Source organism: Aeromonas sp. Y318-3, from assembly GCF_027706185.1.
Classification (GTDB): Bacteria; Pseudomonadota; Gammaproteobacteria; order Enterobacterales; family Aeromonadaceae; genus Aeromonas; species Aeromonas veronii.
The window spans coordinates 427,803-484,318 of record NZ_JAPDCN010000002.1 but is presented as its reverse complement, the minus strand read 5'-3'; the positions used below and the strand labels follow the sequence as shown (position 1 = coordinate 484,318).

43 protein-coding genes and 1 riboswitch (1 of these 44 only partly in view) are annotated in these 56,516 nt (G+C 55.6%); of the genes, 27 read left to right on the top strand and 16 right to left on the bottom strand.

What is annotated here, in order from left to right:
• Positions 1-12: 12 nt before the first annotated feature.
• Together umuD and OKB77_RS04650 are read right to left on the bottom strand one after the other, a co-directional pair.
• A complete protein-coding gene (gene umuD / locus OKB77_RS04655) occupies positions 13-456 on the bottom strand; it encodes a translesion error-prone DNA polymerase V autoproteolytic subunit (RefSeq protein ID WP_025327594.1) in 444 nt (147 codons plus the stop codon).
• Positions 457-710: 254 nt separating this feature from the next.
• Positions 711-1,211, bottom strand: a complete 501-nt coding sequence (locus OKB77_RS04650; protein WP_150388951.1) for a hypothetical protein — start codon at positions 1,209-1,211, stop codon at positions 711-713.
• 53 nt (positions 1,212-1,264) lie between these two features.
• Between OKB77_RS04650 and OKB77_RS04645 the strand changes: the two genes are divergently transcribed.
• From OKB77_RS04645 to dndE, 5 genes are all read left to right on the top strand, one after another.
• Positions 1,265-3,289 carry a DNA phosphorothioation-associated putative methyltransferase gene (locus tag OKB77_RS04645; RefSeq protein ID WP_270817005.1) on the top strand — a complete coding sequence of 675 codons (2,025 nt, stop codon included), beginning with the start codon at positions 1,265-1,267 and terminating at the stop codon, positions 3,287-3,289.
• Between the two features lie 134 nt (positions 3,290-3,423).
• Positions 3,424-4,509 (top strand): DNA sulfur modification protein DndB, encoded by a 1,086-nt coding sequence (dndB, locus tag OKB77_RS04640; protein ID WP_150388949.1) that lies wholly within the window; start codon positions 3,424-3,426, stop codon positions 4,507-4,509.
• A complete protein-coding gene (gene dndC, locus OKB77_RS04635) occupies positions 4,506-6,140 on the top strand; it encodes a DNA phosphorothioation system sulfurtransferase DndC (RefSeq protein WP_150388948.1) in 1,635 nt (544 codons plus the stop codon). The genes dndB and dndC overlap by 4 nt, the downstream gene beginning before the upstream one ends.
• Complete coding sequence (gene dndD / locus OKB77_RS04630) at positions 6,130-8,148, top strand: DNA sulfur modification protein DndD (RefSeq protein WP_150388947.1); 2,019 nt, start codon at positions 6,130-6,132, stop codon at positions 8,146-8,148. The genes dndC and dndD overlap by 11 nt, the downstream gene beginning before the upstream one ends.
• Positions 8,148-8,495: a DNA sulfur modification protein DndE gene (gene dndE, locus OKB77_RS04625; protein WP_150388946.1), complete on the top strand. Its 348-nt coding sequence runs from the start codon at positions 8,148-8,150 to the stop codon at positions 8,493-8,495. The genes dndD and dndE overlap by 1 nt, the downstream gene beginning before the upstream one ends.
• Before the next feature lie 101 nt (positions 8,496-8,596).
• Here dndE and OKB77_RS04620 read toward each other — a convergent pair whose 3' ends face one another.
• The 8 genes from OKB77_RS04620 to OKB77_RS04585 all read right to left on the bottom strand — a co-directional run bounded on the left by OKB77_RS04620 (position 8,597) and on the right by OKB77_RS04585 (position 22,888).
• The gene (locus tag OKB77_RS04620; RefSeq protein WP_150388945.1) at positions 8,597-9,055 is read right to left on the bottom strand and encodes a hypothetical protein; all 459 of its coding nucleotides are present in this window, start codon (positions 9,053-9,055) and stop codon (positions 8,597-8,599) included.
• Entirely contained in the window at positions 9,055-11,076 is a 2,022-nt protein-coding gene (locus OKB77_RS04615; protein WP_150388944.1) for an AAA family ATPase, read from the bottom strand. Before OKB77_RS04615 ends, OKB77_RS04620 begins: the two co-directional genes overlap by 1 nt.
• Positions 11,057-11,284 carry a hypothetical protein gene (locus OKB77_RS04610; RefSeq protein WP_150388943.1) on the bottom strand — a complete coding sequence of 76 codons (228 nt, stop codon included), beginning with the start codon at positions 11,282-11,284 and terminating at the stop codon, positions 11,057-11,059. Before OKB77_RS04610 ends, OKB77_RS04615 begins: the two co-directional genes overlap by 20 nt.
• A complete protein-coding gene (locus tag OKB77_RS04605) occupies positions 11,274-13,373 on the bottom strand; it encodes a DEAD/DEAH box helicase family protein (protein WP_150388942.1) in 2,100 nt (699 codons plus the stop codon). Before OKB77_RS04605 ends, OKB77_RS04610 begins: the two co-directional genes overlap by 11 nt.
• A 70-nt stretch (positions 13,374-13,443) precedes the next feature.
• Positions 13,444-18,555 carry a DNA phosphorothioation-dependent restriction protein DptH gene (gene dptH / locus OKB77_RS04600; protein ID WP_270817004.1) on the bottom strand — a complete coding sequence of 1,704 codons (5,112 nt, stop codon included), beginning with the start codon at positions 18,553-18,555 and terminating at the stop codon, positions 13,444-13,446.
• Positions 18,536-19,864, bottom strand: coding sequence for a DNA phosphorothioation-dependent restriction protein DptG (gene dptG, locus OKB77_RS04595; RefSeq protein ID WP_270817003.1), 1,329 nt, complete (start codon positions 19,862-19,864; stop codon positions 18,536-18,538). Before dptG ends, dptH begins: the two co-directional genes overlap by 20 nt.
• A gap of 2 nt (positions 19,865-19,866) precedes the next feature.
• Complete coding sequence (dptF, locus tag OKB77_RS04590) at positions 19,867-21,486, bottom strand: DNA phosphorothioation-dependent restriction protein DptF (protein WP_270817002.1); 1,620 nt, start codon at positions 21,484-21,486, stop codon at positions 19,867-19,869.
• Between the two features lie 412 nt (positions 21,487-21,898).
• On the bottom strand, positions 21,899-22,888 hold the full coding sequence (locus OKB77_RS04585; protein WP_199428655.1) for a DUF2860 family protein: 990 nt from the start codon (positions 22,886-22,888) through the stop codon (positions 21,899-21,901).
• Positions 22,889-23,165: 277 nt separating this feature from the next.
• Between OKB77_RS04585 and OKB77_RS04580 the strand changes: the two genes are divergently transcribed.
• From OKB77_RS04580 to OKB77_RS04545, 8 genes are all read left to right on the top strand, one after another.
• Positions 23,166-23,651, top strand: coding sequence for a YqhA family protein (locus tag OKB77_RS04580; protein ID WP_005333692.1), 486 nt, complete (start codon positions 23,166-23,168; stop codon positions 23,649-23,651).
• 128 nt (positions 23,652-23,779) lie between these two features.
• Positions 23,780-24,229: a hypothetical protein gene (locus OKB77_RS04575; RefSeq protein WP_100653541.1), complete on the top strand. Its 450-nt coding sequence runs from the start codon at positions 23,780-23,782 to the stop codon at positions 24,227-24,229.
• 4 nt (positions 24,230-24,233) lie between these two features.
• Positions 24,234-27,224: a YncE family protein gene (locus OKB77_RS04570; RefSeq protein WP_270817000.1), complete on the top strand. Its 2,991-nt coding sequence runs from the start codon at positions 24,234-24,236 to the stop codon at positions 27,222-27,224.
• Entirely contained in the window at positions 27,224-28,063 is an 840-nt protein-coding gene (locus OKB77_RS04565) for an FTR1 family iron permease (RefSeq protein ID WP_042080421.1), read from the top strand. Before OKB77_RS04570 ends, OKB77_RS04565 begins: the two co-directional genes overlap by 1 nt.
• A gap of 102 nt (positions 28,064-28,165) precedes the next feature.
• On the top strand, positions 28,166-29,590 hold the full coding sequence (locus OKB77_RS04560; RefSeq protein ID WP_270816999.1) for an NAD(P)/FAD-dependent oxidoreductase: 1,425 nt from the start codon (positions 28,166-28,168) through the stop codon (positions 29,588-29,590).
• Between the two features lie 127 nt (positions 29,591-29,717).
• Positions 29,718-30,278 (top strand): hypothetical protein, encoded by a 561-nt coding sequence (locus OKB77_RS04555; protein WP_199428658.1) that lies wholly within the window; start codon positions 29,718-29,720, stop codon positions 30,276-30,278.
• Between the two features lie 200 nt (positions 30,279-30,478).
• Positions 30,479-31,744 carry a hypothetical protein gene (locus OKB77_RS04550; RefSeq protein ID WP_270817009.1) on the top strand — a complete coding sequence of 422 codons (1,266 nt, stop codon included), beginning with the start codon at positions 30,479-30,481 and terminating at the stop codon, positions 31,742-31,744.
• A 70-nt stretch (positions 31,745-31,814) separates the two neighbouring features.
• Positions 31,815-33,026, top strand: coding sequence for a Bcr/CflA family multidrug efflux MFS transporter (locus OKB77_RS04545; RefSeq protein ID WP_042055658.1), 1,212 nt, complete (start codon positions 31,815-31,817; stop codon positions 33,024-33,026).
• A gap of 75 nt (positions 33,027-33,101) precedes the next feature.
• Here the strand turns inward: OKB77_RS04545 and nhaD are convergent, their stop codons facing one another.
• Both nhaD and OKB77_RS04535 read right to left on the bottom strand, forming a co-directional pair.
• Positions 33,102-34,526 (bottom strand): sodium:proton antiporter NhaD, encoded by a 1,425-nt coding sequence (nhaD, locus tag OKB77_RS04540; RefSeq protein WP_236352826.1) that lies wholly within the window; start codon positions 34,524-34,526, stop codon positions 33,102-33,104.
• A 107-nt stretch (positions 34,527-34,633) separates the two neighbouring features.
• Positions 34,634-35,101 (bottom strand): DUF4357 domain-containing protein, encoded by a 468-nt coding sequence (locus OKB77_RS04535; RefSeq protein WP_005333716.1) that lies wholly within the window; start codon positions 35,099-35,101, stop codon positions 34,634-34,636.
• A 197-nt stretch (positions 35,102-35,298) separates the two neighbouring features.
• On the opposite strand from OKB77_RS04535, the gene OKB77_RS04530 reads away from it, so the two are divergent.
• From OKB77_RS04530 to dgt, 5 genes are all read left to right on the top strand, one after another.
• Positions 35,299-35,979 (top strand): ABC transporter ATP-binding protein, encoded by a 681-nt coding sequence (locus OKB77_RS04530; RefSeq protein WP_139464021.1) that lies wholly within the window; start codon positions 35,299-35,301, stop codon positions 35,977-35,979.
• Positions 35,980-36,009: 30 nt separating this feature from the next.
• Positions 36,010-38,439, top strand: coding sequence for an FtsX-like permease family protein (locus tag OKB77_RS04525; protein ID WP_270816992.1), 2,430 nt, complete (start codon positions 36,010-36,012; stop codon positions 38,437-38,439).
• A gap of 185 nt (positions 38,440-38,624) precedes the next feature.
• Complete coding sequence (locus tag OKB77_RS04520; RefSeq protein WP_270817008.1) at positions 38,625-39,677, top strand: lipocalin-like domain-containing protein; 1,053 nt, start codon at positions 38,625-38,627, stop codon at positions 39,675-39,677.
• Between the two features lie 556 nt (positions 39,678-40,233).
• Positions 40,234-40,962 (top strand): hypothetical protein, encoded by a 729-nt coding sequence (locus tag OKB77_RS04515; protein WP_270816991.1) that lies wholly within the window; start codon positions 40,234-40,236, stop codon positions 40,960-40,962.
• A 67-nt stretch (positions 40,963-41,029) separates the two neighbouring features.
• Positions 41,030-42,484 carry a dGTPase gene (gene dgt / locus OKB77_RS04510; protein WP_270816990.1) on the top strand — a complete coding sequence of 485 codons (1,455 nt, stop codon included), beginning with the start codon at positions 41,030-41,032 and terminating at the stop codon, positions 42,482-42,484.
• Between the two features lie 186 nt (positions 42,485-42,670).
• On the opposite strand, the gene OKB77_RS04505 is transcribed toward dgt, so the two are convergent.
• Positions 42,671-43,462: an alpha/beta fold hydrolase gene (locus tag OKB77_RS04505; RefSeq protein WP_201989266.1), complete on the bottom strand. Its 792-nt coding sequence runs from the start codon at positions 43,460-43,462 to the stop codon at positions 42,671-42,673.
• Between the two features lie 118 nt (positions 43,463-43,580).
• Between OKB77_RS04505 and OKB77_RS04500 the strand changes: the two genes are divergently transcribed.
• Genes OKB77_RS04500 through OKB77_RS04490 form a run of 3 tightly spaced genes read left to right on the top strand, consistent with a single transcriptional unit; the run spans position 43,581 to position 44,842 of the window.
• Positions 43,581-43,964: an MmcQ/YjbR family DNA-binding protein gene (locus OKB77_RS04500; protein ID WP_123173264.1), complete on the top strand. Its 384-nt coding sequence runs from the start codon at positions 43,581-43,583 to the stop codon at positions 43,962-43,964.
• Positions 43,961-44,449: a GNAT family N-acetyltransferase gene (locus OKB77_RS04495; RefSeq protein WP_270816989.1), complete on the top strand. Its 489-nt coding sequence runs from the start codon at positions 43,961-43,963 to the stop codon at positions 44,447-44,449. The genes OKB77_RS04500 and OKB77_RS04495 overlap by 4 nt, the downstream gene beginning before the upstream one ends.
• A 57-nt stretch (positions 44,450-44,506) precedes the next feature.
• Entirely contained in the window at positions 44,507-44,842 is a 336-nt protein-coding gene (locus OKB77_RS04490; RefSeq protein WP_005333735.1) for a DUF3802 family protein, read from the top strand.
• A gap of 261 nt (positions 44,843-45,103) precedes the next feature.
• Here OKB77_RS04490 and msrA read toward each other — a convergent pair whose 3' ends face one another.
• A complete protein-coding gene (gene msrA / locus OKB77_RS04485) occupies positions 45,104-45,736 on the bottom strand; it encodes a peptide-methionine (S)-S-oxide reductase MsrA (RefSeq protein WP_270816988.1) in 633 nt (210 codons plus the stop codon).
• 268 nt (positions 45,737-46,004) lie between these two features.
• On the opposite strand from msrA, the gene argA reads away from it, so the two are divergent.
• Together argA and lysC are read left to right on the top strand one after the other, a co-directional pair.
• Positions 46,005-47,333 carry an amino-acid N-acetyltransferase gene (argA, locus tag OKB77_RS04480; RefSeq protein ID WP_005345063.1) on the top strand — a complete coding sequence of 443 codons (1,329 nt, stop codon included), beginning with the start codon at positions 46,005-46,007 and terminating at the stop codon, positions 47,331-47,333.
• Between the two features lie 107 nt (positions 47,334-47,440).
• Positions 47,441-47,664: riboswitch (Lysine riboswitch) on the top strand.
• A gap of 90 nt (positions 47,665-47,754) precedes the next feature.
• Positions 47,755-49,107: a lysine-sensitive aspartokinase 3 gene (gene lysC / locus OKB77_RS04475; RefSeq protein ID WP_270816987.1), complete on the top strand. Its 1,353-nt coding sequence runs from the start codon at positions 47,755-47,757 to the stop codon at positions 49,105-49,107.
• 82 nt (positions 49,108-49,189) lie between these two features.
• Here the strand turns inward: lysC and OKB77_RS04470 are convergent, their stop codons facing one another.
• Entirely contained in the window at positions 49,190-50,275 is a 1,086-nt protein-coding gene (locus tag OKB77_RS04470) for a hypothetical protein (protein WP_005333743.1), read from the bottom strand.
• A gap of 255 nt (positions 50,276-50,530) precedes the next feature.
• Between OKB77_RS04470 and OKB77_RS04465 the strand changes: the two genes are divergently transcribed.
• The gene (locus OKB77_RS04465; RefSeq protein WP_270816986.1) at positions 50,531-52,786 is read left to right on the top strand and encodes an LTA synthase family protein; all 2,256 of its coding nucleotides are present in this window, start codon (positions 50,531-50,533) and stop codon (positions 52,784-52,786) included.
• Between the two features lie 78 nt (positions 52,787-52,864).
• Here the strand turns inward: OKB77_RS04465 and OKB77_RS04460 are convergent, their stop codons facing one another.
• The gene (locus OKB77_RS04460; protein ID WP_270816985.1) at positions 52,865-53,881 is read right to left on the bottom strand and encodes a S66 family peptidase; all 1,017 of its coding nucleotides are present in this window, start codon (positions 53,879-53,881) and stop codon (positions 52,865-52,867) included.
• A 265-nt stretch (positions 53,882-54,146) separates the two neighbouring features.
• Between OKB77_RS04460 and OKB77_RS04455 the strand changes: the two genes are divergently transcribed.
• The 3 genes from OKB77_RS04455 to asrB form a co-directional block, all read left to right on the top strand.
• Positions 54,147-54,989, top strand: coding sequence for a patatin-like phospholipase family protein (locus OKB77_RS04455; protein ID WP_005333746.1), 843 nt, complete (start codon positions 54,147-54,149; stop codon positions 54,987-54,989).
• A 200-nt stretch (positions 54,990-55,189) separates the two neighbouring features.
• On the top strand, positions 55,190-56,248 hold the full coding sequence (gene asrA / locus OKB77_RS04450; protein WP_270816984.1) for an anaerobic sulfite reductase subunit AsrA: 1,059 nt from the start codon (positions 55,190-55,192) through the stop codon (positions 56,246-56,248).
• A 1-nt stretch (position 56,249) separates the two neighbouring features.
• A protein-coding gene (asrB, locus tag OKB77_RS04445) for an anaerobic sulfite reductase subunit AsrB (protein WP_058058511.1) crosses the window boundary here: on the top strand, positions 56,250-56,516 show its beginning. The gene runs 573 nt beyond the window's last position; only the first 267 of its 840 coding nucleotides appear in the window; its start codon is at positions 56,250-56,252; its stop codon lies off the right edge, out of view.

The window sequence follows — 56,516 nt, the reverse complement described above, 5'->3', positions numbered from 1 at the left end:
AAGTTGTTTACATCAACGAGCGCTATAGCCATCACGCTGCCTCAGATTGCCAATCACATGGGTGACCACTCCGAACAGTTCCAGGGAGAGGCTCATACAAGGGTCGATAGGCGCGAACGCCGGATTGGCTGGCAACAGCCGCAACCTCGGCTTGAGCTGTAAGGTCTTTACCGTGAAGCCGCCATCGAGTAGTGCAATCACCACATCACCATGGCGCGGGGTGAGGCTCTTATCGACCACCAGCAAGTCACCGGGAAAGATGCCGACCCCGGTCATGCTCTCCCCTTCGGCACGCAGATAGAAGGTTGCTGCAGGGTGCGCCACGCAGTGGGTATTGAGGTCTAACTTCCCTTCCAGATAGTCGCTGGCTGGGCTGGGAAAGCCGCAAGAGGCGCGGTGCAAGAACAACGGGATGGTCACCTCGGCGGGTGATGGGTCTGGGGTTAACAGCTTCATGGCAAAAAACCTGTATTTATATACAAGCATTATAACGCACCTCCTTTGAACCAGCGCAAGTCCTCATCCACAGATGCATGAATCACACGCACACTCACAGTTCCAATGCTTCCACCAACAAAAGGGCATAGCAGGAAAAGCTCACCGCGTGCTAATTTTTGCTTTCTGGCTAGGAACCCCGCAGATAATACCGTCAAGGCAGAATGTGGTTTCCCAGCCTAACGTGGCATGTTCATTTCCATTTGTGATAGCTGTTAGGGGGCATCTCCATAGATATAAAGGAATCCTGCAGCCAACATTTCACCTTCGAGATGCTGTTTCACTGTGGTGAAACTTGGCAACGCATCCAATGCCCAAACTTGCCTGAACAAAGCGAGAGCTGGCTGGCCTACCGTGAACTGGCAACGCATATTCTCGATCCGCTGGTAGAAACATTTGGTCACCCATTGCTGACCTATGGGTTTTGTGGGGTAACACTGCGCAAAGCTATTCTTTCCAACGCCTCCCCCGGTATAGCCCCCACACTGGATCAACATGCGGCCTGTGAACTCAATCAGCGAGGAAGAGTTGTCTGTCCTCGGCAAGGGGCCGCGGTTGATCTGATATACCCAGGGAAGAACAGCTATCAGGTAGCCCTTTGGTTGGCGCAGCACACCCCGTTTGATCGTCTCTATCTCTATGGCCCAGACCGGCCACTGCATATCAGCTATGGGCCCGAACAAAACCGCGCCTTGGTCGAACTCACCACTCACCATGGAAGACGAATGCCCAAGCGGCTGACACTCACCCAACTCAATGGAATGTGCTGATGCTGACCCCCGAGCGCTTCACGCAACTGGTCGCTACCCTGCCATACAAAAAAGTGCTGCCCGACGCGGTCTATCTGCACAAAGAGACCCTGGCCACGACCAGCCCACAGCTCTACCGTTTTGTCTGTGCGGTGGCACAAGCGCTCAAACTCCCGGAGTGTGAATGGGATCTGGTCAAGTTGGCAAAGCAGGACTTTCGGCTGTCACTGCTCAGCTACCCCACCTTCTTCGAAGAGGCCTACCCCAGCCTCAAGCAGAGCGTGACCGTTGATCTGGCCAAACTAAGCCATACCGTTACCCGCTACGACAGCCAGGACAATCCCCCCATTCTGCATCGCAAAGAGTGCATGCTGACCCCCGATCACCCACAGGCAGAGAGCTGTCGCCAGATCACCGAAGAGGGGGTGTTGGCAGGGCTTTACGATCATCCCCGCATGATTGGCTTCAAAGCATCGTGGGAGCGGCTTATCGCAAGACATGGATACCAACTGGTTGATGGGCGCCTGTTTCGCACCTCCGCCCTGCCGCCCGAAGAGGGGGGCCCACAAATTGATCGCCACAAAACCGCGTTGGTTCGCCATGAACTCTCAGCCCCCATGAAGATGCTGGCACGCCATGGTTATCTCAACGGCGACTATGCGCTGTTTGATTACGGTTGCGGCCGAGGGGATGACCTGCGGGAACTGGAAGCACACGGTATTGACGCGCTGGGCTGGGACCCAAACTTTCGTCCGGATGGCGAGAAGGTGATCTCCCATCTGGTCAATCTCGGTTTTGTGATCAACGTGATTGAGGATCAAGATGAGCGAATGGAGGCGCTGCTCGGCGCCTGGGAGCTGACCCAAACCCTGCTGGTCGTCTCGGCCATGCTGGCCAACGACAGCTTTATTGCCCAGTTCACCCCTTATAAAGATGGCGTTATCACCTCGCGCAACACCTTTCAGCGCTACTACAACCAAAGCGAGCTCAAGCACTACATAGACAAAACACTGGATGAAAATGCCATCGCCGTTGGGCCCGGCATCTTTTACGTGTTCAAAGACAAGCTCGAAGAGCAACGCTTTTTGGCACAGCGTCAACGCCGAAGCCACAGCTGGCAACAGCTGACCTCGCCCACGCCCAACCATCGGGCCACTGCGGCACTGCTGATCACTCGCCATCAAACGCTGTTTGAAGCCTTCTGGCAGCGGGCGCTGACCCTTGGCCGAATTCCAGCCAATGACGAGTTTGAACAAAGCGACGAGTTAAGAGAGATAGCAGGCAGCCATCGCAAAGCCATGACCCTGCTTGGCCAGCATTTTGACCTTGCCCAGTTAAAGCAGGCCGAGCTGGAGCGGCAGCAAGATTTGCTGGTCTACCTGGCACTCAACCTGTTTGGCAAACGCCAAACCTATACCCACTACCCCAGCGAGCTGCAGCGGGATATCAAAGCCTTTTTCGGTGGCAACCCGCAGGCACAGCAGGCCGCCAAAGCACTGCTCTACCAGATTGCGGATATCGCCCTCATCAACCAGGCCTGCGAGCTGGCCCATCAACAGCTACCCAACAGCCTGCTCTATCCCAGCCATTCACTGCTGCTACACAAATGCTTTATTCCGCAATTACCGCCGCTGCTGCGTGTCTACCTCGGCGCGGCTTGCCAGCTCTATGGTGACTTGACCGATATCGACGTGATCAAGCTGCACATTCGCTCCGGCAAGGTGAGCCTGATGGGGTATGACGACTTCAGCAAGCCCATCCCCTATCTGGTGGAGCGGGTCAAGATCAAGATGGCCGAGCAGGAGGTCGACTTCTTTGACTACATCAATGAGCAGACCCGGCCACCGCTTCTCAACAAAAGCTATCTGATGGCACCGGATGATCCGAGCTTCAAGGCACAACGAGCGCTGGAGCAAAGATTGAGCAAACTGCTTGGGATGGACCTGGAAACAGAGCATCACTTGAGTCGCCAACAATATAAATCAGCTCTCAAAGAGCAAAAAAGGCAAATTTCAGGCTTTCGTATTTGTAGCGTAAAAGAGTAAAATCAGCGCCCCAAAATAACGTAAAAACCACTTATTCCTCGCTAAAACCTAATCTACAGTCTTATAACAACATGTGATTACGTTAATTTTGACGTAAATCTAGACTTGAAGCAGGACTAGCCAGGAGCATCATCATGAACCACTTCGACGCTGACTACTGCTACTCATTCCCCGCAGTGCGTGGGATACAAGCCGGTCGCCCCTTCTATATCGCGACCTGCCCGATGCGCATCATCCCCAAAATTTTCAACTTCGATGAGAGCGAAGTCCCCCCTGAATTGCGGGCGCAACGCACATTGAACAAATCCCGGATCCCGGAAATGGTGCGATACCTCTTGGAGAATCCCAAGGATTACGTCTTCTCTGCCTTGACTGCGTCAATAGCTGTTGACGTCGAGTTTGCTGAACATCCCGGCTCCAACAATCTGGGCACTTTACGGGTGCCCATGGATGCACAGATCCTGATCAACGATGGCCAGCACCGCCGCAAAGCTATCGAAGAGGCGTTGGTAGAGCGCCCCGAACTGGGTCAGGATAACATCCCTGTTTTGTTCTTTGTCGATGAAGGGCTAACCCGAAGCCAGCAAATGTTTGCTGATCTCAACAAGTACGCGGTCAAACCCAGTCCGTCACTGTCAACGCTCTATGACCATAGAGATCAAGGCTCTGAGCTTGCTCGCCATCTGGCTACTAGCATGGAGCCCTTCGTCGGGCTTACTGAGATGGAAAAGTCGAGCATCTCCCAGCTCTCCAGCAAGCTCTTCACCTTAAGTAGCATCAAGCAGGCAACCCGAGCCCTACTGGGCAAGGGACCTAAAGAGGGCTGCACAGATGAAGAGGCCAAGCTTGCTGCTCTCTATTGGAAAGCGGTCTACGACCAGATGCCGGATTGGCAGATGGCCAGTCGCAAAGAAGTATCACCAGCCCAACTCCGGCAGGAGTATGTCCATGCTCACGGCGTCGGCCTGCAAGCTCTCGGTATGCTCGGCCGCTTTTTGATAAGCGAGCATCCTGATACCTGGCAAGCAGACCTTGGTAAGCTCAAGACCATTGATTGGCGCAAAACCAACCCGGAATGGATTCGCAGAACCATGTCGCATGGCAAGCTAAGCAAATCCACCACAGCGCTCCAGCTTACCTGTAACGCCCTTAAAACCTCACTAAACCTCCCCCTCACCCCTGAGGAGAAGGTACTTGAAGCTCAGGTTGTCACTCCATGAACCCCTTGATTCAGGCCCATGATCTGGCCGATTACGAAGATTTCATCAATACCGAGCCCTTTGCCGGCCGCCCACTGGCAGAGTATGTAGCTGAAGTACAACGTATCTATTGCGCAGACAAACGTCCCTGGGTCATTGGTTATAGCGGAGGTAAAGACTCTTCTGCTGTGCTGACGTTGGTCTATCTGGCACTGCTGGGATTACCGCCTGAAATGCGCCACAAAGATGTCTTTGTCGTTTCATCAGACACCCTGGTCGAGACCCCTGTTGTCGTCGATTTGATCATTCGGACCATGGATCAAATCGAAAAGGGCGCCAAACGCGATGCGTTACCCATTACCTCTCACCCTGTCGTACCCAAAACCCATGAGACGTTTTGGGTAAACCTGCTCGGCAAAGGCTACCCTGCCCCGACTCGCAGCTTCCGCTGGTGTACCGAGCGAATGAAGATCAACCCGGTCAGTGACTTTATCAAAGACAAGGTCAGCCAGTTTGAAGAGGTGATCGTTGTGCTTGGCTCTCGCAGCAGCGAGAGTGCTTCCCGTGCCCAGGTCATTGCCAAGCACAAGATTGATGGAACCCGTCTTGCCCGCCATACCACGCTGGCCAATGCCTTCATCTACACCCCTATCGACACCTGGGATGTTGAGGATGTCTGGAAACTGCTGCGCGGCGCCTTCAAATACGCGCCGGATGATGTGGAAGAGTGGGAAAATCCCTGGGGCGGCAATAATCGCCCGCTCTGGACTCTTTATATGGACTCCTCGGGTCAGGGTGAATGTCCATTGGTCATTGATGACAGCACCCCCTCTTGTGGTAATTCACGCTTTGGTTGCTGGACCTGTACCGTGGTCACCAAAGACCGAGCCATGGAGAGCCTGATCCAAAACGGCGAAGACTGGATGCTCCCCCTGCTCAAGTTTCGTAATCAGCTAGCTCTGACCACAGACCCTGCGCAAAAAGATACCTACCGTAACTACAAGCGCCGCACCGGCAAGGTGAGCTACCAATACGCCAAAGAGGGTGAAGAGCTTAGCGCAGAGCGCAAGCACGTTCCCGGCCCTTATTGGCTGAAATACCGCCAAGAATGGCTTAAAGAGCTGTTGGAGATGGAGCGTGACCTCAACTTGCGTGGCCACACCATTACTCTGATCACCAAGCCGGAGCTACATGCGATTCGCCAGGAGTGGTTAACCGACCCTAACGAACCGGATTGGAATGACTCACTGCCAGCTATATATCGGGAAGTGTATGGCGAAGACCTCGACTGGCTAATCGACGATCAGTCACGCTTCAATGCCAGCGATGCCGAACTGCTGGCACAACTAAGCCAGGGCTATGATGTCGAGCCAGAAATGGTGATGAAGCTGATAGAGCTCGAAATATCCCTTGAAGGGCTTAGCCGCCGCCAAGGCGTTTTCGCCAAAATAGGAACCATCCTGAAACAGGATTGGGGCAGCCTCGAAGCCATTGAGCAGAAACAGGCACAATTACAAAAGCGCAATGAGCGCGATCTCTATCAAGAAGAAGTGGAACAAATTGAACAGTCGCTTGCTGGATTGCAAAAGCAATTGGCACAAGCCGACGATATGGCAGCACTGTTTAGTGAGGCAGTAAAAAATGATCATTAAGAAGTTGGTCTTGCATAACTTTCGTGTATTTCGTGGTCACCACGAAATAGAGCTGACCCCACAAAAACGTGGAAATGAGAACATTGATAGACCTATCGTGCTGTTCGGTGGCCTCAACGGCGCTGGCAAAACGTCGATTTTGTCAGCCATCCGTTTAGCGCTGTATGGACGCCTGGCCTTTGATAACCTCATCCACAATCAGGACTATATTGACCAACTTACTGCACTTATCCATAACGGTGTCAGTGTCTCTCAACAACCTAAAGATGCCTCTATCGAGCTGGTTTTTACCTATAACCAGGGGGGCACTGAGTCTGAATTTACCGTTATTCGCAGCTGGAATCGCAATAAAAAAGATAGACTCAAACTGCTGCAAAACGGAGTCGAGCTGGACGAGCTTAACTATGAACAGTGCCAGGGTTTTCTCAATGAGTTAATCCCGCACGGTATTGCTGATCTCTTCTTTTTTGATGGCGAAAAGATCGCCTCATTGGCAGAGGATGAATCGGGCAAGATTCTGCAGACCGCGGTACGCCGCCTGCTCGGCCTTGACCTGATCGCCAAACTGCGCACCGACCTTGGCATCTATTTAAAGCAGCAAGGAGCCAAAGAGCTGGGCACCCAACAACAGCACAAATTGGCCGAGCTGGAGCAGAATAAAAAGCAGTTTGCCAAACAGGCCGAGCATTATCGATTTGAAGCTGACTTGGTGATGGCAAGGATTGGCCTTATTACCCAGGATATTCAGAAATATGAAGCCATGCTGGCAGCACAAGGCGGTGCTTTTGCGCGGACAAAAAATCAGGAGCAGCAGAAAGTAGCTGAACTGGTAAAAGAAAAAGAACAGCTTGAAAAGAGTCTGCGCCATGAATGTGATGGATCACTCCCCTTTGCATTGGCCCCCAACACCATGGCCAAACTGCAGCAACAGCTGGCCAGAGAAATAGAGATAAAAAGGGCTCGCAGCTTTTCCCAAGAGCTCAATCTTTTTCTCGAACAGCTTAAAGCCAATATCGGCTTTAAAGGTAAAGAGACGCTGGCCATCACAACCCAGGCGATCGAAGAGCAGCTTGACAGCTTTATGGCCAACAAGCCGCAAGGTGAAGTCCTCTTTGACATCTCTGAGCGCGAGACTCACGTCATCATCGCGGCAATCAGTGAGGATTGCCAACGGGCTTGGAGCAAATTTGATGCACAACGTCGTGAATTGGCCGAGGTTGAACATCAACTGGAGCAAGCAGCCAGCAATATTGAGCGAGCACCTGATGATGAGCAGCTGATGGATATTTTCCAAACCCTGCGAGAGATGGACAATCAACGGCAAGAAGAGCGCCACAAATACAAGGCTCTGCTGGAACAAGCCAAACAAGCGGTAATGAGTCAACTGGATTGCGCCCGCCAGATCCAGAAATTGCATGATAAAGCCAGAGAGCAATATGGTGCCGTGAGTGCCGTGCAATATGCCAATGAGACCATCAGTTTACTGGATGAGTACAGCGATGTATTGACCCAAGCTCGGGTTAAAACGCTGGAGCAGAATTTTGAAGTGGCCTACCGAAAATTGGCTAGAAAAGAAGATCTGCAGATTAAGGCCAGGATCAATCCTCACACCTTTGATGTAGAGCTGGTAGACGAAGCTGGGATAGCTATCAATAGAAAGTCACTCTCTGCTGGTGAGAAGCAAATTTATGCCATCGCGATCCTGGAAGCCTTGGCTAAAACATCTGGTCGACAACTGCCGGTCATTATTGATACCCCGCTGGGGCGTCTTGACTCACACCATAGAGACAAGCTAATTCATCACTACTTCCCCTTTGCCAGTCATCAGGTGATATTGCTGTCGACCGATACAGAAGTGGATGAACGTTATTTTGCCAGTGCTCTGGTGGATGATATCTCTCATGCCTATCAGATCCGCTTTGATGCGCTGACCAAGTCATCAAAACTGACCAAGGGCTACTTCTGGAAAGAGAGTCCTGCCCAAGTGCAAGCCAAGGAGGTTTATTAATGCTCCCGAATCGCATGCAACTCACCCGCCAAACGGAAGAGCAGCTTAAACGATTAAAAGCCAATACCGGGATCACTCCCAATGTGGCAGCTCGCCTGGCTTTTTTTCGTTCAGTGGAAACTGATTTTCGCTACCATCCTGACCATAAGAAACTAGATGGCAGCCTAGTCCTCGACAAAATAACCTGGCTGGGAGAAACACTGGTTGTGACCGAGCTCACCCTCCAGATGATTTATCCTGACCTAGATCATAAAGAGTGGATAAAAGCCTGGGCGGCTCATGTTGAGGATGGCATAGCATCATTACGCAATCATAGAAGTTTAAACGCATTCACGAATAATTTATGAAAAAATAAAATGACACCATCTATATGGTGTCATTTTATGACCAACTCTACATGGAGCACTAAACACCTAGTCAATATAACTCCAATACTTTCCTTTCTAAGTTAGAAAAAATCAATTTCTGGAATATCCCCACTTTGTGTTTCTGTATTGAGTAGTGCTGATGCTTTTTCAGCGATAGAATTAAGTAAAGTGTCTACACCTGTATCATCAGTTGGATTATCTATCAACCAACTTGAAATCTCGGACATACCAGTGTTAACGTATTCTTGAAAAATTCTCCAACACTGCTTGTCATCCTTGAGTACATAGGGATCTTTAGTCTCCAAAAGAGCAATAAGATAGACTAACCCTTCTTTCTGGTTGTTATAAAACACCCTATCTGGAATCTCTGTCCCGTTGTTTTCCACGGGTATGCGACCCTTTTCCATCGCGATCATGGCAGAGAATATCGAAAGATCCATATAGGTATTAAATATTTTCTCGCCGGTTTGTGCAACTTTGTCATCCACTAATTGGGCACACAGATTGCTGTATTTTTTGTCAATATAGATCGTAGCCATTATTTAACCTCAAGGATGGATGTTCCATCAAAATCACTGTCGTAGTTTGACTGATTGAATACTTTTCCATATATATTAATCTCATCAAGCGGTTTGCTACCACGTGCAGATTTTTTGTGTGATACCAATATGTACTCTCGGCCCACCTTACTTTTAATCTCTTCACCCACAGTCCCCCTCCAATGGGACGATGATAACAAAAGTACGAGCTGCTCGGAATTTTCTGGTAAAAAGCGAGCTGTGGCTTTCCGATAGGTCTCGTCGAGTTCACCAAAGGGAGCATCAATGATAAATGGTGCAACAGTACCAGGCTGAAGAAACTTGCCTTCCGCTTTACTACGTTGGGCTGCCATCTTTATCAAGGCTGAGACAAATGCCAAATTTAAAAGCAGTTTCTCTCCTTTACTTTTAGCTACAATGCCACCGCCTTCACGTATAAGCTCGAAGTTAAAACTATCACTTACCTTAACAGAGAAATCTTTTCGGCTGAATTTACTTAGAATCTCATTGACGTCTGCAGCAATGAGTATTTTAGACTGCGTTTCTGTCTCGCTTAGCTTAACATTGCATAGGCTAATAAGCTCTTCGATAAAGGCAATGGATTGATAAATCTGATAGCTTTCGGCATCTTGCGGAGAGTGCTTCTCCACCTCTCGCTTAATTTGTTGGATAACAGCGAGTTTGGCATTAATTTCCCTCACTAGAGAATTAATAGATACCTCTGCACGAGACAATTTAGATGCAACTTCACGTTCTTTCGCTCGTAATTCTTTGAGAATTGTATCATCAATATCATCGATTTTGATGTTTAAATCATCTCTAAGATCACCAAGGTTTGCTAGCTCATTATGTAACTTCTTAATAGCCAGATTAATATCGTTGTATTCCTCGATGAATGTTTGCGCACCATTACCAATGGTTTGAGCAAAAGAACGAGCTTTCATTATGTTATTCTTTATTTCTGGTGTATTAGCACGATCTAAAAGACCGACAATTTTCTCGTGCTCTAGGGTCCCTTCTTTGACATCACGACCGCAGATACATAGTCCTGAAGACACAATATCATTAACCAGGGTTTCATCATAAGGAGCTGGTATTCTGCCGGTCAGAGTGCTGGTATCGATAAAATCCAAGCTACTTTCACTTAGCTCAATTCCAAAAACCTTCCACCCATAGGTACTAATAAGGCGCTGCCGCTTACTATTCTCACGCTGTAGATCATGATTACGACGTCTGATAGTATCCTCTGTATTCGATAGGCGTTTTTTCAGATCGGTAGCATCAGTATTCTTGCAATTGATTATCGCCTCTTCAAGACTCCTCTTTTCTGCATTAAAATCACTAATATTTTCCATAAGTTGCTGTTGTTTTTCTTGCATTCCTTTCAGATCAGACTCGTGATTGTTAAGTTCCGAGTGGGCTTTAATGAATTTATTTTGGTTAGCATTGATCTTCTGGAGACGAGATTTCCATTTTTGCTTGATTACATCTAGATCATGAATCGCTTGCTCTGCTAAAGTAAAACCTAAAATATCCCGAATCGCTTTGCGAAAGTTAGATTCTTTTGACTGAAGTTGAGAAATCCCTTCGCCATGGAATAAGAAATACTCTGCCATGTCTTCAGGAATGACACTATTAAGCAATCGTCGTTCACTGCGAATTGGCTGATAGCTACCATTATCAATAATAAATAAATCTAGTGTTGACTTTTGTGTCTGCCCATCATATCTTCTATTAGCACCATATGTTTTCCCCTCGTGAATAAACTCCACTTCTACTTCACACTGATTAATCCCATTGGCCTCTGCATCAATATTGATAATATTTTTTTGCTGTTCAAAATCAGCAGTGAATTTATCGTAAAAGCACCAAAGAATACTATTAAGCAAAGTTGTTTTACCGACACCATTTTCTGCATGTATCAACGTGACATTACGTTCAGGGTCGATTGAAAAGTCAATGATGTTATTTTTACCATAAAACTGGCGAAAATTAATTAACTTAATTCTTTTTATCTTCATTGTTATATTTCCCAATTCCCAGTAATACGATGCGTTCAATCTCATCCTGTCTAGCGGATGATGTAGTATTATCGAGCCCATACGAATATTTTTTTTCTGCACGTATAATCTCGTGGATCGTCAATTCATGGATGCTCAAATTACTATCAAGCAGATCTGGCTTATCAGTTAACTCATTTAGATACTTTTTTACTTCATCAATATTCATTGTCATAGTCCATGCGCAATTTGTTAAGGCTTAGTGAGGAAAAATCTTCAACCCGGCGTAATTCTTGCTGCATCATCGAGGCAAAGCAATTTTGATGCTTTCGTCCAACAGGGGGGATGGTTACAAAGTCATAGATAACAGCCTTGTCTTTATTAGGTGCTCGCCGCAACACCCGACCGCGTCGCTGTACATATTGTCGTTCGTTACGTGAGCTTGCCATGATAAAAGCTTGGCTGCAGGCTGGTATATCGATTCCTTCATCTAACACCCGCTTAGAAACTAGAGCATCGATCTCTCCATTTTTAAAATTCTCCATGATCTGCTTTCTCATTGATAGCGACTGTTCACTGGTAAATTTCGAAGTACGCCAACCTCTTTGATGTAAAATCTTGGTGACTTCATCAATTGTTTTCTCATCGTCTTCAAAATTATTATCTCCCCCTCCTTCACCGCAGTAAAACAACGTATGAGTTTGCACCCCTTTTTCTTGGACTAGTCGATCCAAATGCTCAATTTTTGAAACTATATTACCTAACAAACGGGTACGCTTGAGATAAAGGTGCATTAATACATCTTCATTCACTATGCCGCCGGATTCTTTTATCGATTCCATCTGGGCGATCTTCGCGGACAGAGCCTCATAGTTGTCGGCCTCGTCATTATTCATCTCGCAGATAATGGGAAAGTAGTCATAAGGACACAACACCTTGTCATCAATCGCTTCTTTAAGACCATATTCAGCAGCCACCTCACCATAGTAGCCAGTCAAAATATCTCGTTTATCTATTTCACTGTCAGTCCACGGAGTAGCAGAAAGACCCAACCGTAACCTAGCTTTAGGCAGAATATTTATCAATCTAGAATTCGCATGGTTATGGCATTCATCACCAATAAATAACAGTCTATCTGAAGGCACTTTATTGATCTCGTCCAGAAATGTTGACTTTTTTAATGTGTCATTGACCACGACAATTCCCAAAAATGTTTGGGTGGTGGCAATATTGAATTCCGCAATCCTGTTTTTAAATTCTTGCAACCAAATATTTTGCGATTTATAACAAAGTAGAGCATGGATATTAAATGCCTTCATTTCCTCATGCCATTGCTCTGCTAATCCTTGGTAAGGCACCGCCACCACCACACACAATCCACGAGCAAAATGTTTATGTGTTGAAAGCACTGTACTGGCGTGCAGGGCAGTAATGGTCTTACCCGCCCCGGTAGCTAATTTTAGTATTCCGTGATATTTCTGCTTGATCCAGGAAGCTAACGCCTCTTTTTGATGTTCTCGAAGCTGATACTTATGGCGACCGATGAATGCCGGTAACTCTGGCAGTTCACGGAATGGTTCCCAACTCTTTTCCTGAATATCTTGCTCAAGCTGTTGTAACTCATTTATGATGCGCGTTACATCCTTACCATCATGGTATGCAGCTAGCTGTGCGATGAATTCTGCGCTTGCTGGAACAGTTTTAGTAACCGGTAGCTCATCTCGCCAAAGCCTTTCAAAACGGTCTTCAATATCTAGGCCATAGCATTTGTAGATTGCCTCATCCCAACTAAAATAGGTGTTTATCGACTCCGAGTTTAGATCATCGCATAGTGCGTTTTCAGTTTCGTTTGCCGAACCGATAAAGGCTACACGGTCATAAGCAGCATCACGGATAATTCCAATTTTTTCGTGATACATGCCTCTTGGACGAAATGCAAAACGGATTTGTAAGCGATTAGTCGCTACCAAAAAAGATAGGGTGTCGAAGCGACGGCACTCTAGGTTGGTTTGCAGATTGGCAAAGAAGTCTGCTGATTTCTGCTGTATAACAGTCAAATGCGGCCCGATACCTATACCGTTTTGGATCGCATCAAAGTCTTCTGTGCTAACAGGATAACCAATAATCAATCTCATGGTCCCACCGGATTGCAGCAACGGAGCTAATCCACGTGCAGCAATGCTTAACGATGCGGAGGAGAAAAAACCGACTGCTCGGTCGTAATAACAACTGCTTTTCAGCGCAGGCACATAAAAATCTTTTACTATAGAACTATCTTCAGACGAATATGTATAACGTAAACCCGCTTGTTTCAGCATATTTTTATCGCTATTTTAAATTTGTAGTTCAATACAATATTTCACAAAAAAGGTCTTAGATATCATAGAGCTATTCATAGCTTAATTCCCAAAACGCTCTATCCCGCATCATAGATACCTTTTTATCTCCATCAATATAGAGACTAAAGTGCTTATCCAGCTTGCGGATGGTTTCCATTAATTGTTCTTGCTCGGTCTTATCATCTTTATTAAAGATGGCCTTGATATCGGCATTCTTGATCTCGGCGACGCGATGCACCACCCAGGTCAAAATATAAGAGCCGTAGTTGTTTTCCCCGGTTTTAAAGTGACTCAAGTCTTGGGTTGAGAGGATCACCCCTACCCCATACTCGCGCCCTTCTTTCAGGATCTTGCGCAGGCTGGGGAAGTCCTGCGACATAAAGTTGTCGGCCTCGTCGACCAGGAGCATCTTGGTGATCTGGCGATAATCGCCGTTGACTTGCGGCTTACCGCGTTTTTGCATCTGCGAATAGAAGAGATCCAGCGTCAGGGCTACCACTAGGTTCTGGATCTGGGGTGAGTAGCCCGCCAGCTCGATCACCGTCACACCATCGAGTAGCTCATACAGGGAGCTCACCTTATCCGGCATGGTTTCAAAGATCTCGTAAGTGACCAGCGAGTCGAGCGCCGCGTAGAGAGAGTCCTCTTCTACCTTCTCCTGCTCAAGATAGAGATCCCACACCTGAGCCAAGGTGGGCGCAGGCCTTGACCAGGTGCTGGCGTCAGACCTGCTGATCCCCGCCAGATCATACGCATCGAGGATCAACTTGCGCAGCCGTAGCTGCTGCTTGGGCCCGAGGCCGAAGGCTTTGGCCAGGGTCTCGGCAAACCCGGTCGCGGTATGCACCGGCAGCATCGGCATATCGCCATAGAGCGAGAGCGGATTGTACGGCAGACGATACAACCGCAGCCGCTTGCTCTGGTTGGCCTCGCTAAAGGCATCATCCACATAGTCAGATTTGTAATCGAAGATCAGCAGACCGATACGTGCCCCCTCGACATTGTTGTCTTGCTGGCGCATCAGCTGGGTGATCAGCGACTTGGTAAACTGGGTTTTGCCGGTGCCCATGGTGCCTATGATGCCGGTATTGGTATTCATAAAACGGGCGGTATTGGTGGGCTCCCAATAGAGCGGGGTTTGCCGCAGCGCCTCGTGGCCAAACAGGATACGAATGGGCTCTGTCGGCTCGATGGTCAGTCCGGTTTCCACCGCTACTGGGGTAACCGGATCGGTGTTTTGGATATCAGTGGCTGCTGCCAATAGCGCCATATCCACCGCCTGATTGCCCCCTTCTTTTGGCTGCGGTTGAGAGCCAGATTCAGGCTCCGCCACCTCTTCTCTAGGCCCCAGCAGATATTGTTTATCTACGTGGCACAGGGTCACCAGCTCATCAAGCGCAGGGGCGCTGCTGGCCTGAATAAGGCTACCCAGCAAGGCGTAGGGCAGTTCAACCTGCAATACCCCCCGCTCGGTCATCTGGTAGTGAGGAACAAAGAAGCTGTCGTTTTCGATATGGGCGACCACAAAGCCTTCGGGATAGTCGGGCACGCTAGCCAAGGTATATTCCCCTTTGAGCCACCACTCCCGCTCGGTCAATAGCGGTGCAAGCTGTGCAGGCTGCATCACCTGATAGAGGCACAGCTTGTCGACCTGCATCAGCACCTGGCGAATAAAGAGACCACGGTAGAGCCGCGCAGCCAAGGTATTGGGGCCAAGCACCTCTTCCATCAGGTAACGTTTAAGCTCCAGCGCCTGTTGCCCGGCATAGGCAAAGTCAGGTCTGACACCGGTCTTGACCTCCAGAGGCAACAGATAGAGTTGCTTGCCCTTGAAGCCGACAAAGAGCACGTCATCGGAAATGGCCCCTTTGCGATACCCATGCACCTGACGGGAGAACTCGCTGTCGCTCATCTTGAGGCCAACATTGCCGGAGACGCGGATCATCTCGGCCACGGAGAGGGGGACCCAGCAGATATCGGATTGCCGCAACAAGGCCGAGACAAACTTGTAGGCACCGATGATGCCGTTCTTCTCTTTGCGCTCCTTGTCGTTGGCCGTGAGCATCTTGAGCAGCCACTCGCCGTTGAAGGCATTGAATTCGGAAAGCAACGTCTCACCTTGTCCGTGACCCTCTTTTTGCAGCAAGCGTTTAAAGAGGTCTACCTGCTTGGTTACCGTGATGGCGTCATAACCGGCCGCACTGGTGTATTGATCCGAGTAGTGGATCAGCACCACATCCTGCTGACTGGTGAAGAAATCGAGGGTCACCTTGGGATCGATGATGGTGGTCCACAGTGCGCTGTCATAAGAGCGGGTCAGCAGTGCCTTGAAATCGGCACTGACCGCCAGCCCCAGGCTGGTTGCTAGATACTGGGCATTGCTCTGGCTGGCCGGTTGCCACAGGTTGCCCAGCAGGCGGGCCACCCGCAGCGACTGCACCCCTTGATAGGGCACGCCACGCAAACCAAAGGCGGTGAAATAGGCAGCCCCTTTCGTTTCGGCCGCTTCCCCGGCGATCAAGCCATCACACAGCACACCACTCAGAGCTTCATCGGTATTGATGGGATGGCACTCTACCGGCTCCTGGTTGCGGAAAAACGCCAGGTGGGCATAGGCAAACTGCTCACGCTCGTTGGGCAGGGTGAACTTGCTGTAAGTCAGACGGCTGCGGATCAGGTCGATCAGCATATCGGCCTCAGCACGCAGCGCAGTGGTGTTCAAGCCAAGCCAGGCTTTCAGCTCGTCATAAGCGGCAGTTTCGGCAAAGCGGTCGAAATCGTTGAATTGCAACCGCTCATCGTAGAAGTTCACATGGATGGCGATCGCTTGCTCTTTGTGCAGCTTGAAGTGCTCGATCAAACCGAGGAAGAGCTCTGCCGCACTCGCCTGATTGATAGCATTGACGATCAGGGTGCTCTTGGCCCCGGCACTGAACAGACGAGAATAGGCCTGGGTAAACTCGGCCAGTTTGTCGCGCACCAGACGCTTGATGTAGCTGTAGCTCTCCTGCTTTTGTGGCACCACGTCGAGCCAGAAGCTGTTCTCCCGCACCGGCAGCAGATGAGCGTAGCCAGAGTCATTGTCATAGACGAAAGGCAGCAAGCCAGATGCAACCAGGCGCTCGCGGGTAACCTCCGGCAATTCGGCAAAAGAACTGACGCCATCTTCATCGCGATCGGCTTTTATTTCGGCCACCAATTGCAGGTGATAGGCAAGTACCAAGGGGTACAGCGGACTAAGGCGTTGCCACTCATCCTGACGGCACAGACCAATGCGCATCAACTGTTTGTGCTCGAGCGCCAACACCGCATTGGTCGGTATCTCGCTCAATGCCACTTCGTAGGCATCCAGCACCCGCTGCACCAGGGCGCAATAGCTGTCGCCCCAGGCCACCAGGCTCGGCAATGTTTTCTTGTGTTGCAGATAGTCAAACAGGGCGGCATAAGCGCCATGTAAATCAGGGAACCTGGCACTAATCGCCGCAAGTGGCATTGGATCGGCAGTCAGACCGATATACAAGGCCCGCTCATCAACCATCCGTGCTTCGAGATTCAGCAGCTGCTGGCGGATCCCGGCCACACCACTTTCGCTGTTATCGAAAATGATCTTGCCTTTGGCCCGCAGATACTCGGCATTACGGTCATCTCTGAGCAGCTTGGCGAAACGATCTCTGTCAAACAGCAGCGGAACGCAAATACTCTCGTCGGCGGCCGGGCCTTCAATATTGATGGGTAAGCGACGCTCGCCATTGACCAGCTCAAACTGGATCTGTTCGCTCTGCTCGGCCAGCGTATCAAAGTTCACCCAGCCACAGGTGCCGCAGTCCACTTCCCCCTCATCGTCAACCAGATGCATGATGGCGTCTTGCTCTGGGTTGACCTTGAACTTGTTCTCTTCCAGCAGCAGGGTCAGCCACTTCTTGCCCGCATCCACTCGGAAGCAGTGCAGCAACTCATCGAAATAGAAATCTCCCTGCTCTACCACAAGACAGCGGAACTTGTACTCTTCGGAGCGGTTATCGCGTTTAAGCTCAAGGCTAAAAAAGGTGGGTTCTCCTGTGACGGGCAAGGTCACCGTCGCCCAGCAGCGTTTACCTCCGACACGGCTGACAGAGTAAGTGACCGCATTTTTTAGCGGCCCATTGTGCATCAGTTTGAACTGGCTCTCGTCCAGATCATTGCCGATGAAGGTAAAAGAGAGGTTGAGGGTTTTCTCTCCCGGCGGGAGCTGGATTAGCAGGCTCAGGTCGCGCTGCCCCGCCTTGCTCTGGCTTTTGGCTCTTTGTTGCAGCGAACCACTGTCAACAGCCACCTCTTCTAATAGCAACTTTTGCGCTTTGTTGGCTTCAATCTCTTTGAGGTAGGCCTCGAATTCCAGCTCACGCCAGCTCTCATCCTGGAAATGCTGGCGGATAAACTTGGCGCTGAACTCTTTCAGGACACTCTCGAGCTGATCGAGATCATAATGCTCAACCGCATCTTCAATCTCGCGTCGCAGCTTGCGGTTTGCTTGGAGCCGCTTGCTGATCTGGGCCTTCTTGCCGCTCCAGCTCCGAATGACCGGGTCATTGAATAGCTGAAGCTCATCAAACTTCAGTTCCCCATCTTGATCAAGTGCACTGAACAGAGGAGCAAAACCAAACACGGTCGCCCCCTCTTCGGTGATGAGGGCCAGTTGCTCTTCAAGCAGGCAGGCTGACAGCTCCTTGTTACTGCTGCCAACATCTATCAGCGCGCCAAGCTGCTGCGAGAGACTATCCGGATGCCAGACAGCACCGGGCGCCCCCAAATCAAGCGCACTGTTGATCAGGGTATCCAGCATGCTGTTGTGGATAATGAGCAGGGCTGCTTTTTCAAATTCTGCACTGCGCCCTGCGACCAGATCACGCAAACGGGAAATGTAGTTTTCGGTAAATCCCGGAGCCTCACCATGCAACACAGGTAAAACCCGCACGCCATTGCACTCTATGTATGGCAGGTCAATGCCATCGGCCGTAGCCAGCGAATTTGTGGCAGCAAAGGTCACCAGTGACTGATAGAGCACCAGACCGTTTTCTGCACTGGGGGATTTGAACTGGTAACGAGAGCCGGGTTCAATGTCGGCACTGACCCACTCGATGAAACGTTCGGCCAGAAAATGCTCAAAGGGTCTTGCGGACATATACGGCGTCTCCACTGTCACTCATTCGTTCTACATTGCCCATGCGCTCATAGAAGCTAACCAGTTGCTGCAATGACTGGTTATCAAGATAAAAACCGCGCTGCTCGAAGCCTTTGCGCAGATCGTGCAGACGCAGCTTGTCGGCCTTGCCGATGGTGAGATTGGTCAACAGCAACAGCTGATCCTGATTCAGCACCAGGGTGCGGCCAGCGGCCCCCCGTGCCTGAATAAAATCACTGAGCAGCTTCTCCTCCAGCTCTTTGACATATTTCTTGTTCACGCCGCCACGGGAGGTATTGACATCACGGAATTGCTCCAGAGCCAACTCTTTGAGCTGCTCAAAGGCTTCTGCCACGCTGTTTGTGAGAGGGCGCTCAGGCCGTAACCCACGCTTCTCTCTAAAGGCCTGCAGATAGTTGTTCAAATCTTCCAGCAACTGAGTCTGGTCAGCATATTGCGTGGCATCGCGATAAACCTGCCAGAGCGGTCTTTTCTTGGCATCCCCTGGCAACTGGAGCACGTCAAGGGCGGAAAGCAGCGGGAAAACCCGCTCGCTGGCAGCCGCCAGCAGCTTGTAGCCAGAGCGCTTTACCGATGTACGTTCAGAGCTGGCCTTTTCCGAATCGAGAATAAAGTAGAGGGGCTTGCTTTGGGGCTCATGTTGCCAGTCGGTCACATTCAGCGCCAGCTGAGCACAGTAAGCAAAGGCATACAGCTTGAGTGTGCCAGGCAAGGCTTGCAGCAGATACTGGGGATGCGCAGCCAAAAAGCGAATATCTTCACGAAATACGGCATTCAAAAAAGGTAGATAAGGTTGCTCATCCTCATTTTTTACCAGGCTGCCGCTTTGCAGCCTGCCTTGCAAAACGGACAACAATTCTTGCTCGACAAAGTTGAGCTTGTCATCGAGCGCATCTTCCAGGAAGAAATCCCCCAACAGACCTGCAAACAATTTGCACAACCGCGTATCTGGTGCGCTGAGATCGGCTTGCCCACTCTTCTTACCTTTGGCCTTAAACAACAGGAACAGCGGTGAAATATGAAAGAGTGCATCATTTGAAAAATAGGCTCGCTCAAGCACCTGCCAAAAATCAGGATCGTCGAGCTTGTCTACAAACCGGGCTTTGCACTCCTCCTTAAATTGCCCAAATTCATAGGCAGTCACCTGCTTGCGCAAAGAAAGCCCCAGCACGACACCGGTCACGGTATCCCAGTCAAACTCATTGCCTTTGTTGCGAATGGGCCAGTAGTTGGTGAGCTTGTTTTTATCAACCGGAGCTAATCCGACAGGAATTGGATACAGAGACATGACTATCTGGTTCCTTCTACAGTGATCATGCCGTCATCCAAACCAAGACGGTAATGCTGATCACCTTCGTAATAATGAAGAACAGGGCTCTTTTTAGCGACAGCGCGGATTTGTTCAACCATCTCATCAAGCAACACGATGGCATTCTTGTCGTACTTGTTTGGCCGATAGCCGTTGTTGAGCTTGCAGATCAGCTCAAACAGATTGAGGTTGATTGCCATTGGTGCCAAGGGCTGGTCATCAACCTTCAGATAGGCGCTGAAATGATCGTGTTTCTCGACATGCTGACGCTGAATTGCGCTGTAATCAGCTTTCAGCTCGACAGGTGCCGCGACATGACACTGGCCAAATTGACCAAGAGAAAGCTCTCGCTTTGACAACTCAGGGGCATTGCGGTTGGCATAGACAAAAATGGCCGGGATCAGCGCTTTCACATAGAAATTGCGCAAGGCCAGCTGGCTTCCACCCTCCCCAAGATACTGACTATGCTGCAGCCAGACAGTGGCATAGTGTTCAAGTACCTGCTCTTCAAAATCGACTTTGAATTGGTGATGGTAGTTATTGCCCAGCTCACAGTCCTTAAGCAGATAAAAAAGGCGCAGAAGGGATGCGGCTTGACCCGCTTTATCACGAGGCTCGTTGAATATGAGCCCCAGTTTTGCCAGCTCGACCATAAAGGCATCCAGCGCCTCATCCGGTAGATTCAGCTCATAACGCAGCACAAACTGGTCTACCGCTTGGGTATGAATCAAGGCAGGATCAAAGTCAGCAAGACGCAGGCTTAGCTCGCTGTCTTTAGCCAGAAACAGGTTGTCAAAGAGGTAATGCTCCCCGGCCAGAAGCTGATGCAACAGATCCAGCAAAGCGCGAGTCGTAATGAATTGATCCTTGATCAAACGGGTTTTGAACAGAGTGGTAATGATAATCTCTTGCACGTGCTCATTGGCCAGCAGCCTGAAATTGGCGATGAGGCGCATGTCGCGTTGGCGTTGCTCATCTGCAAGAGCAATAGCATGAAACAGATTGTCATCGGTTGGCTGAGTTAACCGCTTGAGCAGTTGACGCATAAAGCTTGAATAGCTGCCAGCGTCATCATTAAAACGAAATTTTGGATAGGACTCGAAATCCAGAAAGTGATATGCCCCTTGCGTTCTCTCGCCACTATCCAAAAAACGCTCTATCACGCCACGCAACTCACTGTGCCGCTCAGCCCCTTCTTTGGCAAAGTTGGCCAGCATACCGATATTGATACCAACCACCAGGGGTTGAGCCCCGTCTCTTGCACGATCAAAGAGTTCGTTTAGCGCATCGATTGCTGATTGATGAGGCGAAAAGCTATGGGTTGCATCCAGATGGAAGGTATATCTGTTTTTATATTGGTCATAGCTACGTGACAATATTTCAGATTTGCCATCACCACTACTGCCGCATAAAAACACACACTCACCAGGCTGCAATGAACGGAGGCACTTCTCAAAATCATCCTCGATTTCGGGTGTAACGTAGAGATAATCCTTGAGGTCATCAAACAGATCTCTCTGACGTTGTGTTGTCGTCTTGACCGAGAAGGAAGAAGATTTAGCCAAAACCCCGAGGGCCTTGCGAAGGGAAATTGTACTCACGGTATAACCCTATCATTTCATATCTGACAGATACTAACTGATTGAATCATTGGGAGACTACAAGAAAGGATGAGTCTTTGTATGAATCCTTGACGTTCGTCAAATCTGAACTCACATTTGTTTTTATCTTATACAGGCACATAGTCCACTTATTCAGCTATTAGGCTAAATTTCCCTCAACACAAATAGCATTACACTTGAGATTTTCTTGCCGTTTTTTCCCAAATCAACCTGTATGTCATGACCTCCTCTCTACCCCAGATGAACGCTACACTGTCAAAACGTCTCTTGTCTGCATGTGATGACCAACCTGCATACAGCTTGAATTGTCTATTGAGCGCCATCCCATAAACAAAGAGCTGGATTGACCAGCCCCTTTGTGTGCACCTCATCTCGCTGCCGGATGCCGGGATCAGAAACGGTAGAGCAGGCCCGTGGTGATGCTGGTGGCGCGAATATCGTAAAAGTCGATCCCGGAGTTTGCCGTGGCGTAGCTGGCGCTCAGGAGCGCAGAGAGCGGCGCAATGCCAAACAGCTGGTGCCAGAAGAGGGTGGCATCGATGGCCATGTCGCGACTGTCGGCACGCTGGCCAAACAGCGGGTTGGCCTCGTCATAGTCCTGCTTGCCCAGATAGAGGTTGCTGACAAATGACCAGCGGGGCGAGGTTTTGGCGTACGTGAGCTGCAACCCCTTGCTCACATAAGACTCGGCACTGCCCACCAGATCAGCCTTCTCATAGCGCAATGCTGGCTCGAGGAACTGATCGTCTGTTAGCCGGAACTGGTAGGAGACCTCGGCGGAGTTGACCCGGCCATTGCGATCCAGCATCCCCATCACAGCGCGACCATATTGCTCGCCGCTGGACTCCCCATCCACCTTGACGTCGCGGCTGGTGATGCTGCCACTGAGCGCACTGCCCCAGATGTTGTCCCACGCCAGACGGGCGCCGTGGGATCGCTCGTCACTCTGCTCGCGTTCCACACCCACAGCAAAGGGATCGCGCCAGACCTTGACCGGGGTGGCATTGAACACCAGCGAACCGGCCACGATCCCCTTGTCCCCCAGTTGCTGGCGCAGCCCGAACTGCTGGGTACCGTCGCCACGAATGGCATCCTGAATGAGGTTGCCCAGGAACAACTGGCTACCGGTGGAGGCAAAGGTGTAACGCAGATCCCCGTTGATCACCGGATCAAGGTGACGCTGCTGCGCCGCAGCACCCAAAGCGTCAATACGCTCGCTACCTGCACTCCCCGTGGCAAAATTGGACTTGGTCTCGCCAACGCTGGCCCCCGCCAGCACACTACCGGAAAAACCAGATTCCCCGGGAATGGCTCCCAGCTCTTGTGTCTGAACCCCGCTTGCAACCAGCATCCCCATACTCAACAGCAGACCAATACGCATCGCAACACTCCTGGCAAGCGGCCACAAGAGTGGGCCGAGCCTGATAAATAGGAGGGAGGCAGTCGCCCCCCAGTATCGAGAAGCGGCATGTTACGGCGGGGAAAAATCACAAATAAGACAGCGGGATGCGGTTTTATTTTTTATGATGGCTTTTTATTTTTTTATAGGCGCAAGCAGGGGGCGACCCGGCATAATCAGTCCCCACGGCCTTGCAACGCTGCGGGCTGCTCGCGCCATACTCACTCTATTTACCCCTGTTCCCAACATCGGAGTTCTCATGCGTCGATTCAATTTCATGCTCAATGGCAGCAGATTGATGATGTTCCCCTTCTACATTGGCATTCTCATCTGCGTGGTATTGCTGATGGTGAAGTTTGCCATGCAGCTCTATCAGCTTTCTGTAAACATTTTCGAGATCCCCTATCTGGATCTCATTACCGGCGTGCTGACTCTGGTGGACTTTATACTGGTGGCCCAGATGCTGATCCTGGTTGCTATCTGTGGCTATGTGCAATTTATCCAGACGGAAGAGCAGCGCGCCTCCCTGAGCAGCAACTGGCTTAGCAAGATCAACTTTGCCTCCCTCAAGCTCATCGTCATCAACTCGCTGGTGACTATCGCCGGAGTGGAGGTGCTCAAGGCATTTCTCGAAGATGGCATCATCAACGAAGTCGATATGAAGTGGTCCGTGGTGGTGTTTCTCGCCTTCTCGCTGGCCGCGCTCATCTATGCGGTGACCGAGCGGATGGCAGAGCATAAATAGTCGAGTTTGATCACTGTGCTTGTTCAGCCTTGATTCACCAGCAATACAATTGATAACACTTTTCATTACTCTTACTGCGTTATAAACTTGCTCCCCCCGGGCTGCCCCGCCCGGGTGCTGGAGCCTTTATGACAAGCCTTTCTCTCTCACCCCGACAATTCTGGCAGTGGCTGGCCTACCACCATCAGGCCGCCGAGGGCACCCTCTATCTGATGTTCTTCTCCGGTCTGCTGTTGTGGGAGCCGCTGACCCCGCTCTGGTCGCTGGCACGCTGGAATCTGTTTTTCCATGTGATGCTCTCGCTCACCCTGTTCCCGCTGCTGTTTGGCGCCTTCTGGCTCTCCCACCGCAGCTTGTTGAACCGCAGCAACAAACCCTTTTTACGCACCACGGGGCGGATTATTGAAGCCCTGCTGCTGATCTGTCTGGCCAGCGGCCTGCTGCTAGTGCTGCACGGCACTCCGGGCGATGCCACGGGCAACCTCGCCAGCTGGGCCCACTGGCTGAGCGCATTGGCGTTAACTCCTCTGGTGCTGCGCCACGCCTGGCGCTGGACCATCTTGAAATGGCGCTCCTGATCCCATGTTGAAGTCATCGTTCTCTGCATATTTGTCACCCCTGCTGGCCCTCCTCCTGCTGCTGACCAGCCACTTTGCCACTGCCCAGCAGATGGGCGCCGGGATGATCGCCTATGAGGAGGGGCAAAGCCCGCGCCTCGTCACCGCCAATCTGAGCGCTGGCTCGGTCACCCTGCTTGAGCGCGATAGCGGAAAACGCCTAAAAGAGGTGCCGCTGGGGGGCGATCTGCGCCAGCTGGCCCGCGCCGATGATGGCACTCTGCTGGTCACCGACTACAGCGGCGATCGCCTGTTGCTGCTGGATGATGATCTCGATCTGAAAAAGGCGATCCCCACCGGCCATAGACCCTACGGGGTCATCTTCGATGCCAAACGGCAGTGGTTCTGGGTCACGCTGTTCGAATCCGCTCGCCTGCAGGCCTACGACACCGCCGGCAACCTACAGCTGGATGCAGAAACCTCCGAGACTCCCCGTGGACTGGCCCTGACCGACGACGATCGCCTGCTGCTCACCCACGCCATGACCGGCCAGCTCGCCATCTATGGTCTAGCCAAGCTTGGCCACGGCGCCAAGGGATCTTCGCTTCCCAAGCCCAAACTCATCACCCTGGCCGAGACCTATAGCGACACGACGAGCGACTCCCAGGGATTGCCGCGCCTGCTCGACGGCATCGCCCTCTCCCCCGATGGCAGCGAGGCCTGGTTGCCTCATGTGCTGTGGAGCTTCAGCCACCCCTTCCAGTTTCAGAGCACCGTCTTTCCGGCTGTCTCCATCATCGATCTCGATGAGGAGAAAGAGCGGGTCGATGAAAGAAAACAGCTCTTTTTGCAGATCAATCTGCCAAGCGTCGGCAACCGCAGCCAGATCGTCTCCAACCCTTTCGCAGCGCGCTTTGCCGCCGACGGCAAGCGGGTCTATCTGACCCTTGCGGGCTCGGAAGATCTGCTGGTGTTTGATCTCTCCCGCAGCGGCAAGCAGAACAGCAACCGCCACCGCCGCAAGAAGTTTCAGGGGGGCGCCAAGGCGACCCAGCTATTGCGTCACCTGCCGGGCCAGAATCCGCGGGACTTGCTGATCGACGGTGACCATATTCTGGTGCACAACGCCATGGGGCAGGATCTTACCCGCCTCAATAGTGGCGGCAGCGGCCCGTTTGCCCGAGTAACGGTTGATGTGCCCCACTTCGCCAAGCTGGTAGAGACGGATCCGCGCCCCGAGCCGCTTCAGCGCGGCGAGCGGCTGTTCCATCTTGGTAACACAGCGTCCAACTCACGCTTCCCCATGGCGGGGGACAACTGGATGAGCTGCAACTCCTGCCATCTGGACGGGTTCAACTTCACCAACCGCTATCTGATGGCGGCCCATCGCCAGAAGAGCGGCGACAACGCCATCAACGGCCACGCCAACCTCACCAACATGGTGGCGGGGGATTTTGTCGGCGAATACCTGCGCATGACCCAGCAGACCCAGGGTGGCATGGGGCACGACACCCGCGATGGGGCCGAAGCGGTTGACCCCGCCAAGCCTCAGCCCGAGGTGAAGGCGATGATGGAGGACTTACACGCCTTCGTCACCGCCGATGGCAACCTCCCCTATCTCGCCAACTGGCTGCGGCTCGATGCCCCGCGCACCGATCCCGCCAAGGCGCCGACGACTCACCCGAAGGCGTGGCTCAACTCCGCCTCCTGCCAGAACTGCCACCAACAGGCCTTCAAAGATTGGAGCGAGAGCAACCACCGGCTGATGGGCAACTCCCATCCCTACTACAAGGTGGTGCAGGCGCTGGCCCGCGAAACCGAAGGGGAAGCGTTTGGCCAATGGTGTCAGGGCTGCCACATGCCCCAGCAGGTGATGACAGGCCAGCTGGATCTGCCCAAGGGCTCCCACATGTTCGAGCAGGGCGGCGCCTCGCTGATTGCCGCCCACAAGGCGGGCGAACCTGTGGTTGAGGAAGGGACCGGCTGCGTGCTCTGCCATCGCATCACCAAGGTAGAAGACGCGGGCGGCAACAGCGCCTTTACCGTGAATTTGAAAGACCGCGAGAGCTATGTGTTCGAGGATGCCGCGGGCGGCAGCCTCCAGCACTGGCTGGCCGAGCGGCAGATCAACGCCCGTCCGGCGGCCCACAAAGCCTCCTATCAGAAGGATTTCTACCGCGACGCGGCTCTGTGCAAATCGTGCCACAACGAGTTTGCCCCGGGCACCGGCGCCAATATCGTCAACACCTGGGACGAGTGGGAAAAATCCAGCTTCGCAAACGCGGAGGATCCCGCCAAGCGGCGCACCTGCATCGACTGCCATATGAACCCGGAACCGGGCAATGGCGGCGCGCCGGTGGCGGGCCAGTCCACCGAAAACGGCACCATGAAAGCGCGGCTCTATCGCCACAACTTCACCGGCGCCCAGCACCAGCTGGTGGGGCTGCGTAATCCTGCGCTTGAACAGGAGAGCCTGGCGCTCTTGCGCTCCAGCGCTACCCTCTCCGCCCGTATCGAACAGGCGGCCGATAGTCAGCAGCTGGTGGTGCGGGTCGCCAATACCGGCGCGGGCCATGCTCTGCCCACTGGCGTAGCTGATTTTCGTGAACTCTGGCTGGAGCTGACCGTCACCGACGCCACCGGCAAGGTGGTGCTTGCCAGCGGCCAGCCGGTGGATGGCGCTGTCCCAGAAGATGCGCGACTGTTCAGAAAAGTGTTCGGTGATGCCGAGGGAAAGCCGGTTGGGCTCAAGTTCTGGCGCTACGCCAAACTGCTGGAAGATACCCGCATTCCGGCCGATGGCTGGCGCGATGAAGCCTGGCAGCTACCCGCAGATGCCCAAGGGCCATTCAAGGCCGATATCAAACTCAATTTCCGCACCTACCCCAAGTGGGTCAATGATGCGGTGCGCGCCGCCGAGCCGAGCTTGCCGGAGCCACCCATAGTGCAGCTAAATCGGTTGCAACTTACCCTGCAGCCTCTCCCCGTCACGCCCGCTACGGAGCCTCAATCCTGATGTTTGCAAGTTTTCTCATTACCCTGCGCGAGGGGCTGGAAGCCTTCCTGCTGGTCGGCATCTGCCTCTCCTACCTCGCCAAGCTGGGGGCGAGCCGCTACAACAAATTCATCTATCTGGGGGTGGGGCTTGGCCTTATCGCCTCCCTTGTGGTCGCCTTCCTGTTCCAGGTGGTGGTGAGCCAGTTCGAGAGCGAGCGCTACAACCACCTCTTGATGGCGGGGATCCTCATCTTCGCCACTCTGGTGCTCACCTATATGGCGATCTGGATGCAAAAGCAGGCCAAATCCCAGGTGGGGGCCATGACGGCGCGTATCGATGCGGCCATCGATGGCGGCAACCTGTTTGGTCTGGTGCTGCTCGCCTTTCTGGCGGTGATGCGCGAAGGGTTTGAAACCGTGCTCTTCTTCTCCGCCCTGCTCTACTCCGGGCAAGGGGTCGATCTGCAATCCGGCCTGATGGGCGCGCTGGCGGGGTTGCTGGTCTCCATCGCGCTGGTGTGGGGACTACTGCGCTCCACCCGCAAGGTGGCGCTGGCTCCTTTCTTCCGCTGGACCGGCCTGCTTATCATCATCATCGCCGCAGGTCTGCTGTCGTCCGCCGTCAACATGTTGCAAGCGGCAGAGATCATCACCTTCTGGACCACGCCGGTGTTCGACATCAGCCACATTCTCGACGATCAGGGGATATTTGGTACCTTCCTGCGCGCCCTGTTTGGCTACAATGCCTCACCCGCTGGCTTGCAGCTGCTGACCTGGGCCCTCTATCTGGCGATCTTCGTTACCCTCTGGCAGCGCAGCTATCGCCCGCAGGTGAGCGCCGCATCCAGCAAGGGCTGAGCCCGCACGCCCTGTAGCAACAAGGGCACGGGGTAACAACATCATTCGGGAGCCGCGCCTTGGCGCGGTTCCCTTATCTATCAAGCAGTTTCGGAATAGGTCATGAGCGATAACAACAAGAAAAGCATTGCAGTGCTGGGCGCTGGCCCCGCCGGTTTGATGGCGGCCTGGCGCCTGCGCCGCGCCGGTTTTGCCGTCACCCTGTTCGAGCAGGAGCCGGTGGTCGGCGGCATGTGCGCCACCCAGACCTTCAAGGGACGCGATGGGGAGTATCGCTTCGACTACGGCGGCCACCGCTTTATCACCAAGAACCCCGAGCTGCTCGCCTTTATCGACGAGCTGATGGGGGACGACCTGCTCCACGCCGAGCGCAAGAGCGTGATCCGCTTTGGTGGGCGCACCTATGACTACCCATTGAACCTGCCCAACTTGCTCAAGACGGCGCCGCTCGCCCTGATGGCCGGTGCGGTGAAAGACTTGCTGCTGTTGCCCTTTGCCAAGAAGCCGGATGATTTTGCCAAGGCGAGCTTTGCCGAGTGGATCCAGAGCCACTTTGGTCGCACCCTCTACCGCCAGTTTTTCGAGGGCTACACCGGCAAGCTGTGGGGCATCAACCCGGACAAGCTCTCCGCCGACTGGGCCGGTCAGCGCATCAGTCTGATCGATCTCAAAGATGTGGCGCGCCGCCTGCTGCCAAGACGTAATGGCAGCATTTCGGTGCGCACCTATGCCCGCAAATACCGCTACCCGAAATATGGCTTCGGCCAAATTTTCACTACTCTGGGGGAGCGACTGGTGGCAGAGGGCGTTGAGCTCAAAACCGGCGCCACCATCACCCGCCTTGAGCAGGCCGATGGCCACATTGAACGGGTTTATTGGAAACAAGATGACGTTGAGCAGAGTGCCGCCTTCGATCAGGTGATCTCCACCCTGCCGCTGCCACTCACCTGCCAGCATCTTGGCTTGCCGTGCGATCTGCACTACCGGTCGCTTCGCTTCGTCAATATGCCGCTCAAGCAGGAGAACCTGTCGGACAACACCTGGCAGTACCTCTCCGACCCCCATATTCTGGCCACCCGCTTGCAGGAGCCGCGCCGCCGCAGCCCCTTTATGGCTCCCCAAGGCCAGACCTCGGTGATGCTGGAGATCCCCTGCAATCCGGGGGATGCCACCTGGCAGGCGCCGCTCTCTGATCTGCGCGGTCGGGTCACCGCCGATCTGGCGAGCCTCGGCGTCGATACCGCCAAGCTTGGCGATGAGACCTTCGAAGCGCGCAGTGAATACGCCTATCCGCTGATGGATCTCGGCTATCAGACACGCCGCAACGAAGCCATCAAGGCGCTGATGCCCATCACCAACCTCATCATGACCGGCCGTCAGGGGACATTCCGCTACATCTTCACTGACACCGCCATGGAGATGGGGATGATGGCTGCCGACATGGTGATCGACGGGGTGGACCGACGCCACGCCATCTTTAACCATCGCAATGAAAACACCGTGATCGAAACCCAGAGCGTGGCGTGAGGCTTGTCGGTGTCGAACAGGTAGACAGACGCCACGCCATCTTTAACCATCGCAACGAAAACACCGTGATTGAAACCCAGAGCGTGGCCTGAGTGCCAACCTCTTGGCATTAAGTAAGGAGAACAGGATGACCATTCGCCCGGGTTTACTCGCCCTCACCCTGCTGCTGACCCTGAGCGGGCAGGCACAAGCTTACTCCTACGCCGCCGCCGGCAAGGAGCCACTGATCGACGCCCGCGAGGCACTGCTGGGCGCCGCCACTGGCGGCAAGGATGCCAGCGCCACCTTGAGCGAGATTGCCGACGAACTGACCTATCTGGAGCAGCACCACAAGGTGGAGCTGCAAGGGCCGCTGGCCGCCGCCATCAAGGCCCAAGATGCCGCAGCCACCGCCGCCCTGCTCAACCGCGCCTACAAGGCGGAGATCGAGCGCCGCCTCGAAGGGGCCAGCCAGAATCTTGGCGACTACCAGACCGCCAAGGTGCTGGTGGTCAAGAGCAAGCGCTTCCTCGATTTGATCCTCCCCTCCCTCAGTGAAGGGGATCGCAAGGCGGCCGAACAGGCGCTGGCCAAGGTGCTGGATGCCATCGGCAACCCGGGGGTATTCGGGGTGGGCGCCAAGCCCGCCGATGCCGCCGCCTTTAGCGATGCAGAAAAAACGCTGATGGCCGTGCTGGCACCGCTTTGATGGCAACCTGCCAATCATTGCGCCATCTCGCTGTGACAAACGGTGGGTTTCGCTGCGCTCTACCCACCCTACGCACGGCCTACCGATAGATGCACCCGGACGCCGGTTTGCCCCCTTCTCCCCTTGCGGGAGAAGGGCTGGAGATGAGGGGGAAGGCAACGTATCGGCGTTGGCCTTCCCCCTGCTCCACCACCATTTGGCTGCTTATTCTGCTGCAACTGGCCTGGCTCGGCTGGCTGCTGGCCTTCCCGGTGGCCCTCGATTCCGATGATGCCCTCAATTTCGCCCACGGGGTGACGCACTTTAGCGTGCTGGAGTTCTCCCCCCACTTTCCGGGCTACCCCGCCTTTATCTGGCTGGCACGGCTGATCAATCTGGCGGTGGACGATCCGGCCCGCGCGGTGCAGTGGGCAAGTCTGCTCGGTAGCAGTTTGCTGGCGCCGCTCGCCGCCTTGCTGGCGGTCAGATTGTGGCAACGGCCAAGCCTGCTCGCCACAGTCTGGCTGCTGGTGCTGGCACTGCCGCTCACCCCGACGCTCGCCCTCTCCGGCCTTTCGGATGGGCCGGCGCTCGCCGCCTGGCTCGGGACGCTACTGGCCTTGCAGCAGCGCAGAATTGCGCTGGCGGGTCTGCTGCTAGGCCTTATGCTGGCACTGCGCCCCTCCTACTTCGTGTTGGCGCTGCTGCCCCTGTGGCTCGGGCTGGCGCAGCAGGGCACGCGCGTCAGGTTTGTGCTCCCCATATTGCTGGTGGGGCTTATCAGCCTGCTGTTTGTCTGGCAGGCCGATGGCTGGGCCTACTTCAGCGAGGGGCGCCGCTTTACCGACGGCCACTTTACCCTGTGGGGCAACACGGCGGCGGCCCATGGCGATCGGCTGCTGAGCTGGGCGAGCACCTTCAACGATCAGCTCACCCCGCTCTGGCCGCTGTTGATGGCGGCTTTGCTGGTACTGCCGCTTTGGCAAAGAGCAAAAAACCACCCTGCCGCCCTCTCCCCACTCTGGACACTCTACTGGCTCGCCCTGCTGCTCTGGACCCTGTTTGGCCAGAACCCCGACAATCCCCGCCATCTGGCCCCCATCACCCTGCTCGGTCTCGTGCTGCTGGCGGGTTGGCTGCCGCGCCGTGCTGAGTGGGTGGCCGCGGTGGCCGGATTGCTGCTGCTCGGCGCGACCTTCACCCTGCCCCGTCCGCCCGCCATGGTGCAGGCAGCAAGGCTGGCAGAAACAACGTGCCCGGCGCTGGTGACCCAGTGGGGGGTAAAATTGCTGCGGGAGACCACGGCACTGCCGGTCACGGACGGCTGGTACAAGGGGGATGCGGCGCTGGCGCTCTCTCGGGGAGCCTGCCGCCTCAGTCGCCGCCCCATTGCCGCAAGCGAAATGCCCACTGCGGTGCGCCAGCACTGGTTTGCCCCGCGCTTTGCCGCCGAGCCCGGACTCTGGCTCGCCATACCGGATCCATAGCTGCGACAAAACTGATAGACTGCTTTTTTCGCGCTTTTCAACCCGACGTTTCGCATCAACTGGACACCCTATGCCCCAATCGCCAACAGCTCAGGCTGCCGCCCTCTCCCCCCGTTTCCTGTTTATCCTGCTGGGTGCTCTGGCGGGTCTGACCCCGCTGGCGGTGGATATGTATCTGCCCGCTATTCCGGCCATCGCCCGGGATCTGGCCACCAGCATCGACGGCGCCCAGCTCACCATCAGCGCCTTTTTGGGCGGCTTTGCCATCGGCCAGCTCTTCTACGGCCCGCTGGCCGACAGCTATGGCCGCAAGCCGGTGATCCTGGCGGGGCTGGTGATGTTTGCCATCGCCTCGGTGGGCTGTGCCATGGCGGACTCCCTGCCTGAATTGCTGGCCTATCGGATGTTGCAGGCGGCGGGCGGCGCGGCGGGCTCTGTGGTGGTCAATGCCCTGCTGCGCGATCTGTTCGAGAAGGATGCGTTTTCTCGCGCCATGTCGTTCGTCATTCTGGTGATGACCCTGGCGCCGCTGGTGGCCCCTGTGGTGGGCGGCTATATCAGCGCCCACGCCGACTGGCGGGTGATCTTCTGGCTGCTGGTGGGGATCAGCCTGCTGATCTGTCTGGTGATGCAGTGGAAAATTCAGGAGACCCTGAAACCGGAGCACCGTCAGCCGCTTAATCTGGGCCAGATCCTCAAGAACTACTGGGGGGTGCTCTCCCATCGCGGCGCCATGGGTTATGTGCTGTGCGGCTCCCTCTCCAGCTCCGGCATGTTCGCTTTCTTAAGCGGCTCCCCTTACGTCTATATCGAGTACTTCAAGGTGCCGACCGAGCACTACGGCTGGCTGTTTGGCCTCAATATTCTGCTGATGATGGTGGTCACCTTCGTCAACAGCCGACTGGTGAAAGGGGTGGGCGCCGAGCGGATGCTGCAATACGGTCTGCTGGTGCTGCCCTGCGCGGGCGCTCTGCTGGTCTACAACGCCTGGAGCCAGACCGGCGGCCTGTGGGGCATCGTCATTCCGGTGGTGCTGTTTGTCGGCCATATCAGTCTGGTGGGCGCCAACGCCATGACCGGCCTGATGGGCCACTTCCCCCAATCTGCGGGCACCGCATCGGCACTGGCAGGCACCCTGCGCTTTGGTATCGGCGCCCTGGTCGGTATTCTGGTCAACCTCAATCCGCCCCACTCGCCGCTGCCCATGGCCATCGCCATCGCCTGCTGCGGCGTGGGTTCAACCCTGAGTTACTGGCTGCTGACCGGCAAGCGAGGCGATTGATCCCCCTCCCTCCTGTCAGGAAAACGAAAGAGGCTTCCGTCAACGGAAGCCTCTTTCGTACTGGCGCCCGGACGTTCAGAACTGGGCACTGTTGAGCCAGAGGTGCGCCCCTATGCTCACCAGATAACCGAGCAAGATGGCAGGCAGCCACTTCAGGTGGCCAAAGAAGGTATACATGCCGTGGGCCTGTCCCATCAGGGCCACCCCGGCCGCAGAGCCGATGGAGAGCAGGCTGCCGCCCACTCCGGCGGTCAGGGTCACCAGCAGCCACTGCCCCAGCGCCATATCCGGGTTCATCGAGAGCACGGCAAACATCACGGGAATGTTGTCGATGACGGAGGACAAGACCCCAATGAAGATGTTGGCCATGGTGGGATCCCCAGCGTCATACAACCAGTGTGAGACCAGCTCCAGATACCCCATAAAGCCCAGCCCACCGACACACATCACCACCCCGTAGAAGAAGAGCAGGGTATCCCACTCCGCCTTGGCCACCTTGTTGAACACGTCAAATGGCACCACAGAACCCAGACTGCGCAACCGCACCTCATCACCATTGCGTTCATAGAGCGCACGCTTGCGGGCAAGGGATCGTGGCAGCGACTTGCGCAAATAGAAGCCGAAAAACTGCAGATAACCGAGCCCCAGCATCATGCCCAGCACGGGTGGCAGGTGGAGGAAACTGTGGCATAGCACCGCCGTGATGATGGTCAGCAAGAACAGCGCGACGATGCGGCGGGCCCCCCGCTTGAGATCGACCACCTCGTTATCAGCCTCCGGCACATGACGCGGCACCATCAGGCTCATCAGGATGGCTGGCACCAGAAAATTGAGCAGAGAGGGAATAAGCAGAGTGAAGAACTGACCAAATTGCACCTTGCCCGCCTGCCACACCATCAGGGTGGTGATATCGCCAAAGGGACTGAAAGCACCACCGGCGTTGGCGGCGATCACTATGTTGATGCAGGCAAGATTGACAAAACGCCGATCACCGTTGGCCACCTTCAACACAACGGCGCACATCAAGAGCGCAGTGGTCAGGTTGTCTGCCACCGGCGAGATGCAAAATGCCAACCCGCCAGTCAACCAGAACAGGGTGCGCAAGTGAAAGCCGGATCGCACCAGCCAGGCGCGCAGGGCATCGAACAGCCGCCGATCCTCCATGGCGTTGATATAGGTCATCGCCACCAGCAGGAACAGCATCAGCTCGGCATATTCCAGCAGGGTATGGCGGAAGGCCTGCTCGGCCGCAGAGCTCATCCCCTGCTGTGCATAGGCGATACCGATCAGGATCCAGATCACCCCGGCGGCCACCAGCACGGGTTTGGACTTGCGCAGTTGCAGATACTCTTCAGCCATCACCAGGGCGTAGGCCAAGACAAACAATCCGACACAAAAAAGTCCGATTGAGGAGGATGTCAACAGAACAGGGCCACTACTGGCATGGGCAGGAGGGATAAACAGGGACAGCAGCAAAATAACAGGGGTGAGCGCAGACATGGTCTCTTCCTTTTAGAACCATCTGGCAATGATGCTAGCACCTGGATGAAAAGAAAAATTCATCCAGGTCAATTAACGCTTAATTGGTTTGCTGTCGAAACGCGGGATTATTTCTTGCCGAAACCCGACTGCTTGAGGGTATAGCCTGCGCTGTTTTGCCAGGCATCCAGACCGCTGCGGTTATTGCCCGCCACCAGACTGGCGGCCAGACTCGGGCTGTTGAACAACTGATCGGCGGTAAAGACAAAGCCGCCCTGACTGCGGGGCACTATGACCCCCTTTTCCAGCAGTTCGTGACGCAGCTCGATCACCGCTTCACGCAAAGAGGCGGCATCCTCGCCATTGGCGGTGGAACCGGCCAGCACCATAAAGCCCGGATTTTGCCGCTTGCCCACCGGATAACCGTGGGCCTCGGCCCCCTTGCCGTTGAAGTGGTAGAGCTCGCGCTCCCCCGGCCGGTTGTCGGAGAGTGCCTTTTGCAGGGTCATCAGCTCGTTGTAGATCTCGATGGGGACGACGGCAGCCTGCTTGTTGCCCTTGCTATCGATGATAAAACTGACTTGCTTGTGTAACATCCTTGCTCATCCTGTGACCCATGGAAGCCCCTATTCTAACCACCTCGGGCAAGCGGGATCCAGCGAGGATCCACTGCTCTTTTGCCGCCTTGATCACTAACTGGCACTCTTGATCAACCGTAAGGGGTGTTGATCATTGCCGGCCGTGCTAGCGTACCAAGCATGATGAAAGCCATTGACCATCAAGCGGTTATCCCATGCTGACCCTGCGCAACCTCTGCAAGAGCTTCGATAACGGCAGTGAACGACTGCCGCTGTTCCACCATCTCGATCTCGCCCTCCCCGCTGGCGAGATCACCCTGCTGCTGGGCCAAAGCGGCTGCGGCAAGTCGACCCTGCTCAATCTGATCGCCGGGCTGATTGCACCGGACGAAGGGGAGATCTGGCTGGGGGAGACCCGGATCGACACCCGCTCCCCCGACGAGCGGGCGCGCCTGCGGGGCCGCCATTTCGGTATCGTCTATCAGGATTTCAACCTGCTGCCGACCCTGAACGTGGTCGAGAATCTGGCCCTGCCGCTCGCCATCAACGGCATGCCACAGGATGAGACAAAGATTGACCAGTTGCTGCACCGGCTCGATATGAGCCACAAGCGCCATGCCTGGCCGGAGCAGCTCTCCGGCGGCCAGCGACAGCGGGTGGCGCTGGCCCGCGCCCTTATCCATCAGCCCCAGTGGCTGCTCGCCGACGAACCCACCGGCAGCCTCGATGAGCACAATGCCGAACAGGTGATGGCGTTGATGGTAGCGGCAGTGCGGGACACTGGCGCAGGCTTGCTGCTGGTGAGCCACAACCCCGCCTATGCTGCGCTGGCAGACAGGGTGCTGCGCCTTGAAGGGGGGCAACTTATCGAGCTCAAGGGGCCCCGTCATGACTAAACAGCGACTGCGCCTGCCGGAGTCACGCTGATGCTGCCACTCAAAGCGCTGCTGCGCCTCTATCGCAGCCACCCCTGGTTGCTGCTGATGAGTCTGGCCGGGCTGGTGTTGGGGGTGTCGCTGGTGGTGGCCATCGAGCTGCTCAATCACAGTGCCCGCACCAACTTCATCGCCGCCCGCAGCCAGCTGGCAGGAGAAGCCAACTACCGGCTGGCCCCCGCTGGCGGGCTGGATGAGCAGCTTTATGTGCAGCTGGTGACCAGCCAGCCCGCCCTCGATGCCATGCCCCAGCTCCATGGCTGGCTCAAGGATGAAGAGGGGCGCAGTTTTCAGCTGCTGGGAATGGATCTCTTCAACCCCGGCCCCCTGCGCCAGCTGTTTGGCGCCCAACCCGCGAGTGAGCCCGACTTTTCCCTCAACCGTGCCGACAGCGTCTGGCTGGCAGCCCCCGAAGCTGCGCGCCTTGGCTGGCAAGCGGGCCAGAGCCGCCGTTTTATATTGGGTGGCAGCGATGGCGCCAGCGCCCGACCCCTGACCCTGACGCTGGCGGGCACGTTTGAGCCGGGCGCCGTGCCCATGGAGCGACTGCTGATAACCGACATCGGCCTCGCCCAGCCGCTGCTGGGCAAAGCGGGTCGGCTCGATCGCATCGTCTTCAAGCTAAGCGACACCGAGGCTCGTACCCTGCAGGCCACCCTGCAAACCGATTACCCGAACCAGCCCTTGTGGCTTGAGCCCATCAGTCCGGCGCTCGATGCCAGCCAGCTTGGCGATGCGCTGGCCCTTAACCTGACGGCGCTCTCATTGCTCGCCATGGCGGTGGGACTGTTTCTGGTGTTCAACGCCCAACGATTTGTGCAGAGCGTGCGCCGCCCCCAGCTGGCCCAGTTGATCATTCTGGGGATGGGGCCGAGCCGGGTGCTCCGCTGGCTCATTCTGGAGCTGCTTATTCTCGCCACCCTCGGCACCCTGCTCGGGGTGCTGCTCGGCAGCCTGTTGGCCCTGGCGCTGATGGGGCAGCTCACCCAGGCGCTGGCCGATCTCTATGGGCCCAACCCCATCGAACTGCTTCGCCTCTCCCCCGTGAGCCTGCTCAAGGCGCTGTTGATCGGGCTGTTCGGTACGCTGGCCGCCAACCTGCCCGGCTGGTGGCAACTGCTGCGCCAATCCCCCCTTGAACTGCGTGCCGGCAGCAGCCGCCCTCCCGCTCATCCGTGGCGACGGCGCGTGCTGGCCATCGCCATCTTGCTGCTGTGCGCCCTCTGCCTGTGGCTACCGCAAACGGGTCTGACCGGCGCCCTCTTTATCGCCGGCGGCTGGCTGCTGGCCATGGCGCTCTGGCTGCCCGATGCCCTGCGCGGCCTGCTTGGCTGGTTGCGACGGCGCGCGGGCGGCCCCCTCACAGCCCGGCTCGGGGTGGCCGAGACCCTCTATCACCTCGACCGCACCGCCATCGCGGTGATGGCGTTGCAGCTGGCCATCGCTGCGGCCATCGGCATCGGGGTCATGGTGTCGAGCTTTCGCTCCAGCGTGGAGATCTGGCTCGGCCAGCGTCTGGCCGCCGACCTCTATGTCACCGCCCCCAAGGGGGTGGCGGGCAACAAGGGCACTTTGAGCGACACAACCCTTAAGACCCTGCTCACCAATCCGCTGGTGAGCGCCGCCTCGCGCCGCTCGGTACACCCCGCCCGCTGGCAGGGGCAGCCCATCGAGTGGGCGCAGATGGATTTTATCCCCCAGCTTAAAGCAGCCTATCCGCTGCTGGCCGGGCGCTGGCCCACCCGTCCCGACGAGGTACTGGCGAGCGAACCGCTGACGGTGCGCCTCGGGGTCAAGGTAGGCCAGACATTGGCGATCAGCGGCGAGCAGGGGCCAAGGCAGTTCACCGTCACCGGTGTCTATCAGGACTACGGCAGCGACAAGGGGCAGATCCTGCACGCCTTCGAAGCCGGGGCGGTGCAATCCCTCGCCCTCTTTAGCAACGACCCCGAACAGCTGGCCGACCGCCTGCGCGAGCGCTTTGGCGAGCAGCTTAATCTGCTCTCCGCCCCCGCCATCCACAGCGCTGCCCTCAAGGTGTTTGACCAGACCTTTGTGGTGACCGAGCTATTGAAACTGCTGATCCTCGGCATCGCCTTTGTCGGGATCGGCTCGGCCTTTATGGTGCTGGGGCTGGCGCGCCGTGACGAGCTGCAGACCTTGCAGAGTCTGGGCTTGAGCCCCCGCCATTGCCGCCAGCTGCTGGTGTGGCAAGGGGCGGGATTGGGACTGCTTACCGCCCTGCTGGCCTTGCCGGTGGGATATGGCCTCGCCTGGGTGCTGATCGAGGTGGTCAATCCCCGCGCCTTTGGCTGGCGCCTCGCCTTCGAAGCCGCCCCCCTTCATGCGGTCACCGCCCTGTTGCTGGCGCCGGTCTGTGGGGCACTGGCATCTTGGTATGCAGCAAGGAGAGTGGTATGAAATATCGGTTAGCGCACTGGCTCAGCCATGGCTTGAAGCTCCCATTAACCACGTCCCTCTCTCCGCCCCTTCTTCAGCGCAAAGAAGAGCACAGTGCGGCATTGAACCATCCCCTCTCCCTTCGGGAGAGGGCCAGGGTGAGGAGGATCTTGTCCTCCTTACGGCCCCTGTGGCTCGCCACCCTCTTGCTCCCGCTGATTGCCATGATTGGCAGCGCGCAGGCCAGCGATCTGGGCGCCCTGCTCGGCGGTGGCAACGACAGCTTTAAAAAGGTGCTGCCGGGGCAAACCATCAAACTGTCGGAGGATCACGCTGCCCACCCCGATTACCGCTCCGAGTGGTGGTATCTCACCGGCAACCTCAAGGATGAACAGGGGCGTGAATATGGCATGCAGTGGACCCTGTTTAGGCAGGGTATCGAGCAAGAACTCCGCTCCAGCAACCCCTGGCTCACTCCCCAGCTCTGGCTGGCCCAGTTTGCCATCACGGATCTCAACCGTGGCAGCCACCAGCAAGATGAACGGGCCAGTCGGCAGGGGCCGGGACTGGCGGGATCCAGCGGCGGCCAATATTGGCTCAGGGAGTGGCGGCTTGCTTCGCAAGGGGCGGCGCTGTTCCCCGCCATCCTCAAGGTGCAGAGCAAAATTGGCGAGCTGAACCTCACCGTCACTGCCGCCAAGCCGCTGGTGCTGCAAGGCAAGGCCGGTTACAGCGAGAAGAGCCCGGGCAACGCCTCCTTTTACTACTCCTACCCGCGCCTGCAGCTGAGCGGCACCCTGACTCGTGATGGCGAGACCCGCACCATCACCGGCCAAGGGTGGTTTGATCACGAGTGGAGCAGCTCGGTATTGGCCGAGTGGCAATCAGGCTGGGACTGGTTTTCCCTGCAACTGGCCGATGGCCGCGAGCTGATGTTGTTTCGCCTGCGCACCAAATCGGGCCGCGCTAATCCCGAAAACCAGCCAGAAAACCGCTACGGTATTTTGATTGAGCGGGATGGCAGCAGCCGGGTGCTCGCCCCCGACGCGATTCACCTTACGCCGGGCAACACCTGGCGCGGCCCCAAGGGGCAGAATTACCCCGTTGAGTGGCAGCTAAACGCCGCCGGAATGAGCCTCACCATCAAAGCTCGTCAGCCCAATCAGGCCATGACAGGTCGCTTTGACTACTGGGAGGGAGCGGTCTCTGTCTCGGGGGATGCCAAGGGGGTCGGCTATCTGGAGATGACCGGCTACTGAACACCCTCGACAAACGTGGCCGGTCTGCTCGATGACCTAAAAACAAATCGCCCTTATAACAGGGCATCACAGTGATATCGCCCAGCCACTCCTATCACTTGGCGCCAGTAGCCAAGGATGCCTTATCTGTTTATTTATTGAACTCCCCTCACCCACTCAACCCGCAGCCAATTTGGCTCTAGTCTGATCCTCGTCAAAAAACCTTTCAAAATCCGAGCGATAAATAACTTTTTGCTCACTTATATTATTCGCTGTTTGATAGGATTCTCATCCGGCCCTCACAGCCCCAAAAGCAACCTAGGCCAGCCCATGATTTACCCATTTTCAATCTGGTTAAAAGCAGCACTCGGGGAGCTGTAACCCCGTGCGGTAGCTATCTTCTCTGCTGATGGGTAAATTCAACGTTATTAGTAATAATATTAGCGTTCAAAAAATATCAAGTATTTCCATATATCAACCACAAGTGAACAAATCATTATTACTTAGCGTTTACATATCAGCAATATCGCCAATACGAATATTATTTTATTAAATACATTAAGTGATGAGGATGACAGTGAAGAGCCTTGTAATCCGTTATTCTTTACATATTTGCTTTGCTTTTTTTGGATTTTATGCTTCTGCGGTTGTTTTAGCATATTCAGATAGTGAATCACGTGACTTTATATCAATATTAAATTCACTTGGTGTTTTTCTTGCGTCAGCAGGTGCTATCGCAGCATTACTTACTCTTTTTCATGTTGTTTATTCCAGAGCGGAAGACAAAGAAGAATGTGAGATTAACTACCTGAGATATATAATCTTTATCCTAGAACGCCAAGCAATGTTTATATCAATGTTTGAGAAGAGAATAGCAATATTCCAGAGTTTGGATGAAACCACTAGAGCCTTACAACTAGAATCACTAAAATTTGACGATTCTCTGTGCGATGCAATAAATATTGAAAGGAGTCTTTTTTTGTTATCGTCATCAAACTCAGACTTATTATCAGAGTTAGACCGTAGCCAAAGAGACTTCAAATCTCTTTCTTATACAATTATGAGAAGAAATAATCTATATATAAACGACTACCAACGAAAAGTTCAGCATCATTTATATCCAGGTGGATATTATAGCCTAGCAGAGCTAGAAAAAATTGTAGGAAATGCTTTATTGCCTTCTCTCATTGAATTTACCAATGAAATTTTCATGCAATTACCAAGGGTTAGAAGCCATATAATAGATGTTCACTCTCAATTAAAAATAGAGTTTAAAAGGAAATATCCACACCGACTATACTCTTAAAAACCAAAAAACAGATATAGTTCAACATAAGCTCAAGATATTTTAAATATTTACCCAAGAGGCAAGAATGGATTATTCAATTAAGTTAAAAACAGACCGTTATAGAATATCAACAGTAAATGGCCGAGACTTCAATGAAGAAATGGAGAGTGATAGAGGGCGTGCCCTGACATCTGCCGCTCTGCGACGTCTTCAACAAAAAACCCAAGTCTTTCCACTAGAAAAAAATGCTGCTGTTCGAAGTAGGCTTACTCACTCCCTTGAAGTTCAACAGGTAGGGAGATATATCAGCAAGCTAGTATTATCGGCACTACCATTAAATGACTGTGGATTAGATGATAAACTTGATGGTTTTATTAGCGCCGTTGAAATTGCATGTCTACTGCACGATATAGGAAACCCACCTTTCGGTCATTTTGGTGAAATGGCCATAAATATATGGTCTAAAGAAAAAGTCTCTCCGATATTTAATGACCTATATAATAGCGTAGAGGATTGTAAGAAAGTAATTCAAGACATTATTAATTTCGAAGGCAATGCGCAAGGCATTAGGATTTTACATAGCCTTCACTCATTAAATTTAACATATACACAGTTAGCATGCTTAATAAAATATACTCGCCCAGCATATCAACCAAAGCCAGTTGAACATTTAACACACAAGTATCGTTGGAAAAAGCCAGGTTTCTTCCTTTCTGAAGAAGGGCTAATAAATAACATCCAAAATAAGCTATCAATTGCAGCTGGTTGTAGATTCCCCCTTACTTATATAATGGAGGCTGCTGATGATATTTCATATTGCATAGCCGATCTTGACGATGCTGTGGACAAAGGGATTTTGTCTATTGAAAAACTACATAGCGAAATAACTAAAATATGGGATGATTTAAAAATTAAGATTACTAATGCGGATGAGAGAAACTATCTTAATGAAATAATTAACAAAGCATATGGTGCCTACCAGAACACCCCAACAAATAAAAATCATGCATACATACTCACCCTTAGAACAATTTTAGTAAATGATCTGGCAAGGTATGCAGCAGAAAGATTTGTCAATAATCACCAATCTATTTTTGATGGTCACTTTGATGAATCACTACTTGATGGCAATGATAAATATCATTTTGCTACCGAGACTTTACGTTTAGTTGCAATTAACAATGTTTTTAATTCTAAAGAAGTTGAAAAATTAGAACTAAAGGGGTACTCCGTGATCTCTGGATTATTAGACCTTTATACTCCATTGATTAAACTTAGCTTTGAGGATATCAAGCTCCTCACTCAAAACAACCACCTTAAGAGCCACCCCATAGAAACAAGACTATTCCATAATTTGTCAGAGAAGTATAGAACCACATACTCTCTATCAACTAAAGAAATTTTTGAAACAACAGAGGTGACTAGCAATCAAAAATTATACGAACATTATTATAGAGTGAGGTTAATAATAGATTACATTAGTGGTATGACAGACCATTTCGCATTGAAAGAGTACCAAGACCTCAGTGCTTCAACATAAACTATAACTTTACGTTATCCTCTATGAACTTAACTCAAACATAAGTATGAAACGTAAAAAACAACTACGGTAAATTGCCAATAAGTAGCCCCGGTAAATTCACTTTACTGGGGCTACTTTTATCTATCTGTAACTAAAACCAGATGAAATTTTGGTGATAATAAAGTCTGATATATTGGTGAAAATTCACTTCCTCCCGCCCCCCAGTGATTGAATAAATGCCAGGGTACGACGATTAAACTGCTCCGGCTGCTCCACATTGCAGACATGGCCACACTGCTGGATCACCGCCAGCGAGGAGCTGGCATCGCGGGCCACCTGTTCGCGCACCGGTGCCAAAAACATATGATCCTCCTCCCCCATCACATAAAGGGTGGGAATAGGCAGGGAGCGTTCGCGGAAATAGCGCATCAGCGGGTTAACCTCGGTGGCGAGGCGGAACCAGCGCTTGAATTCCTTCTGGCAGAGCTTGCGGGCTTCGCGCACAAAGAGGTTGCGCGACTCCTGATGGTGCTGGCGCGGCATGATGATGAAAGCAAACAGCCGGTAGAGCCACATATAGGGCAGGAAGTGCTGGCCGAGTCGGCCCAGCTGCACCAGCACCCGCGAGCGGATATCGAGCCGCAGGATGGCGCCTCCCAGTACCATGCTCTTGACCCGCTCCGGGCAGAGCTCGGCCAGATGGCGAATAAGGATGGTGCCAAGGGAGATGCCGACAAAGTGGGCGCGGCGGATATCGAGATGATCGAGCAGCCGAACGATATCTTCGGTCACTTCCCGAAAGCTGTAGTGGCCCTTGACCACCTGTTGCAGCTGGTGGGACTGGCCGTGGCCGCGCAAGTCCAGCAGCAGCACGTTGAAGTGTTCGCGATAGGCGCGCAGCTGCTTGAACCAGATGGAGGAACTGCCACCGGCGCCATGGACAAACACCACCCAATCCCGCTCGGGACCCAGTTCGAAAGTCTTGTGATACAACATCCAATAGGCTCCCTTGGTGATGGGGGGTATACTCGGCAGCGCGCATATTAACAGAACAGGCCCGCCGATAGATATGCGCCTGACATGACCCGGATCACCCCTTGCGCGAGAACTTTCCATGGATTTGACCCGTTTGCGCCACTTTCTGCTGACCCTGCCGGGCGCCACCGAAGATACCCCGTTTGGCCCGGAGATCCTGGTCTACCGCATCGCGGGCAAGATGTTCGCGCTGGTGGATTGGCAGGCCGAGCCGCTCACCATCAACCTCAAATGCGAGCCCGAGCTGGCGTTGCTGCTGCGCGAGATCCACCCCGAGGTCAAACCGGGCTGGCATATGAACAAGCAACACTGGAACACAGTGACCCTGAACAGCACCTTGCCGGATGATCTGTGGCAGGGCTGGGTGCACCACTCCTATGAGCGAGTTGTCGCGGGTTTGCCCAAAGCCAAACGGCCACAGGCGCCGCGTCCCCTCTCCCCCACTGACGGCCCAACCTTATGACCCCAGCACTTAGTCCAGCACTTTGCATTGTCCCCCTTGGTGAGGCACATATCCCTGCCCTCGTGACCCTGTTTGAGCAGGCGGTGCGACGCAGCGGCCCCAAGCACTACAGCGCCGAGCAGGTGGAGCAGTGGGCCCTCGGTTCACAACATCCGGGCTTTGTCAGCCAGCTGCGCGAGCACCACGGCTGGGTGGCGGAGCAGGCAAATGTGCCCCTCGGGTTTGTCACTCTGAGCCCCGATGGCCACCTCAGTCTGCTCTATGTCAGCGCCGACCATCAGCGCCAGGGACTGGGCAATCTGCTGCTCACCACGGCGCTCGCGGGTGCCAGAGGGCTCGGTCTGACCCTCATCACCACCGAGGCCAGTGCCTTCAGTTATGAGCTATTTTTACGACATGGCTTTACGTTGACCGGGCTGGAGTGCGTGGAGCGGGGCGGAGTCAGTTTTACTCGCCATCGCCTGCACTGCTGCTTGCCAAGCTAGGGCAAGCCACTAAAATACGCTTAATTTTCGTATTGTTACTGTATTGAGGCAGCAACCATGGTGGTAGAAAGTGAAGGCTATATCTCGCTGATCGAGTATCTGGTGGAGAGTTTGGGATTGTTTGAATCCCAGCAGCAGAACGATGGTGAAGAGACCATCGAAGATCTGGTCAGTGGCCGTGTTGCCAGCAACCTGATGGCCATTTGCGAGCAAAACCCCCAGCTCGATCCCAAGGTGCGTTTCGCCATCATGCAGGAGGCCGACGCCGTGGTCGCCGATCTGGAAGAGGTGCTCTCTGCCGTCTGGCTGCGCGCCCCGACCCCGGAACAGAAAACCTTCCTCATCGAATTTATCGATCTCATCAAGAACCTGTTCGACAGCGCCATCGGCTGATCTGCCGTCCGGCTCTCCCGCCCAACGCAAGATTGCAAAACAGCAGATAAGGAAAAGGGCCGCCTTGGTGGGCAGCCCTGCTTGCTATCATTTTCAACCCGCCAGTGCGTTCATTCATCAGGCGGTTATCAAGGCAAGAAATGTGTCTGGACTTTGCATCCGATCCCTGGACGCTACCTAGTTAGTCCCGACTGGTCGCAATAAGTTCCCTCCTCCGACCATTTATTTTCACTTTTATTAAGAAATCGACTACAAACCAGTTCAGCGGTTCAGGCTGGGCGGCAAACAGACTCCAATGCCACCCAATCCGCAGTAACCATCCGGGTTTTTCTCCAGATATTGCTGATGGTAATCCTCGGCGTAGTAGAAGTGCGCCAGCGGCAGAATGCGAGTGGTAATGGCACGGCTGTCGCCGCTTGCCGCCATCGCCTGCTGATAGGCCGCCATGCTCTGCTGGGCAATGATCTGCTGGCTCTCATCGCCATAGAAGATCACCGAGCGGTACTGGGTGCCAATGTCCCCGCCCTGACGCATCCCCTGCGCCGGATCGTGCTGCTCCCAGAACAGTCTGAGCAGGTCGCCGTAGCTGATCACCGCCGGATCAAACACCACCTGCACCGTCTCGGCATGACCGGTCAGGCCGCTGCACACCTCTTTGTAGGTGGGATTCTGGGTCACGCCGCCCTGATAACCGGCCGCGGTGGAGTAGACGCCCGGCTGCTGCCAGAACAGGCGCTCCACGCCCCAGAAGCAACCCATGCCAAACCAGGCGATCTCTATGTTCTCGGGCCAGGGCCCCTGGGTCGGGTTGCCGTTCACCGCATGCTGCTGACCAATCACCATCGCTTCGCGTCGTCCCGGCAGGGCATCTGCCGGTGAAATAATCTGTTCCATGAATTCTGTCCTTGTATAAAACCCTGTGAAATCACACAGCTGACGAAAAGGAGCATCGAAGATAGCAGTTTATCGCGCCGGATCAACCGGCGGGCCCCTCCCCGCTCGCTCCGGCGGCCGTCTGCGCTTCCTGCCACCTGTTCCCAATCCGCACGGCCAAGCCGCTCCTCATAGACCAGAAACGGCCAAAATCAATATTTAGTCTTGATTTGTGAATTAATTTTCATATATTGAGCCAGTCGCTGTTTTTTTATGGAAGAAATATCAAGTGCGTGAACGCGAACCCAGTCTGGTCAATGCCTTCCGGCAATCCACCCCCTATGTCAATGTGCATCGGGGTGCCACCTTTGTGCTGATGATGGGGGGAGAAGCCATCTGCCACCCCAACTTCGCCAATATCGTCAGCGATATCGCCCTGCTGCAGACACTGGGCATACGCCTGGTGCTGGTGTTTGGTTCACGTCCGCAAAACGATGAAGCGCTGGCCCGCGCCGGTATCGAGGCCCAGTATCACAAGCGGATCCGGGTCACAGATGACGAGAGTTTCACCATCATCAAACAGGTGTGTGGCGGCCTGCAATACGACATCACCGCCCAGCTCTCCATGGGGCTCGCCAACACACCCATGCAGGGGGCGCGGATCAGCGTGGTGAGCGGCAACTTCGTCACTGCTCAGCCGCTGGGGGTGGATGATGGCATCGACTTTTGCCACAGCGGCCGGGTGCGCCGCATCGACGTGGAGGGGATCACCCGCCAACTCGACCAGAAGAGTCTGGTGCTCATATCCCCCATCGGCTGCTCGGTCACCGGCGAGAGCTTTAACCTGAGCTCCGAAGAGGTGGCCCGCCGGGTGGCGGTCGATCTCAAGGCGGACAAGCTCATCTGCTTTAGCAGCACCCAGGGGGTAATGGACAGGCGCGGCGAAGCCATCTCCGAGCTCTTCCCCGAGCAGGCCGAAGAGCTGCTGGTGGAGCTGGAACAAGCGGGCGAAGAGATGTCCGGCACCGCCCGCTACCTGCGCGCAGCGATCGCCTCCTGCCGTGGCGGGGTGCCCCGCTCCCATCTGGTGAGCTATCAGGATGATGGCGCCATGCTGCAGGAGCTGTTCAGCCGCGACGGCCTCGGCACCCAGATCGTGCGGGAAAGCGCCGAGCAGGCCCGCGCCGCCACCATCGAGGATATCGGCGGCATTCTGGATCTCATTCGCCCGCTGGAGGAGGAAGGCATTCTGGTGCGCCGCTCCCGCGAGCAGCTGGAGATGGAGATCGACAAGTTCACCATCATCGAGCGCGATGGCCTCATCATCGGCTGCGCGGCCCTCTACTGCTTCATGGAAGAGGCGATGGCGGAGATGGCCTGCGTCGCCATTCACCCCGACTATCGCAACTCCAACCGGGGGGATCAGCTGGTGGCCAAGGTAGCCGAGCGGGCCAAGCGGCTCGGCATTCGCCGCCTGTTCGTGCTCACCACCCGCTCCATCCACTGGTTCCGGGAGCGGGGCTTCGATCCGCTGGAAGTGGAAGATCTGCCGGTGGCGCGCCAGCGTCTCTACAACTGGCAGCGCCGTTCCAAGGTTTTGTCAAAGACCATTGCCTAAGTCATTGATCCTGCGTTGAGTTAGCCGACAATTTGAACTTTTTCACAAACTCGATTGACAGTGCAATCCAACGCAGGGTATTTCTAAATGCACTCCACCGCCCTGGTGGAGCCAGAAGAGGAGCGCTGCCCAGGCAGCCCAAGGGAGGACGCCAGCGTCCGGTGAACTTGGGTCAGGGGGAGCAGCGCCGAGACGAGTGAGGAGACTGGTGACCTCAACGTCGGCTGCGGGGGCTGAATCCCCCGGGTTGTCATCGGTAGTGATCATCCCCCACCGCGCCCTGTCAGGGGCGGTACGGGATGGGCTCTGCAGGTGGAGTGCTTCTGGCCGGGATAGCTTCGTTCATTCCTGCCATTTTCAGCCTCCTCCTCTCTTTTTTGCCCGATGGAACCGGAATCTTAAAATAAGACAGGAGTAAGCAATGAGCCCGATCAATGTCGCCAAGTTTGGCGGAACCAGTGTCGCCAACTTCCCGGCCATGAATCACTGCGCCGATATCGTGCTGGCCAATCCCGCCACCCGGGTGGTGGTACTGAGTGCCAGCGCCGGTGTCACCAACCTGCTGCTCGCCCTGGCACAAGGGGAGCTGGACGAAGCGGGCCGCGACGAGCAGCTGGCCAAACTGGCCGGGATCCAGCAGGCCATTCTGACCGATCTCGGCAACCCTGTTGATGTGAGCGCCCTCATTCATGGCCAGCTGGACGAAATTCGCCTCATGGCCCAGCAAGCCCACCAGCATACCGATGCGGAGCTGGCCGATCGCCTCATCGCCTGCGGCGAGCTGATGTCTACCCGCCTCTTTACCGAGCTGCTGCGCCAGCGCGGCGTCAAGGCCCACTGGCAGGATGTGCGCCAGCTGATGCGCACCGACAGCCGCTTTGGCAAGGCCACCGTCGATCTGGCCACTACCCGTACCCTCTGCCAGCAGACGCTGGGCCCGCAGCTGGGCGACAGCCTCATCATCACCCAGGGCTTTATCGGTGCCGATGGCGATGGCCGCACCACCACGCTGGGGCGCGGCGGCTCTGACTACAGCGCGGCCCTGCTCGCCGAAGCACTCGATGCCGCCAGTATCGAGATCTGGACCGATGTGCCCGGCATCTACACCACGGATCCGCGCCTCGTCACCCGCGCCCGCCCCATTCCCGAAATCAGCTTTGTCGAAGCGGCCGAGATGGCCACCTTCGGCGCCAAGGTGCTGCACCCGGCCACCCTGCAACCGGCGGTGCGCCAGAATATTCCGGTGTTTGTCGGCTCCGCCAAGGATCCTGCCGCCGGTGGTACCTGGATCCGCGCCAGCACAGATTCAAGCCCGCTGTTTCGCGCCGTCGCCCTGCGCCGCCAGCAGGTGCTGGTGACCCTGCATAGCCTCAACATGTTCCACGCCTACGGCTTCCTGGCCGAAGTGTTCGGCATTCTGGCCCGTCACCGCATCTCGGTCGATCTCATCACCACGTCGGAGGTGAGCGTGTCATTGACCCTAGATCACACCGGCAGCCAGAGTAACGGCGAACCGATCCTGAGCGACAAGGTACTGGCCGAACTGGGGCAACTCTGCAAAGTGGAAGTGGAAACCGGTCTGGCACTGGTGGCGCTCATCGGCAACCGGATGAGCGAAGTGAACGGGGTGGGCAGTCAGGTCTTTGACGCCCTGCGCGAGCACAACATCCGGATGATCTGCTATGGCGCCAGCGCCCACAACCTCTGCTTCCTGGTCAAGGAGAGCGAGGCGGGCAATATAGTCAACCGCCTCCATCAGGAGTTGCTGGACTGACCCTCACCGCGAGGAAATTCCGGCCATGCAACAGGGCGCCCGCAAGGCGCCCTGTTCATTTGTACTCCGCAAAGGTATTGGCTCAGGCAAGGCTGGTGGCAGGCAACTGACAGGCGACGGCTTCGCGGCGCAGCTGCTGCAAGCGGGCCAGCAGCCCGGTCTGGCCGAGCTCCGTCTCCTGAGGCGAGAGATTGTCCACCAGCAGCGGATAGTGATCCGTCACCGCCTGCATCAACCAGTCGAGGCGACGCAGGGTGAGCGGGCCGCAGCTCTGGCCGCTCAGATCATCGGCCACATCGAGCCGGTGGCTGCGATACATGTCCCGCCACCAGTTGGCGACCAGCGCCTCGTCGCTCGCCAGCGCGGCGCTCCACTCCCCTTGCAGGGCGTGCAGGCGGGCCAGCACGGGCGCGCTGGCCCCTTCGCGGATCAGGTGATGGATCTCCCGTTTCACCCATTTCAGGCAAAGCTCGCGCCAGTAGCGAAATTGCGGCAGAGGATCGGCCTCATCGAGCCAGAGTCCGGAGAGGGTGCGGGTCTCCAGTCGCTCCGGCACATGGAACTGCGGGTCGACCAGACCATTGGAGTTGTATTCAAAGCGGGGATCGAAGGTCCACATATAGCCAAAGTCGAACACGCAGATCTGCTCGCCGTCATCGAGCAGGTTGCCCGGGCTCGGGTCCCAGTCAAACCAGCCCCAGCGGGCCAGCTCACCCTGCACCTCCAGCATCTGGGCCAGATTGCGCTCGTTGAGCTGGTGGACCGGTACGCCCCGCAACCAGGGGGAGACCAGCACACCGGCCCGCGCCGAGCCAAAGCTGGTGCAGACCACGTGGGAGAGGACAGTAGGATGCAGCTCCCGCAGCGCCTCGATTTCGCGCCGCCGCTCCAGCTCGGTCAGAAAGGCAGTCTTGCCATCGAGGTTGGCCACCAGTGAATCCTGACGGCGCCGCTTGAGGCACCAGTGATGCCCCTCCACCTTGAGGTGAAACACCTCGGCGGTGAGACCGTGGCGATAGACCTTGACCACAGCCGGATGGCTATCCTTCAGCTTGACCAGTTGGGCCAGCGGCAGCGGACAGTCGCGCTCGCGTCCGATCCGGATCTCCTCCTTGCTCTCCAGCATGCGCAGCAATCTGGCCTGACGTGCCATCACTTTGGGATTCATACATGTACCTCCAGTCGCTATCGAGAGACTAAACAGCAGATCCCTCCCAAGCCAGTGGCAAAACCCCATGATGACGCTTTCATCACATATTCCGAACAACCCCTCGATCGGGATCACAATTTGCAAGGTTGAGCTGTAACCAAATATTCATTAAGTGGTCATTAAATTGACAAGCTGAAACAAGGCCCGCACCATCGGGTCAAACTCTATGCGGATGAACGATCTCTCCCTCACTTGCTCAAAGGATGAGCTGATATGAATCGCCCTTTCTCAGGCCGTCGCCGTGCCCTGAGTCTCTCCCGCCTGCTGCTGATCCTGCTCGGTGGCCTGCTCATCGTTACCCTGCTGCTGCCCCTCATCAATCCCGGCAGCTGGCTTGGCCGTGCCCAACCGCTGGTGCTGGGGCCCGCCGACAACCCGCTGGCCACCCTCACCCGCCACGCCTTGCTCTACAAGAGCGACAGCCGCGGCCTCTATCTGGTGGTGCGCAGTCAGTGGCAACTGCGAGGGCCGCTCCAGCCGGGGGACAAGGTGCGAGTCGAGCTGCTCAATGACAAGGGGGAGCGGATCGACGAGCTGAGCCAACCGGTGGAGAAGCGTCAGGTGTGCCGCCAGCGCCGCTGCACTCTGGATCTCAACAGCACCTTGCGCGCCCCCGACGATGCACTGGCCAGCCGTTATCAACTGCGGATCGGCCTGCTGCTGGCCGACCGCCCCGAGAGCGGCGACTTCAGCCAGATCCTGCAGACCCTGCCGGAGCAGGGCTTCAACCTCACCTATCTGATGGTGAGCCTGACGCTGGTACTGGCGCTGAGCGCCGCCGTGCTGAAGGCGGTGCTGCCAAGGCTGCGCCGCAGTCTGCGCTGGCGCATCATCGGCAGCCTGCTGCTCGGCAACCTCACCTTCGTGCTGCTGCACGGCTTCGTGGTGTTCAAACTGGGGGAATTTCTGCTCTGGTCAGGCTTTCGCCCGGAGCACTACTATCTCGCCTGGGGCAGCATGGTGCTGGGGTGGAGCCTCTGCGCACTGGCCGGGTTCAACCTCTACATGGGGCTGGTCTTTACCGCCCTCTCCGGCATAGGGCTGCTGGCCAACTTCATGAAGATCGCTATTTATGGCGTGCCGCTCGGCGGCGATGATCTCGGCAACCTGATGGCGCTGCTGCGGATCCTGCAGGATCAGCACCCCGTCGTGCCGCTGCTTGGCGGCGCTATCGTGCTCTTCCTCTGCTGGCGCTTTGCCCTCTCCCGCTGGATCCTGCGCACCGCCGCCGCCACCGTGGCCTTCTTTGCCCTTTGCGTGTTTGCCACCCAGACCAGCAACAAGCTGCTGGGGGCCAACGTGCGCTACGTGGATCGGGCGGTCAACTACCACAGGGACATCATCCGCTCCGGCCCCGGCCTCTATCTGTTCAATCTGGTGGACGAGATGCTGGAACAGGGCAGCGTGTTTCGCTACCCCTTGCAGATCAACGAGCTGACCCCGCAGCTGAGCTATCCGCCCCAGGGCATAGCGCCGCGCTGGGATCTGGTGATCGTGCTGCAATATGAGTCGCTCTGGCTCGACTGGAAGGGGCGGATCTGCGCCCCGGCTCCCACCCTCTCCCTACCCGCCAGCGTGCAGCAGTGGCAAAAAACCATCCACTCCCCCACCACCGGCGGCATGACGGTACTGGCGGAGTTCGAGATGAACACCGGCCTGCCGGTGGGCTTGCTCAAGCAGGGGGTGGTGCCCTACTACTACCTCTCGCAGCAGGTGCCGGGGCTGGCCCAGAGCGCCAGACAGAGCGGCTACCAGACCCTGTTCGCTCACCCCTATGTGGAAAAATTCTGGGGCCGCGCCAAGGCGATCCCGGCGCTTGGCTATGAGGAGCGCTGGTTCGACACCCGCTTTACCACTCTCGAGCACAAGGGGCTCTATATCTCGGACGATGCCCTCGTCGATCACCTGCTCAAACGCAGCGAACAGGATGACAAACCGCTCTTTGCCTACGCAGTCACCATGCAGGGCCACGGCCCCTTCGATGGCCCCCGCTATCAGGCACAGGAGCGCAGCGGCGCTTGCCCAAACGAGAGCGAGAGTGACAGGCAGCTGCTCAACACCTACTACACCGGGGTAGTGGATGCCATGGCCTCGCTGGAGCGGCTGCTCAAGAGTCTCGATCAGTCGGGCAAACGCTATCTGGTCATCGCCTTTGGCGATCACCAGCCGTTTTTGATGTCGGCCGGCAAAGGCATTCACGGCGACAAACCGGCGCGCGATGCCACCTATCAGATCCCCATGATGGCCTTCACCCGCGCCGATGATCCCCTCAATCTGGCGACCCAGTTTGCGCCGGTGCGCCAGCTCTACCAGATGGGTCAGGCCACCCGAGAGCTGCTGGCGGGGGATATCACTCCCATCGAAGAGAAACCCCTGCTCCATCCGGTGCTGGGCGAGGAGAAAGGGTTCGACCCTTCAAGCCTGGTGCCGCAGATCCGCGCCAGCTTCCGACCCGATGCCCTGCCCTGATCACGCCCCACAAAAACAGACAAGGCCGCATCCGCGGCCTTGTTTTTTGACACCCATTTTTTGACATTCATTTCGCCCTCATTCTGCTCGCCACCAGGGCACCAGTAGCGTGAGCTGCTGGCGGTCGAGATCAAGCGCCACCTCGATACCCAGCGGCAGCGTCAGCATGGGGTGGGTATGGGCGCAGTCAAACTCCGCCAGAATGGGAAAGTTCGGCTCCCCCACTACCTCCAGCAGGATATCGAGGGGGCGCTTGCCGCTCCCCTGATCGTTGAACAGCTCATGCTTGCCAAGAATAAGGCCGCCGATCCGCTCAAAGACCCCGCACAGCTTGAGGTGGGCGAAGGAGCGCTCCACCGTCTCGGCTGATTTCAGGCTGTCCTCCAACAGCAGAATGTCGCCGCACTCGATGGCCGGCATATAGGGAGAGCCCCAGATCCCCGCCATGGTGTTGAGGTTGCCGCCCATCAGCCTCCCCTCAACCCGGCCTGAGCCCACCGAGATCAGCCGATTGGGCTGGCACTGCTTGGCCCGGGTCTGGTTCTCCCAGTCCAGCCGTTCATCGCTCCACTTTGCCGGGGTGGGCAGCGTGCAGGGGACGCCAGCTTCATCGGCCAGCACAATCCGTAAAAAACTGGCCAGCGTCTCATCCACCAGCGGCGGCAACTCGCCAAAGGAGGCCACCAGCGCCGGGCCATAAAAGGTAACCAGGCCAGTTTGGGCATGGATGCCGAGCAGCAGCGCCGTCACGTCTGAGTAGCCAACGATGATCTTGGGATCGCGCCTCAGCGCCTCAACATCGAGGTAGGGCAGCAGGGAGTTGGAGTTGCTGCCGCCAATCACCGACATGATGCAGCGCACTTCTGGGTCGCGAATAAGGGCGTTGAGCTCCTCGGCCCGCGCGGCGATGGAGCCGGAGCGCCAGTGATCCTGCTGGCCGGTGAGGCTGCCCGCCTTGAGCCTAAAGCCCTGCCCCTCAAGAAAGGCTCTGGCGCGGCCAAAACGGTTGGGTGCCCAGGCGGTCGCCGCGCTGGAGGGGGAGAAAAAAGCGATGTTATCGCCACGTTTAAGCAGCGGGGGAACCAATAACGTCATGACACACTCATCCTTGCCAATATCCAGCCATCACAGAGTCGTTGAGACTCCTACACAACCCCTTTGATCACAACGGTTCTATCACTATCGTTTAGAAATACAAAACACTTGATTCATTATTAACAGATATTCTAAACACCATCCCCTTCCTAGAATGACCTCATTGCGATGGCCAACCCCGGTTGGTTGTCAGAATGGTCGGCCTGACAGCCCGGACGTTCTCTTTCCCACTTTTTCTCTCTGACTTATCAATGAGGTGCCTGTCATGAACAAAAACGCATCCCCCAGCGCATTGGTTGTAGAAGGCGGTGCCATGCGCGGCATATTTGCCAGCGGCGTGCTGGATGCGTTTATCGAGCATGACTATCGCCCCTTTGACTTCGCCATCGGTGTCTCGGCGGGAGCCACCAACTTGCTGGCTTATCTCGCCAGCCAGCATGGTCGCAGCCACGAGATCCTGACCAAACTGGCGTGCAGCCAGCAGTTTATGGATCCCCTGCGCTTTGCCAAGGGGGGCAATCTGGTGGATATCCACTGGCTGTGGAACACCAGCTGCCGCAAGTATCCCCTCGACATTCACGCCTACCGGGAGACCGGTATCCCCTTCTATGCGGTGGTGACCAATACCCTGACCGGCAAGGCTGAGTACATCCGGGTCAAGCCGGAGAACATGAACGAGGTGCTGCCCGCCAGCTGCGCCATTCCCCTCGCCTCCCACGAATACCCGGAGGTGCACGGGGTGCCGATGACAGATGGGGGGGTGGCCGACTCCATCCCGGTGATCGAGGCCTACCGCCGAGGTGCCCGTCACCTGACGGTGATCCTCTCCGAGCCCCTTGGCTATCGGCTCAAGCCGATGCCCTTCCCCTGGATGATCCGCACCCTGCTCAAGACCCGCCCCGCGCTGGCACAGGCGCTGGAGCAGCGGGATCGCAGCTACAACGAGGCGCTCGATTTTATCGCCAATCCGCCGGAGGACTGCCAGATCGAGGTGATCGCCCCGGCCGACTACTTCCCCGTTTCCCGTTTTACCCGCGACATCAACAAGCTGGAGATGGGATACGTGATGGGCAAGTGCGCAGGCTATCAGGCCGCCCTGCTCAATTGATAAGGGTTTTACAGGCATGACCCGACCTGCCGCGACGCACGCGCCGCCAACACAATAACAATCGGGTCAGTTGAGCAACATGAGTCATAAAAACAGACCGTGGCGAGGCAAGCGCGGCCAGAACCGGTGCCAGACACCCAGACCGGCCCGCTCCTCATCCCTATGCCAGGGCATCTCACCCTCATACAAGGTGTTTATTTATGTCGTTTCTTCTCACCCATCCCGCGCTGGCGCAGCTGTTCGAGCGGCTGCTGCCCGATTACCGGATCATGGCGCCCGCGGCCGAATATCGGGGCGGCCGCTTCTCCGACACCGACAACGTCACCTACCACAGCATCCGCCATCCGGCCGATCTGGTGTGGCAGGAGAAGTCCCACTTCTCCCCGAAAGAGGTGGTGCTCCCCATCACCCAGACCCTGTTCCACTTCGACAATCTGGAGCTGCGTGAATCAAAGGTGGAGGCCAAACCCACCCTGCTGTTCTTGCGCAGCTGCGATATCCACGCCCTGCGCAGGCTGGATCAGGTCTACCTGAAAAACGGCCAGAACAGCGACGTCTACTACGCCCGGCTGCGCAGCAAGCTCAAGCTGGTGCTGCTGGAGTGCCGCGAGAGCTTCGAGAACTGCTTCTGCGTCTCCATGGGCAGCAACGAGACCCAAGACTACGCCGCCGCCATTCGTCTGAGCGATGAGGGTGCCCGCATCGAGGTGAAGGATCCCGAGCTGCTCGGCTACTTTGCCGAACTGGGTGAATCCGATGACTTCACCCCGGAATTTGTCCAGAGCAACCCGGTCAAGGTACGCACCCCGGACAGCGTCTGTGACGACCCCCAGCGGATCCGCCAGATCCTCACCGCCCATCCGGTCTGGGCCGAGTACGACAGCCGCTGCATCGGCTGCGGCCGCTGCACCACCTCCTGCCCGACCTGCAGCTGTTACAGCGTGCACGACCTCACCTATGCGGAGAACCCCAAGCAGGGTGAGCGCCGTCGCCAGTGGGCCAGCTGCATGGTAGATGGCTTCAGCGACATGGCCGGTGGCCACGGTTTTCGCGCCAAGCATGGCGAGCGCCTGCGTTATCGCGCCCTGCACAAGGTCAACGACTACAAGTCCCGTCAGGGGGAGGAGCACATGTGCGTCGGCTGTGGCCGCTGCGACGATCGCTGCCCTCACTACATCTCCTTTAGCAACATCATCAACAAGATGACCGATGTGGTCGAACAGACCATCGCAGCCGACAACGCGCAGGGGGCGAACTGATATGTGCCAGTGCCAGCAAACCGCAACAGCAGAACCGCAGCAGGACGAGGTCGAAAACCGCCTGCTGCCCAAGGCCTACACCATTCTGGCCATCGAGCGTCACACCGAGCTTGAGTGGAACTTTCGGGTATCACGCGACTTTGATGTCCACTACGGCCAGTTTGTGGAGATCTCCCTGCCCACCGTCGGCGAGGCGCCCATCTCGGTCTCCGACTATGGCGATGGATATGTGGACCTGTTGATCCGCAAGGTCGGCAAGGTGACCGAT

Coding starts and splice junctions, on each gene's coding strand:
- OKB77_RS04615 (WP_150388944.1), bottom strand. CDS start 11,076: ATGAAGATAAAAAGAATTAAGTTAATTAATTTTCGCCAGTTTTATGGT.
- OKB77_RS04505 (WP_201989266.1), bottom strand. CDS start 43,462: ATGTTGTATCACAAGACTTTCGAACTGGGTCCCGAGCGGGATTGGGTG.
- OKB77_RS04525 (WP_270816992.1), top strand. CDS start 36,010: ATGCTGCCACTCAAAGCGCTGCTGCGCCTCTATCGCAGCCACCCCTGG.
- OKB77_RS04500 (WP_123173264.1), top strand. CDS start 43,581: ATGGATTTGACCCGTTTGCGCCACTTTCTGCTGACCCTGCCGGGCGCC.
- dndD (WP_150388947.1), top strand. CDS start 6,130: ATGATCATTAAGAAGTTGGTCTTGCATAACTTTCGTGTATTTCGTGGT.
- OKB77_RS04620 (WP_150388945.1), bottom strand. CDS start 9,055: ATGGCTACGATCTATATTGACAAAAAATACAGCAATCTGTGTGCCCAA.
- dndC (WP_150388948.1), top strand. CDS start 4,506: ATGAACCCCTTGATTCAGGCCCATGATCTGGCCGATTACGAAGATTTC.
- asrA (WP_270816984.1), top strand. CDS start 55,190: ATGTCGTTTCTTCTCACCCATCCCGCGCTGGCGCAGCTGTTCGAGCGG.
- OKB77_RS04650 (WP_150388951.1), bottom strand. CDS start 1,211: ATGGTGAGTGGTGAGTTCGACCAAGGCGCGGTTTTGTTCGGGCCCATA.
- OKB77_RS04535 (WP_005333716.1), bottom strand. CDS start 35,101: ATGTTACACAAGCAAGTCAGTTTTATCATCGATAGCAAGGGCAACAAG.
- dgt (WP_270816990.1), top strand. CDS start 41,030: ATGGATTATTCAATTAAGTTAAAAACAGACCGTTATAGAATATCAACA.
- dptH (WP_270817004.1), bottom strand. CDS start 18,555: ATGTCCGCAAGACCCTTTGAGCATTTTCTGGCCGAACGTTTCATCGAG.
- OKB77_RS04545 (WP_042055658.1), top strand. CDS start 31,815: ATGCCCCAATCGCCAACAGCTCAGGCTGCCGCCCTCTCCCCCCGTTTC.
- OKB77_RS04465 (WP_270816986.1), top strand. CDS start 50,531: ATGAATCGCCCTTTCTCAGGCCGTCGCCGTGCCCTGAGTCTCTCCCGC.
- OKB77_RS04570 (WP_270817000.1), top strand. CDS start 24,234: ATGTTGAAGTCATCGTTCTCTGCATATTTGTCACCCCTGCTGGCCCTC.
- OKB77_RS04490 (WP_005333735.1), top strand. CDS start 44,507: ATGGTGGTAGAAAGTGAAGGCTATATCTCGCTGATCGAGTATCTGGTG.
- OKB77_RS04580 (WP_005333692.1), top strand. CDS start 23,166: ATGCGTCGATTCAATTTCATGCTCAATGGCAGCAGATTGATGATGTTC.
- OKB77_RS04560 (WP_270816999.1), top strand. CDS start 28,166: ATGAGCGATAACAACAAGAAAAGCATTGCAGTGCTGGGCGCTGGCCCC.
- umuD (WP_025327594.1), bottom strand. CDS start 456: ATGAAGCTGTTAACCCCAGACCCATCACCCGCCGAGGTGACCATCCCG.
- OKB77_RS04530 (WP_139464021.1), top strand. CDS start 35,299: ATGCTGACCCTGCGCAACCTCTGCAAGAGCTTCGATAACGGCAGTGAA.
- OKB77_RS04565 (WP_042080421.1), top strand. CDS start 27,224: ATGTTTGCAAGTTTTCTCATTACCCTGCGCGAGGGGCTGGAAGCCTTC.
- OKB77_RS04575 (WP_100653541.1), top strand. CDS start 23,780: ATGACAAGCCTTTCTCTCTCACCCCGACAATTCTGGCAGTGGCTGGCC.
- dndE (WP_150388946.1), top strand. CDS start 8,148: ATGCTCCCGAATCGCATGCAACTCACCCGCCAAACGGAAGAGCAGCTT.
- msrA (WP_270816988.1), bottom strand. CDS start 45,736: ATGGAACAGATTATTTCACCGGCAGATGCCCTGCCGGGACGACGCGAA.
- dptG (WP_270817003.1), bottom strand. CDS start 19,864: ATGTCTCTGTATCCAATTCCTGTCGGATTAGCTCCGGTTGATAAAAAC.
- dndB (WP_150388949.1), top strand. CDS start 3,424: ATGAACCACTTCGACGCTGACTACTGCTACTCATTCCCCGCAGTGCGT.
- OKB77_RS04605 (WP_150388942.1), bottom strand. CDS start 13,373: ATGCTGAAACAAGCGGGTTTACGTTATACATATTCGTCTGAAGATAGT.
- OKB77_RS04460 (WP_270816985.1), bottom strand. CDS start 53,881: ATGACGTTATTGGTTCCCCCGCTGCTTAAACGTGGCGATAACATCGCT.
- OKB77_RS04555 (WP_199428658.1), top strand. CDS start 29,718: ATGACCATTCGCCCGGGTTTACTCGCCCTCACCCTGCTGCTGACCCTG.
- OKB77_RS04470 (WP_005333743.1), bottom strand. CDS start 50,275: ATGAATCCCAAAGTGATGGCACGTCAGGCCAGATTGCTGCGCATGCTG.
- OKB77_RS04455 (WP_005333746.1), top strand. CDS start 54,147: ATGAACAAAAACGCATCCCCCAGCGCATTGGTTGTAGAAGGCGGTGCC.
- lysC (WP_270816987.1), top strand. CDS start 47,755: ATGAGCCCGATCAATGTCGCCAAGTTTGGCGGAACCAGTGTCGCCAAC.
- OKB77_RS04610 (WP_150388943.1), bottom strand. CDS start 11,284: ATGAATATTGATGAAGTAAAAAAGTATCTAAATGAGTTAACTGATAAG.
- OKB77_RS04495 (WP_270816989.1), top strand. CDS start 43,961: ATGACCCCAGCACTTAGTCCAGCACTTTGCATTGTCCCCCTTGGTGAG.
- OKB77_RS04585 (WP_199428655.1), bottom strand. CDS start 22,888: ATGCGTATTGGTCTGCTGTTGAGTATGGGGATGCTGGTTGCAAGCGGG.
- nhaD (WP_236352826.1), bottom strand. CDS start 34,526: ATGTCTGCGCTCACCCCTGTTATTTTGCTGCTGTCCCTGTTTATCCCT.
- OKB77_RS04645 (WP_270817005.1), top strand. CDS start 1,265: ATGCTGACCCCCGAGCGCTTCACGCAACTGGTCGCTACCCTGCCATAC.